This is a genomic window from Gordonia sp. NPDC003425, from assembly GCF_053588635.1.
Window position 1 is genome coordinate 1 of the sequence record NZ_JBSFQI010000015.1, and the last position, 57,671, is coordinate 57,671.

53 protein-coding genes and 2 pseudogenes (1 of these 55 running past the window's edge) are annotated in these 57,671 nt (G+C 65.6%); 30 read left to right on the plus strand and 25 right to left on the minus strand.

The genetic code is table 11. The annotated features are described in order from the left end of the window. Positions 1-43: 43 nt before the first annotated feature. The 3 genes from ACWDTD_RS16220 to ACWDTD_RS16230 all read right to left on the minus strand — a co-directional run bounded on the left by ACWDTD_RS16220 (position 44) and on the right by ACWDTD_RS16230 (position 3,080). On the minus strand, positions 44-544 hold the full coding sequence (locus tag ACWDTD_RS16220) for a hypothetical protein (protein WP_449748159.1): 501 nt from the start codon (positions 542-544) through the stop codon (positions 44-46). Positions 545-671: 127 nt separating this feature from the next. Continuing rightward, the gene (locus ACWDTD_RS16225; protein ID WP_449748160.1) at positions 672-2,135 is read right to left on the minus strand and encodes an aldehyde dehydrogenase family protein; all 1,464 of its coding nucleotides are present in this window, start codon (positions 2,133-2,135) and stop codon (positions 672-674) included. A 63-nt stretch (positions 2,136-2,198) separates the two neighbouring features. After that, positions 2,199-3,080 (minus strand): acyl-CoA thioesterase, encoded by an 882-nt coding sequence (locus tag ACWDTD_RS16230; protein ID WP_449748161.1) that lies wholly within the window; start codon positions 3,078-3,080, stop codon positions 2,199-2,201. 166 nt (positions 3,081-3,246) lie between these two features. Here ACWDTD_RS16230 and ACWDTD_RS16235 point away from each other — a divergent pair, with 166 nt between their 5' ends. Then, on the plus strand, positions 3,247-4,317 hold the full coding sequence (locus tag ACWDTD_RS16235; RefSeq protein ID WP_449748162.1) for a Rieske 2Fe-2S domain-containing protein: 1,071 nt from the start codon (positions 3,247-3,249) through the stop codon (positions 4,315-4,317). A gap of 42 nt (positions 4,318-4,359) precedes the next feature. Then, the gene (locus tag ACWDTD_RS16240) at positions 4,360-5,427 is read left to right on the plus strand and encodes a 2Fe-2S iron-sulfur cluster-binding protein (RefSeq protein WP_449748163.1); all 1,068 of its coding nucleotides are present in this window, start codon (positions 4,360-4,362) and stop codon (positions 5,425-5,427) included. 57 nt (positions 5,428-5,484) lie between these two features. On the opposite strand, the gene ACWDTD_RS16245 is transcribed toward ACWDTD_RS16240, so the two are convergent. Beyond that, positions 5,485-6,735 (minus strand): CaiB/BaiF CoA transferase family protein, encoded by a 1,251-nt coding sequence (locus tag ACWDTD_RS16245; RefSeq protein ID WP_449748164.1) that lies wholly within the window; start codon positions 6,733-6,735, stop codon positions 5,485-5,487. Between the two features lie 116 nt (positions 6,736-6,851). Here ACWDTD_RS16245 and ACWDTD_RS16250 point away from each other — a divergent pair, with 116 nt between their 5' ends. Continuing rightward, positions 6,852-7,700 (plus strand): alpha/beta hydrolase, encoded by an 849-nt coding sequence (locus ACWDTD_RS16250; protein ID WP_449748165.1) that lies wholly within the window; start codon positions 6,852-6,854, stop codon positions 7,698-7,700. Here the strand turns inward: ACWDTD_RS16250 and ACWDTD_RS16255 are convergent. Beyond that, the gene (locus tag ACWDTD_RS16255) at positions 7,689-8,459 is read right to left on the minus strand and encodes a FadR/GntR family transcriptional regulator (RefSeq protein ID WP_449748166.1); all 771 of its coding nucleotides are present in this window, start codon (positions 8,457-8,459) and stop codon (positions 7,689-7,691) included. The genes ACWDTD_RS16250 and ACWDTD_RS16255 overlap by 12 nt on opposite strands. Before the next feature lie 117 nt (positions 8,460-8,576). On the opposite strand from ACWDTD_RS16255, the gene ACWDTD_RS16260 reads away from it, so the two are divergent. Continuing rightward, complete coding sequence (locus ACWDTD_RS16260; RefSeq protein WP_449748167.1) at positions 8,577-9,836, plus strand: acetyl-CoA C-acetyltransferase; 1,260 nt, start codon at positions 8,577-8,579, stop codon at positions 9,834-9,836. A 39-nt stretch (positions 9,837-9,875) separates the two neighbouring features. Beyond that, the gene (locus ACWDTD_RS16265) at positions 9,876-11,546 is read left to right on the plus strand and encodes an FAD-dependent oxidoreductase (RefSeq protein ID WP_449748168.1); all 1,671 of its coding nucleotides are present in this window, start codon (positions 9,876-9,878) and stop codon (positions 11,544-11,546) included. 49 nt (positions 11,547-11,595) lie between these two features. On the opposite strand, the gene ACWDTD_RS16270 is transcribed toward ACWDTD_RS16265, so the two are convergent. Further along, complete coding sequence (locus ACWDTD_RS16270; RefSeq protein WP_449748169.1) at positions 11,596-13,191, minus strand: GMC family oxidoreductase; 1,596 nt, start codon at positions 13,189-13,191, stop codon at positions 11,596-11,598. 119 nt (positions 13,192-13,310) lie between these two features. On the opposite strand from ACWDTD_RS16270, the gene ACWDTD_RS16275 reads away from it, so the two are divergent. Beyond that, the gene (locus ACWDTD_RS16275) at positions 13,311-13,898 is read left to right on the plus strand and encodes a TetR/AcrR family transcriptional regulator (RefSeq protein ID WP_449748170.1); all 588 of its coding nucleotides are present in this window, start codon (positions 13,311-13,313) and stop codon (positions 13,896-13,898) included. Positions 13,899-14,023: 125 nt separating this feature from the next. On the opposite strand, the gene ACWDTD_RS16280 is transcribed toward ACWDTD_RS16275, so the two are convergent. Further along, a complete protein-coding gene (locus tag ACWDTD_RS16280; RefSeq protein WP_449748171.1) occupies positions 14,024-15,820 on the minus strand; it encodes a TIM barrel protein in 1,797 nt (598 codons plus the stop codon). 100 nt (positions 15,821-15,920) lie between these two features. On the opposite strand from ACWDTD_RS16280, the gene ACWDTD_RS16285 reads away from it, so the two are divergent. The 7 genes from ACWDTD_RS16285 (at position 15,921) to pcaC (ending at position 22,120) form a co-directional block, all read left to right on the plus strand. Next, on the plus strand, positions 15,921-16,565 hold the full coding sequence (locus tag ACWDTD_RS16285) for a TetR/AcrR family transcriptional regulator (protein WP_449748172.1): 645 nt from the start codon (positions 15,921-15,923) through the stop codon (positions 16,563-16,565). A gap of 313 nt (positions 16,566-16,878) precedes the next feature. Beyond that, positions 16,879-17,751 (plus strand): shikimate dehydrogenase, encoded by an 873-nt coding sequence (locus tag ACWDTD_RS16290; protein ID WP_449748173.1) that lies wholly within the window; start codon positions 16,879-16,881, stop codon positions 17,749-17,751. Positions 17,752-17,795: 44 nt separating this feature from the next. Beyond that, complete coding sequence (locus ACWDTD_RS16295; protein WP_449748174.1) at positions 17,796-19,139, plus strand: MFS transporter; 1,344 nt, start codon at positions 17,796-17,798, stop codon at positions 19,137-19,139. Between the two features lie 60 nt (positions 19,140-19,199). Then, complete coding sequence (pcaH, locus tag ACWDTD_RS16300; RefSeq protein ID WP_449748175.1) at positions 19,200-19,979, plus strand: protocatechuate 3,4-dioxygenase subunit beta; 780 nt, start codon at positions 19,200-19,202, stop codon at positions 19,977-19,979. 10 nt (positions 19,980-19,989) lie between these two features. After that, the gene (gene pcaG / locus ACWDTD_RS16305; RefSeq protein WP_449748176.1) at positions 19,990-20,544 is read left to right on the plus strand and encodes a protocatechuate 3,4-dioxygenase subunit alpha; all 555 of its coding nucleotides are present in this window, start codon (positions 19,990-19,992) and stop codon (positions 20,542-20,544) included. Continuing rightward, a complete protein-coding gene (gene pcaB / locus ACWDTD_RS16310) occupies positions 20,541-21,743 on the plus strand; it encodes a 3-carboxy-cis,cis-muconate cycloisomerase (RefSeq protein ID WP_449748177.1) in 1,203 nt (400 codons plus the stop codon). Before pcaG ends, pcaB begins: the two co-directional genes overlap by 4 nt. Then, a complete protein-coding gene (pcaC, locus tag ACWDTD_RS16315) occupies positions 21,740-22,120 on the plus strand; it encodes a 4-carboxymuconolactone decarboxylase (protein WP_449748178.1) in 381 nt (126 codons plus the stop codon). Before pcaB ends, pcaC begins: the two co-directional genes overlap by 4 nt. Positions 22,121-22,143: 23 nt before the next feature. Here the strand turns inward: pcaC and ACWDTD_RS16320 are convergent, their stop codons facing one another. Further along, a complete protein-coding gene (locus tag ACWDTD_RS16320; RefSeq protein ID WP_449748179.1) occupies positions 22,144-22,404 on the minus strand; it encodes a dienelactone hydrolase family protein in 261 nt (86 codons plus the stop codon). 303 nt (positions 22,405-22,707) lie between these two features. Continuing rightward, a complete protein-coding gene (locus tag ACWDTD_RS16325) occupies positions 22,708-23,571 on the minus strand; it encodes an LLM class F420-dependent oxidoreductase (protein WP_449748180.1) in 864 nt (287 codons plus the stop codon). A gap of 431 nt (positions 23,572-24,002) precedes the next feature. On the opposite strand from ACWDTD_RS16325, the pseudogene ACWDTD_RS16330 reads away from it, so the two are divergent. Then, positions 24,003-24,143: pseudogene (locus ACWDTD_RS16330) on the plus strand (RpiB/LacA/LacB family sugar-phosphate isomerase); the annotation flags it as partial. 87 nt (positions 24,144-24,230) lie between these two features. On the opposite strand, the gene ACWDTD_RS16335 reads toward ACWDTD_RS16330, so the two are convergent. Then, complete coding sequence (locus tag ACWDTD_RS16335; protein WP_449748181.1) at positions 24,231-24,491, minus strand: hypothetical protein; 261 nt, start codon at positions 24,489-24,491, stop codon at positions 24,231-24,233. 289 nt (positions 24,492-24,780) lie between these two features. Between ACWDTD_RS16335 and ACWDTD_RS16340 the strand changes: the two are divergent. Both ACWDTD_RS16340 and ACWDTD_RS16345 read left to right on the plus strand, forming a co-directional pair. Then, positions 24,781-25,407 (plus strand): annotated as a pseudogene (locus tag ACWDTD_RS16340) (TetR/AcrR family transcriptional regulator C-terminal domain-containing protein); the annotation flags it as partial. 347 nt (positions 25,408-25,754) lie between these two features. Then, entirely contained in the window at positions 25,755-27,437 is a 1,683-nt protein-coding gene (locus ACWDTD_RS16345; RefSeq protein WP_449748182.1) for an acyl-CoA dehydrogenase family protein, read from the plus strand. On the opposite strand, the gene ACWDTD_RS16350 is transcribed toward ACWDTD_RS16345, so the two are convergent. Continuing rightward, positions 27,412-28,335, minus strand: a complete 924-nt coding sequence (locus ACWDTD_RS16350; RefSeq protein WP_449748183.1) for a LysR family transcriptional regulator — start codon at positions 28,333-28,335, stop codon at positions 27,412-27,414. The genes ACWDTD_RS16345 and ACWDTD_RS16350 overlap by 26 nt on opposite strands. 232 nt (positions 28,336-28,567) lie before the next feature. After that, positions 28,568-29,935, minus strand: a complete 1,368-nt coding sequence (locus ACWDTD_RS16355; protein ID WP_449748184.1) for an FAD-binding oxidoreductase — start codon at positions 29,933-29,935, stop codon at positions 28,568-28,570. A 93-nt stretch (positions 29,936-30,028) separates the two neighbouring features. Between ACWDTD_RS16355 and ACWDTD_RS16360 the strand changes: the two genes are divergently transcribed. From ACWDTD_RS16360 to ACWDTD_RS16370, 3 genes are all read left to right on the plus strand, one after another. Then, on the plus strand, positions 30,029-30,457 hold the full coding sequence (locus ACWDTD_RS16360) for a nitroreductase family deazaflavin-dependent oxidoreductase (protein ID WP_449748185.1): 429 nt from the start codon (positions 30,029-30,031) through the stop codon (positions 30,455-30,457). 21 nt (positions 30,458-30,478) lie between these two features. After that, positions 30,479-31,438: a serine/threonine-protein kinase gene (locus ACWDTD_RS16365; protein ID WP_449748186.1), complete on the plus strand. Its 960-nt coding sequence runs from the start codon at positions 30,479-30,481 to the stop codon at positions 31,436-31,438. Between the two features lie 249 nt (positions 31,439-31,687). Further along, on the plus strand, positions 31,688-33,232 hold the full coding sequence (locus tag ACWDTD_RS16370) for an amino acid permease (protein ID WP_449748187.1): 1,545 nt from the start codon (positions 31,688-31,690) through the stop codon (positions 33,230-33,232). 1 nt (position 33,233) lies between these two features. Here the strand turns inward: ACWDTD_RS16370 and ACWDTD_RS16375 are convergent, their stop codons facing one another. After that, entirely contained in the window at positions 33,234-34,361 is a 1,128-nt protein-coding gene (locus ACWDTD_RS16375; protein ID WP_449748188.1) for an amidohydrolase family protein, read from the minus strand. Positions 34,362-34,497: 136 nt separating this feature from the next. Here ACWDTD_RS16375 and ACWDTD_RS16380 point away from each other — a divergent pair, with 136 nt between their 5' ends. Continuing rightward, positions 34,498-35,649 carry an FAD-binding oxidoreductase gene (locus ACWDTD_RS16380; RefSeq protein WP_449748189.1) on the plus strand — a complete coding sequence of 384 codons (1,152 nt, stop codon included), beginning with the start codon at positions 34,498-34,500 and terminating at the stop codon, positions 35,647-35,649. A 34-nt stretch (positions 35,650-35,683) separates the two neighbouring features. Here the strand turns inward: ACWDTD_RS16380 and ACWDTD_RS16385 are convergent, their stop codons facing one another. The 5 genes from ACWDTD_RS16385 to dnaK all read right to left on the minus strand — a co-directional run bounded on the left by ACWDTD_RS16385 (position 35,684) and on the right by dnaK (position 41,211). Beyond that, the gene (locus tag ACWDTD_RS16385) at positions 35,684-36,817 is read right to left on the minus strand and encodes a hypothetical protein (protein ID WP_449748190.1); all 1,134 of its coding nucleotides are present in this window, start codon (positions 36,815-36,817) and stop codon (positions 35,684-35,686) included. Positions 36,818-36,955: 138 nt separating this feature from the next. Further along, positions 36,956-37,405 (minus strand): heat shock protein transcriptional repressor HspR, encoded by a 450-nt coding sequence (locus tag ACWDTD_RS16390; RefSeq protein ID WP_449748191.1) that lies wholly within the window; start codon positions 37,403-37,405, stop codon positions 36,956-36,958. A 3-nt stretch (positions 37,406-37,408) separates the two neighbouring features. Next, on the minus strand, positions 37,409-38,617 hold the full coding sequence (gene dnaJ / locus ACWDTD_RS16395) for a molecular chaperone DnaJ (protein ID WP_449748192.1): 1,209 nt from the start codon (positions 38,615-38,617) through the stop codon (positions 37,409-37,411). Positions 38,618-38,743: 126 nt separating this feature from the next. Then, the gene (grpE, locus tag ACWDTD_RS16400) at positions 38,744-39,361 is read right to left on the minus strand and encodes a nucleotide exchange factor GrpE (RefSeq protein ID WP_449748193.1); all 618 of its coding nucleotides are present in this window, start codon (positions 39,359-39,361) and stop codon (positions 38,744-38,746) included. Further along, a complete protein-coding gene (gene dnaK, locus ACWDTD_RS16405; protein WP_449748194.1) occupies positions 39,358-41,211 on the minus strand; it encodes a molecular chaperone DnaK in 1,854 nt (617 codons plus the stop codon). Before dnaK ends, grpE begins: the two co-directional genes overlap by 4 nt. Before the next feature lie 380 nt (positions 41,212-41,591). Here dnaK and ACWDTD_RS16410 point away from each other — a divergent pair, with 380 nt between their 5' ends. After that, positions 41,592-42,185 (plus strand): TetR/AcrR family transcriptional regulator, encoded by a 594-nt coding sequence (locus ACWDTD_RS16410; protein ID WP_449748195.1) that lies wholly within the window; start codon positions 41,592-41,594, stop codon positions 42,183-42,185. A gap of 47 nt (positions 42,186-42,232) precedes the next feature. Here the strand turns inward: ACWDTD_RS16410 and ACWDTD_RS16415 are convergent, their stop codons facing one another. Then, positions 42,233-43,144: an extracellular catalytic domain type 1 short-chain-length polyhydroxyalkanoate depolymerase gene (locus ACWDTD_RS16415; protein WP_449748196.1), complete on the minus strand. Its 912-nt coding sequence runs from the start codon at positions 43,142-43,144 to the stop codon at positions 42,233-42,235. 152 nt (positions 43,145-43,296) lie between these two features. Between ACWDTD_RS16415 and ACWDTD_RS16420 the strand changes: the two genes are divergently transcribed. Next, positions 43,297-43,959, plus strand: coding sequence for a fasciclin domain-containing protein (locus tag ACWDTD_RS16420; RefSeq protein ID WP_449748197.1), 663 nt, complete (start codon positions 43,297-43,299; stop codon positions 43,957-43,959). A 30-nt stretch (positions 43,960-43,989) separates the two neighbouring features. On the opposite strand, the gene ACWDTD_RS16425 is transcribed toward ACWDTD_RS16420, so the two are convergent. Then, positions 43,990-44,346: a hypothetical protein gene (locus ACWDTD_RS16425; protein WP_449748198.1), complete on the minus strand. Its 357-nt coding sequence runs from the start codon at positions 44,344-44,346 to the stop codon at positions 43,990-43,992. A gap of 140 nt (positions 44,347-44,486) precedes the next feature. Beyond that, positions 44,487-46,823: an endopeptidase La gene (lon, locus tag ACWDTD_RS16430; RefSeq protein WP_449748199.1), complete on the minus strand. Its 2,337-nt coding sequence runs from the start codon at positions 46,821-46,823 to the stop codon at positions 44,487-44,489. A gap of 300 nt (positions 46,824-47,123) precedes the next feature. Between lon and ACWDTD_RS16435 the strand changes: the two genes are divergently transcribed. The 7 genes from ACWDTD_RS16435 to ACWDTD_RS16465 all read left to right on the plus strand — a co-directional run bounded on the left by ACWDTD_RS16435 (position 47,124) and on the right by ACWDTD_RS16465 (position 53,106). Further along, positions 47,124-47,597, plus strand: a complete 474-nt coding sequence (locus ACWDTD_RS16435; protein WP_449748200.1) for a hypothetical protein — start codon at positions 47,124-47,126, stop codon at positions 47,595-47,597. 411 nt (positions 47,598-48,008) lie between these two features. After that, positions 48,009-48,719: a GlxA family transcriptional regulator gene (locus ACWDTD_RS16440; protein WP_449748201.1), complete on the plus strand. Its 711-nt coding sequence runs from the start codon at positions 48,009-48,011 to the stop codon at positions 48,717-48,719. Positions 48,720-48,810: 91 nt separating this feature from the next. Continuing rightward, positions 48,811-49,734, plus strand: coding sequence for an NADP-dependent oxidoreductase (locus tag ACWDTD_RS16445; RefSeq protein WP_449748259.1), 924 nt, complete (start codon positions 48,811-48,813; stop codon positions 49,732-49,734). 29 nt (positions 49,735-49,763) lie between these two features. Beyond that, positions 49,764-50,597, plus strand: coding sequence for an enoyl-CoA hydratase/isomerase family protein (locus tag ACWDTD_RS16450; protein ID WP_449748202.1), 834 nt, complete (start codon positions 49,764-49,766; stop codon positions 50,595-50,597). 33 nt (positions 50,598-50,630) lie between these two features. After that, positions 50,631-51,347 (plus strand): SDR family oxidoreductase, encoded by a 717-nt coding sequence (locus tag ACWDTD_RS16455; RefSeq protein ID WP_449748203.1) that lies wholly within the window; start codon positions 50,631-50,633, stop codon positions 51,345-51,347. 68 nt (positions 51,348-51,415) lie between these two features. Beyond that, a complete protein-coding gene (locus tag ACWDTD_RS16460) occupies positions 51,416-52,009 on the plus strand; it encodes a TetR/AcrR family transcriptional regulator (RefSeq protein WP_449748204.1) in 594 nt (197 codons plus the stop codon). After that, on the plus strand, positions 52,006-53,106 hold the full coding sequence (locus ACWDTD_RS16465; protein ID WP_449748205.1) for a glycosyltransferase: 1,101 nt from the start codon (positions 52,006-52,008) through the stop codon (positions 53,104-53,106). The genes ACWDTD_RS16460 and ACWDTD_RS16465 overlap by 4 nt, the downstream gene beginning before the upstream one ends. Here the strand turns inward: ACWDTD_RS16465 and ACWDTD_RS16470 are convergent. The 3 genes from ACWDTD_RS16470 to ACWDTD_RS16480 all read right to left on the minus strand — a co-directional run bounded on the left by ACWDTD_RS16470 (position 53,078) and on the right by ACWDTD_RS16480 (position 56,838). Next, a complete protein-coding gene (locus ACWDTD_RS16470; RefSeq protein ID WP_449748206.1) occupies positions 53,078-54,367 on the minus strand; it encodes a glycosyltransferase in 1,290 nt (429 codons plus the stop codon). The two genes, ACWDTD_RS16465 and ACWDTD_RS16470, sit on opposite strands and share 29 nt — an antisense overlap. 81 nt (positions 54,368-54,448) lie before the next feature. After that, complete coding sequence (locus ACWDTD_RS16475) at positions 54,449-56,086, minus strand: DUF222 domain-containing protein (protein ID WP_449748207.1); 1,638 nt, start codon at positions 56,084-56,086, stop codon at positions 54,449-54,451. 104 nt (positions 56,087-56,190) lie between these two features. Beyond that, on the minus strand, positions 56,191-56,838 hold the full coding sequence (locus ACWDTD_RS16480; RefSeq protein WP_449748208.1) for a dihydrofolate reductase family protein: 648 nt from the start codon (positions 56,836-56,838) through the stop codon (positions 56,191-56,193). A gap of 92 nt (positions 56,839-56,930) precedes the next feature. Here ACWDTD_RS16480 and ACWDTD_RS16485 point away from each other — a divergent pair, with 92 nt between their 5' ends. After that, a complete protein-coding gene (locus ACWDTD_RS16485; RefSeq protein ID WP_449748209.1) occupies positions 56,931-57,617 on the plus strand; it encodes a YoaK family protein in 687 nt (228 codons plus the stop codon). On the opposite strand, the gene ACWDTD_RS16490 is transcribed toward ACWDTD_RS16485, so the two are convergent. Continuing rightward, a protein-coding gene (locus ACWDTD_RS16490; protein ID WP_449748210.1) for a DUF5995 family protein crosses the window boundary here: on the minus strand, positions 57,614-57,671 show its 3' portion. The gene runs 872 nt beyond the window's last position; 58 of the gene's 930 nt are visible here — the last part of the coding sequence; its start codon lies beyond the right edge, outside the window — the gene reads right to left on this strand; the stop codon is at positions 57,614-57,616. The genes ACWDTD_RS16485 and ACWDTD_RS16490 overlap by 4 nt on opposite strands.

A 57,671-nucleotide genomic window follows, 5' to 3' on the forward strand; every position in this document is an offset into this window, starting at 1 on the left:
TGGGCACTTTCATGGCCGCCACCGGGCACCCCCACGTGACCGCCTACGGGCAGTCTTGATGGCCACCAGTGGGCAGTTCTACATGTCCCTTGACAAGCCCCTCTTCGACCCACGACATGGTGTCCTCGGTCATCGTCACGCGCCAGGGCGGACCGTCGACGCCCGGCGCCGATGTCCAGGACGCCTGCGTTCCGTCTTCACTCAGTTCGCGCACGACGCCGAGGCTGGTCGCCGCGGCGAAGCCGATCGGATCGATATGGAAAACCCCGTCGTCGTTGAGGGTGGACTGCACCACCAACCCGCTCATTCCGCGATCGTCTCGAGCCGGAATTCGACGGGTCACCTCGAACATCGCACCATCGTCGCCGTCGTCGGCGCGTAGGTTTCCGTAAAGGAAGGTGCCCTCAGGGACGAGTCCGAAGTAGCCACGGGTGTCGAGCATCGCCGCCGGACTGGGCTGATGTGGGCCCAACATCGTCCGCCATCCGAAGTGTCCCTGCGGTGGAAACCGCGTCGCGGTGGATTGTTCTTGCGAGACGGTCACTGACGTACTCTCCTCATGGTTGTCGGTGTGTCGCGGTTGTCGATGTGTCGCGGTTGACGATGTGTCGCGGTTGTTGATGTGTCGCGACCCCGCCCACGGCGTCGAGACTTCTTCAGGCTGAGCACGGTCAGCTCATGTCGATCCATACATTCTTCGGGCGGCTGAATTCCCGTATTCCCTCGATCCCACCGAGCCGTCCGATGCCCGAGCGCTTGTTGCCGCCGAAGGGCGCTGACGATGGAATGCCGAATCCGCCGTTGACCCAGATGTTTCCGGCGTCGAGGGCACTGGCTACGCGGTGAGCGCGTTTGAGGTCGTTCGTGTAGATGTAGCCGGCAAGTCCGTAGGTGGTCCCGTTCGCGATGTCGATCGCGTCGGCCTCGGTGTCGAACGGGATCAGCGATTGGACGGGTCCGAAGACCTCGTTCTGCGCGAGACTCGACGAGGGGTCGACGTCGGCGAAGATCGTCGGACGTATGTAGAAGCCGCCGTCGAGCTCGCTGCCGATTTCCTCGTCGCCTGCAACGAGTTTCGCCGACGACGCGTCGGCGTCCTCGATGATTCCCGTGATCCGGTCATATGCCCGCTGTGAGATGACCGGGCCCATCATGGTGAACGGCTCGACCGGGTCGCCGAGGGGCAGGCCTTTCGCCGCGGCGGCGATGGCCGAGACCGCGTCGTCGTACAGGGCTCGCTGAATGAGCATGCGTGTACCGAGGATGCATCCCTGACCTGACAAGCTCATACAGCCCGCGAGTGCGGCGCCCACCACGACATCCACCGGAGCGTCGTCGAACACGACCACGGCCGATTTGCCGCCGAGTTCGAGTCCGAGCGGTTTGGTGTGTTCAGCGGCATCACGCATGATGGTGGCCGCCGTCGCGGCGCTACCGGTGAAATGGATCTTGTCCACGTCCGGGTGGGTCACCAGCGCTGATCCCGCGTCCGCGCCACCGGGCACGATATTGACGACACCTGGCGGGATGCCTGCCTCGAGGAAGATCTGTCCCATGCGAAGTGCGCTGTACGGCGTGAGTTCCGGCGGCTTCACGACGACCGTGTTACCCGCGGCAAGCGCAGGCGCGACGGTTTGCCCCAGTGCGGTGACCGGACCATTCCACGGAATGATGACCCCCACCACGCCATACGGTTCGTTCAACGAATAGTCCAGAGCAGGTGCCGGCCAGGTCGCGATGACCTCTCCCTGCTGTTTGTCCGCCCAGCCCGCGTTGTACCGGAAGAAGTCGGCTGCGAAGCCCACTTGCGCATTGGCGATGAGCGAGGGCGTGCCGTTGTCGATGATGTTCAGGGTCGCGAGTTCTGCGCCGGCAGCGGTGATCGCGTCGGCAACAGCGAGAAGCCGGTCACGTCGCTGGTCTGCGGTCAGCGCCTTCCACCCGGGTAGCGCCGCGCGTGCCGAGGCCACAGCGCGGTCGATGTCACCGGGTCCGCCGAGAGGGACCTCGCCCGTTGTCTCGCCGGTCGCCGCGTAGACGTGGGCGACAGGGGCGCCGTCAGGACTCGTGTTCACCTCGCCATCCACCAGCACGCCGACTTCTGGCAACACGGACAGGTCAGGCAGTTGCGCCACGGCTGTACCTCCTCGATCGCGGACGCTTGGGTCAGCATCCATAGGTCTCAATAATATAGCTATTTAGGCTTCGTGTTCGGGCAACGGGCGAATCAATCCCTCTTGCGCGACCGAGGCGACGTGTCGGCCATCCGCGTCATAGATGTTGCCCCGGCACAGTCCACGTCCATTGGTCGCGATCGGTGACTCCTGATCGAAGAGCAGCCAGTCGTCCACGCGAAGATCGCGGTGGAACCAGACAGCGTGATCGAGCGACGCCATCTGAACTCCTGGGTGCACGGCCGTAATTCCCTGAGGTGCAACGGATACCGCCAGGAGCGTGAGATCGGAGATGCACGCGAGCAACGCGTTGTGCACCTCCGGATCGTCGCTCTTGATCCGATTACGGGCGCGAAACCACACCTGGCTGCGTGCCGGGACTCCCGTGGTGGACGGCTTCTCGTCCGCCAGTAGCCCTCGCGGCACCGGCCTGACGTCGAGTGCGGGCCACTCGCTGTAGAACATCGGCCACTCGTCGGACGTCGTTCGCGCGAGGGTGTCCACGCCGTGGAGATCGTGCGGGTCGGCGTAGGCGGTCGCGGGATGCTGATGCTCGAACCCGACCTCGTGTGCGTGGTAGGAGACCTGTGCGCTCAGGATCCGGACATCTCCTTGATAGGCGTCGACCGCGCGACCGGAGAACGCTCGCCCATCCCGACTGCTCTCGACGCGGTACTCGATCGGCTCGTCGGCCCGTCCGGCGCGCAGGAAGTGAGCGTGTACGGAATGCGACCGCTTGCCATCGGTGACGGTTGCGCCGGCAGCACGAACCGCCTGTCCAACGACCTGCCCACCGAACACCCGAGGCAACAAAAACCGTCGTGGGTGGCCGACGAACACCGAATCGCCGGTCTGCCTGAGTTCGATCACGTCCGTCAATTCGTCGACCCGGTCTGTCGTGGTCACACTCGTCCTCCGTCTGGGGTGAAGCTTCGCGCGTGGTAGGCCACCGCCGTAGAATCATCTACCTTATTTCACTTTATCTTCCGATGGGCGTTGCGTTGACGCCCGATGCCTTGGTAGGTTTTGTACGCCATAAGAAACAGCCCTATCAGACTCGAGGTGACGGACGATGGCAAAGATGGCCCTCTCCATGAAACCCACCGGGTGGTTCCAGATCGGCTTCTCAGAAGAGGTCGAGCCCGGTCAGATCGTTCCGAAGCACTACTTCGGCAAGGATCTGAACATCTGGCGCACCCAGAGCGGTGAGCTACACGTGTTCAGCGCATACTGCGAACACCTCGGTGCCCACCTCGGATATGGCGGCCGCGTCGAAGGGGACCGCCTGATCTGCCACTTCCATGGTTGGGAGTGGGACACCAGCGGCCGCAACGTCTGCATCCCCTATCAGGACAAGCCCAACCGCGCACGCAAGATTCCTTCGTACCCGGCCGTTGAGGTCAACGAGGGCATCTTCATGTGGCACGACGTCGAGGGCCGCGACCCGCTGTTCGACGTGCCTGACATCTTCACCGACCTGTATGACGACGATGTCACCGCCGACGACTACTACGTCGCGTACCCGAAAGCCACCATCCACGGAGAGAAGCTTGCGCTTCACCCCCAGTTCGTCATCGAGAACGGCGTCGACTTCGCGCACTTCCAGTTCGTCCATCGTGCGGCCAACACCCCAGAGTTCGTCCGCCAGGAATACGACGACTACCACTTCTTCTCCGACTTCCTGATGGACTTCGGCGCCGGCAAGCAGGCAACCGTCCAGACGCCGGACGGCATGGTCAAGGGCGGTGTCAATTCGGTCAACGTCGGCATCTCGATCGGCACCTCACGTTTCTGGGGGCCTGACAACCAGCGCACCCGCGTATGTGTCACACCGGTCGACGACGACACGTCGGACATCTTCCACATGGTGTGGCTGAACAAGGCCGAGGGCGACACATCGCGCGAGGTTCCCGAGAGCATGGACCGCCGCCTGCGGCTGGCCAACAACCAGTTCCTCGCGGACCTCGACATCTGGAAGTACCAGCGCTACACCGAACCGCCAGGGCTCGCCACCGCGGAGGGCAAGGGTTTCCGCACGCTACGGAAGTGGGCAACTCGCTTCTACCCCGACGACCAGGATGGAGCGATGCGAGCGGCAGAGATCTACTCGGACACCGGCCCGAGCGCCGCTGCCAGTCTCTGATTCTGCCGTCCCCACACCCACCGTCCACAGAATGCGTACTACATGACGACCCGTGCCCGCACTCGTGTACTCACCGTCACCGTCACCGTCACCGACGTCATTCAAGAGACGGTGGATGCATCCTCGCTGGTCTTCGGCGGTCCGGCCGTCGAAGGCGGCGACTTCACCTATCGTGCAGGACAATTCGTCACTGTGCGTGTGCCGAGCGAACAGACGGGTTCGGTTGCCCGGTGTTACTCGCTCGCCAGCACCCCGCTGGCGAGCGAGCCACCGAAGGTAACAGTCAAGCGGACATCGACCGGTTACGCATCGAATTGGCTGTGTGACAACGTCGGTCCCGGCGACGAGCTCCAGGTTCTCGCCCCGGCCGGGTTGTTCACGCCACACGATCTTGATGCCGAACTACTCTTGCTTGCCGCAGGAAGTGGCATCACTCCGATGATGTCGATAGTCAAATCGGCATTGCTGTCGGGTGCCCCATCGGTCACGTTGGTGTATGCCAACCGCGATCCCGACTCCATCATCTTCCGCGCTGAACTCGACGCGTTGTCGAGGCAGCATCAGGGGCGCCTGCTCGTCCTTCATCTCTTGGAGTCCGTCCAAGGGTTGCCTGACCCACACAATCTGGCATCACTGGTCGCGCCGTATCTCCACCGCCACGCGTTCATGTGTGGCCCCGCTCCGTTCATGGACGCCGTACGACGCGCATACGACATCGCCGGGGTCTCCCAGGATCTGTTACACGCAGAGGTGTTCCGATCCCTGTCCGGTGACCCGTTCGCGGAGCCTGACACCGAAACAGGTACCGCTGAGGAGATTTCGGAGCAGGAGTCGTCGCCGCCATCCCGACTCGCCGTGAACCTCGATGGCGAGGATCATGAGATTGCCTGGCCCCGCAACAAGACGCTCGTCGACGTCATGCTCGACCACGGTCTCGACGTTCCCTACTCATGCAGATCGGGCGAATGTGGTTCGTGCGCATGCACGGTCGTGTCGGGCAACGTCGAGATGCCTCCGTCTGACGTGCTCGATGACGACGATATCGCCGACGGTTACATTCTCGGCTGCCAGGCGCGACCCACTTCTGACAGCGTATCCATCACGTTCTGACGGTGCGATCTCGCCGATCACAGGTGCGCACCAGCCGATAGCGCGCGCTCGTGCTGCTCACCCTGCGGTTCCGCGGGCCATCATGTCGTCGACCTCGTGCTCGGCGTAGCCGATTTCGAGAAGCACCTCCCTGGTGTGCTGCCCGAGTGCCGGGGCCGGGCGCGCGACATCGAAACCCTCGCCATCGACCATCGCGGGGGATCCCATGTATGTGAAGGGCCCGGCGTCGGGGTGGACTCCTTCGACAATGGCGGCGCGCGCACGGATGTGGCGGTCCGCGGCTACCTCGTCGATGGTGACGGGTGCGGGTCCCAGCGGGAATCGGTGCGCTATCGCCAGCTCAACCCACTCCTGCTGGGTTCGGGTGCCGAAGATCTGGTTGAGTTCGGTGCGCAGGGCGGTCTCGTCACGTCCGAAGTCGACTCCGCCCGTCGACGTGGCATCGTCGTCAACCAGGTCGGCACGGTCGATGGCGCGACAGAAGTTGTTCCAGAATCTGTCCTCGATCGCCGCGAACATGACCACCTTGCCGTCCGCGGTTTCGTAGAACTGATACTTGGCGCCGGTCCACTCGGTGCCATCGAAGGTCGGCAGTGAGCTGCGATCGGTCAACCGAGAATCATTGAGCGCGTATATGACTCCGACGAGGGCCTGAGCGATCACCGCGTCGGATCCGGCGACATCGATGTGGCAGCCGACACCTGTGCGCGAGCGTCGCACAAGCGCTGCGCAGATATGCAATGCCGCGTGAACCGCTGCGGCGGTTGTGGCCTCTCCCCCGCGCTCGGTGCCGCCGAGTCCCGGGGGTGGCAGTGGGTGCATGAGTCCGTCGTCACCACGAGCCATCGGATTGGCGCCGGCGAGTGCCGTCATCAACATGCCGTGAGTGGGAATGGTTCGGTACGGTCCGAACACTCCGAAACCCGAGACGCTGGCATAGACGATTCCGGGGTTGCGCTCGCGCTGCGCTTGGTAACCGATGCCGAGCCTGTCGAGCGCCCCGCCGGCGTTCCCGTCCACGAAGACGTCGGCGCCTTCGAGTAGGCGCCACACCGCTTCTCGTCCCTCATCGGTGCGCGCATCGATGGCAACGCTCCGCTTGTTCCGATTGACCTGTAGGTGCGCGGGGCTGTTGTGCTCGGTGATCTGACCCATGAAGTCGCGCAGATAGTCGCCGCGTCCCGGACTCTCGAGCTTTACGACGTCGGCCCCGAGATCGCCGAGCAACATGCCCAGCGTATCGCCGTTCAGCAATGACGCGGACTCGACAACACGTATCCCTGCCAACAGATCACGTTCCAGCGGCACCGAACGCCCACCTCTCCTCGGGGTCGCCAGCGCGACCTACTATCAGGGTAATCATTAAGCTATTACGTTAGCGTGCTTTCATGAGACACGAAAACGTCCCCTCGTGAGGAGATTTGGTGACAACCCGCCACGTTGAGTACGCCACACAAAGTGGTCTGACGATAAGCGCACGCATAGCCGAGGTCGATCACCCCCGGACCACGATCCTCGCCCTGCACGGCGGCGGACTCCATTCGGGCTATTTCGATGGGCAGACCACCAGCGACGTTTCGCTACTCGAACTCGGCCGCACACTCGGCCACACGGTGATAGCGGTCGACCGCCCCGGATACCGTGGCGGCGCGGACAAGGTCACCGACGAGCAGACAACCCTCAGCGGACAGGCTGCCCTCCTGTGGGAGTTTCTCGACGCGACAGTCGCCGAAACGTCACCCATCGCCCTGATGGGACATTCATTCGGATCGATGGTGGCCGTGACGATGGCCGCCGAGGCGTCTGGGCGTCCGCTGTGCGGCATCGAGATCAGCGGAGTGGGTTCCCACTATTCCGAGGCGCTGCAGACCGACCCTGATCGCGCCGCGTCACGCCGAACGCACTGGGGGCACGAGTACTTCTATCCCGAAGGCACATTTGACCCCGGAGTGCGTCCGCACGCCGTGATACCGGGAATCGAGACCGGCGAGGCTCTCGATTGGCCTGACCGGGTGGCACATACGGCGTCACGAGTGGTTGTCCCGGTGTCGATCACGGTCGCAGAACTCGAGGTGAACTGGTCGAACACACCCGAGCAGTTCGCCGGTCTGTTCACCGCCGCGCCGCGCGTTGTCGTGCAACAGCAGATCGACAGCGGTCACAACATGAGCCTCGGCTACACCGCGCGGCCATACCACCTGCGGACTATCGCCTTCTTCGAGGAATGCGTACTGCACGAGCGGATGTCGGCAGCAGCGCGTTCAGCTCAATAGATCCAGTACCGAATCGCCGATACCGGACTCTTTGAGGTACGCACCTGTGGCGGCGACCTGTCGACGCCAGAGTGCCTCGGCTGCAGACGCGTCGCGTGCCTCGACGAGTTTGACCAACTTGGCGTGAGCGCGGATACCGCGGCGACCGGCTTCGGCGCGTGTGTCAGCGGAAAGAGCCGGCTCGACCAGGTGTTGGCGCGTCGCCACGTCGATGATGTCGCGCAACTGCCCTACCAGCACTCGTAGTGTCACGTTGTCCACGAATTCGAGTATCAACCGGTGAAATTCGAGTTGCCGGGTGATCAGTGCCGCCTCATCGTCAGCGGCGTCACGTTCAGCGCACACCGCGGCGTCGAGTGCGGCCACCTGATCGGGAGTGCGCGTTCTGGCGAGTATGGCTGCGCACGCGCCTTCCAATGCGCACGCCGCAGCGAAGACGTCATCGATGGTCGCTGCACGGTATTCGAGTGCCACGCCCAGGTACCGGGCAGCTGTCTCGACATTCGGCGTCGACACCAGGGCTCCCCCGCGCGATCCGCGTCGGACCTCGAGCAATGACTCCGAGTCCAGGACGCGGAGTGCCTCTCGCAGGGTCGGTCGAGACACACCGAACTCTTTGAGCAACTCGGCTTCGGGAGGTAACGGGAAGCCTTCGGCGATTTCGCCTGCCACGATCCGTCGGCGCAACTCGTGAGCAACTCTCTCGGACGCACGCGGTGACCGCGCGGTGTCTGATCCTGCAGAGGTTGGCTTGCCCATAACTGCACAACAGTACTTGCCGTCGCCGGCGCTCGGGGTGAAGTGCTCGGCGCACCTTGCTCGTCCCGGCGGCGCTGTGTCTATAGTGATATATGATTAAGCTATATAGGAGGCTCCATGCCTGAAGCTGTCATCGTGGCAGCCGCACGCACGCCGGTCGGACGGGCGTTCAAGGGTGCACTCACCACCGAGCGTGCCGACGACCTGTGTGTTGCGGCTATCACCGCGGCACATGAGCAGGTGCCGCAGATGTCGTCTGACGATGTGAACGACCTCATCGTGGGGTGCGGAGCTCCGGGAGGCGAACAGGGATTCAATCTCGCACGCGTCGTTTCCGTCCTTCTCGGCTGGGACAACACTCCGGGTACGACGGTCACTCGTTACTGCGCGTCGAGTCTCCAAGCCGCCCGTATGGCCATGCACGCCATCCGGGCAGGCGAGGGTTCCGCGTTCGTCGTGGCCGGAGTGGAGACGGTGAGCCGGTCGCGGCGCGGCACCAGCGACAGTCCCCCGGTCAGTGCCGATGCCGACCCCCGCGACCGAACGGCGAACCCGTGGCTCAACCCCAGGTTTGCCGACGCGCAATCGCGGACCCGCACGCGGGCGACGGGCGTCGACGACGCGTGGGTGGACCCACGGGCATCCGGCGGACTTCCCGACGTCTACATCGCGATGGGTCAGACAGCCGAGAACGTCGCCGAGATGGCCGGAGTGTCTCGGCACGATCAGGATGTGTTCGCGCACCGTTCGCAGAACCGCTATGCGCTGGCCGCCGAGGCCGGTTTCTGGGCACGGGAGATCACCCCGATCGCAACAGCAGACGGCTCCAAGGTCGAGGTCGACGAGTGCCCGAGACCGGGCACCACCATGGACAAGTTGTCGCAGCTCAAACCTGTGTTTCGTCCCGATGGCACGGTGACGGCGGGTAACGCCTGCCCACTCAACGACGGTGCCGCGGCACTGATCATCATGAGCGACGTGCGTGCTCGTGAACTCGGAATAGCACCGCTGGCGCGAATCGTGTCCACCGGACTGACCGCGCTTTCCCCGGAAATCATGGGATTGGGCCCGGTCGAGGCCACCAACGAGGCACTCGAGAACGCCGGGATGAGCCTTGCCGACGTCGATCAGTTCGAGATCAACGAAGCATTCGCAGCGCAGGTCATCGCATCCTGCCGATACCTCGGAATCGACGAGGAACGCGTGAACCTCAATGGTGGGTCCATCGCCGTGGGACACCCCTTCGGTATGACCGGTGCGCGCATCGCCACGACTCTCATCAATTCACTCCGGTGGCACGATCACTCCATCGGCGTGGAAACGATGTGCGTGGGCGGGGGCCAGGGCATGGCGATGGTTCTCGAGCGCATGAACTGAGCGACTCACGGCGAGCGATTCCAGGAGTACGAAACAAACATGGCTCACGTCATAACCCGACCGTGCTGCAACGACGCGTCCTGTGTCAGCGTCTGCCCGGTGAACTGCATTCATCCAACGCCTTCTGAGCCGGACTTCGCTGTGGCCGAGATGCTCTACATCGATCCGCAGACCTGCATCGACTGCGGTGCCTGTATCGATGAGTGCCCGGTGGAAGCGATCGTTCCCGACGATGCGCTCGAGGCCGGGGACGAGGCGTATCTGGAGATCAACGCCGCCTACTACCGCGACCACCCCGTCGACTCGGGAATCATGGAACCGTCGAAGCCGCCGAAGCTTCCCGACGAAGACTTCGAGGTCGCCATCGTCGGCGCCGGTCCATCCGGCTTCTACGTAGCCGAGCAACTCGTACGGCATCCGCGTGTACACGTCCACATGTTCGACCGACTTCCGACGCCCTACGGTCTGATCAGAGCGGGAGTCGCCCCCGACCATGCGGCAACGAAGAACGTCGAGCGCACGTTTGCAGCCGTTGCCGCCAAACGCAACTTCACTTATCACTTGGATGTCGAGGTCGGCACGCATATCACCCACGCGGAACTGACCGAGCGTTTCCATGCGGTTGTGTATACGACCGGGGCGTCGGGTGACCGTACTCTCGGAGTACCCGGGGAAGACCTCGAAGGCGTCGTCGCCGCAACCGATTTCGTTGCCTGGTACAACGGCCATCCCGATCATGTCGATGACCACTACGATCTGAGCGGTTCGCGGGCGGTGGTGATCGGTAATGGCAACGTGGCACTCGATGTGGCGAGGATCCTCACTCGAGACCCGGCGATACTGGCCACAACCGATATCGCGGACCATGCCCTCGAGGCGTTGCGTTCGTCGAGAATCGAAGACGTCGTCATTCTCGGTCGGCGCGGGATCGCGCAAGCCGCCTACACCAACAGCGAGTTCTTGGCGCTCACCAACCTCGACGACGTGGATGTGATCATCGACGCTGCGGAACTCTCACTGGATCCGGCGACAAAGCGCGCAGTCGAGGCGGGTTCCATCGATTCGACCATCGAGACCAAAATCCGGCTGGCCCATCAGGTTGCCGAACGCCCTGCCCGGGGAGCGCACCGTCGTATCACGTTCACGTTCCTGAGTTCACCTCGACGATTGCTCGGCGACCAACGCCTGGAAGCGGTTGAAGTCGGACGAAACGAGTACAGCGACAGCGGCGCCGGCGCTGTGGTTGCGTCTTCCGAGGAGGCCGTGGAACTCGATGCGTCGCTGGTCATCAGGGCCGTCGGCTACCGCAGCCACGGCATCGATACCGTGCCCTACAGTACGACGACGAGCACGATTCCGAATGTTGCCGGCCGCGTGCATGATTCACAGGATCAAACTCTGGCAGGGGTCTACGTCGCGGGGTGGATCAAGCGTGGCGCCACCGGCGGCATAGGCCAAAACCGCCAATGCGCCACCGAGACCGCGCGCGCGATCCTCGATGACCTCGTCGCCGGGGTCCTCCCCGCGCCCACACGCGACACCTCGGATCTCGACGACCTGCTCACGGCTGCCGGCACGCAACCGATTGGGCTCGACGGCTGGAAGCGGATCGATGCCCACGAGCGCGCCGCTGGAAAGCCGGCTCGGCGGCCGCGGCAGAAGATCGTCGACAGGACGATACTCCGAGCGATTGCCTGTGCAACCGAGTAGTCCGTGACGCGGAAGTGTCGGCCCGGTTCTCCCGGGCCGACAACGCAATTCAGCTCTGCGAGGCGATGATCTTGTCCGCGACGATCCAGGCACCGGCCATGGTCGGCGCATTGTTGTTGCCTGCGGTCAGATGCGGGAAGACAGATGCGTCCACCACGCGAAGACCGTCGACACCCCGAACACGCAACTCGGAATCGACCACGTCATCGTCGTCCGGACCCATCGAGGCGGTACCCAATGTGTGGTAGCCCGAGGCACCGTAGGTCTTGCCGAACTCGACGATGGCTTCGTCGCTGTCGACCGTGGGTCCCGGGGCCACTTCGCGCAGCAGATGCGCACCGAGCGGCTCGGTGTGCAGGATCTCTCGGGCACGACGTACTCCATTGACAAGAGTCGTGCGATCGGCTTCAGCCTCCAGGAAGTTGGTCACGATCGTGGGCCGCACATCGGGGTCCGGGCTGGTGATGTGAACCGAGCCGCGACTCTGTGGGCGAACCGGGAACACGAGCATCATGAGTCCCGGAGTCTTTGCCGGCGTGGGCACTTCGGGCTTCGTCGGGTCGAGCGAGATCGGCGTGAACATCACGTAGACGTCCGGACGCTCCTGTGCGGGATCGCTCTTGAAGTACCCGAGTGCGTTGTATCCGCCGAAGGAGATCACGCCCTGCCGACTGAACAGATACTTGAAGCCCGTCCAGAGCTGCCGGACCGGGTTACTGAGTTCCTTGTTGTAGCTGGGGGTGTCGACCGTGTGGTACATCAACGACACACCGCGATGCTCGCTCAGGTTCTCGCCGACCTTCGGGCTGGCGACGACAACCTCGACGCCTGCTTCTTTCAGCACGTCGGGGTTGCCGATGCCCGAACGCTCGAGGATGGTCGGCGTGTCGAGAGCGCCGGCAGCCAGTAACACTTCGTTGCGCGCGCGCAACGTCTGAGACTGTCCCTTGGTCCGTGCGATGACTCCCACGGCCTTGGTGCCTTCGAGGAGCACACGGTCGACCTCGGTGTGCTTGAGCACGGTCAGATTCGGCCGTTTGAGAGCGGGCTTGAGGAACGCGGAATCGGCGCCGACACGTGCACCGTTACGGATGTTCGACGAGGTGTAGCCGACTCGTTCGATGTCGCTACCGTTGAGATCCTCGACCGTTGCCAGTCCGTGGGTGTTGGCTGCCTCGAACAGCCGCTCCGTCGTCAGGTCACCGGGATACGCGCGTGAGACATGCACCGGTCCACCGGCACCACGCACGGGCGACTCGCCGAGCTCGTGGTCTTCGATTTCCTTGAATGCCTTGACGAATGCGTCCCAGTTCCAGCCGGGATTGCCGGCGTCTTCGATGGCGTCGTAGTCCGGCGCCCAGCCGCGATTCCAGACCATGCCGTTGATCTCCGTCGATCCTCCGAGCATGCGTCCGCGTTCCCACGTCTCGTGATCAGTGGGAAATCGCTTGGTGAAGAACTTCGAGGTGCGCGGGTCATAGGCGGTGAAGAAGAACGCCTTGGGTACGGCGGTGATCGGCCGCGGGTTGTCGCTGCCTGCCTCGATCAGCAGCACACTCGTCGCCGGGTTCTCACTGAGCCGGTTCGCCAGAATGCTGCCTGCCGCACCTGCGCCCACGATGACGTAGTCGAATGTCGTGTCCACTATGGAGCCTCCTTGCCGGGAACCGGCGCCCTCTGCGCGAGCGCGTCGCGCCCCTATACATTGCTTACCATCTATTAGTACACTCAGTGTAAGAAATAAATTCCCACACGGAGAAAGTGATGCCAGCCAAGCCAGGCCGACCGCCGAAGATCGCCCCCAACCACGTCGTTGCCATCGCGGCCAAGCTGTTCGCCGAGAAGGGTTTCGACTCGGTGACAATGGACGACGTCGCGTCCGCGGCAGGTATCTCGCGAAAGGGTTTGTTCCTCCACTTTCCTTCCAAAGGGGACCTGATCTGGCACCGGTCGGGACCGTTCGTCGATCGTCTACACGCGGCAATCTCCGCCGAGACCAGTGACTCCAAGACAGCAGTCGAGACCGCGATCATCGCCGGCTTCGCGGATGTGGATCTGGACTCCGACACGCTCCGACGACAGATCCTCTTGCACCAAGGTGACAGCAGTGTGCGTGAAATGGTCGAGAACCGTAGTCGCGAGTGGCGGGCGATCATCTCCCAGAGATTCCGCGACGACGGCGTCGATGACGTAATGGCCTCGATCATCGCCTACGGCTACTGGCGGGTCATGTGGTCTGCGATGGACGACTGGGCCGTCGAGGGTGGCGACATCGCCGACATGACGGCACGTCGACTTCGATGGTTCGCCCCCGTCGTCGACACGATGATCGCCCACGGAAACCCCTTCTAACGCAACGTTTTTGTGCGTCTCAGCGTGGTTTTGCATTCCGTGGAAGGTGAACTGTTCACCCCAGCGCTAGGTTGAACTGCACCGACGTGCGGCATGGCGCTGTTCACGAGATCGGGATCTGCGTACTACCGACCACGCTGCGCGGCCAGCCGGACCGGCGCGTTGTCCACTCCGTACCCGTCGTAGTGGTCGAACCGCTGGAGGAACTCGAAGAACACCGAACCCACTGTGCGCGTGTAGAAGTGGATGAAGTATCCGCCCGCCGGACCGGGGCCGCGGTCATAGAGCAGGTCGAGCGCCTGCAGCTGGTCGACGACGGCATCGTCGAGGCCGAAACGTCCCCGCAGGTAGTCGTAGTAGTTGTCGGGCACGCCGAGGAACTCCAGTCCGGCGGCGTGCGCGGCGCGCGCCACCGCAATGACGTCGCGGCACCCGAACGCGACGTGGCGAGGCAACGCGGCGCGCCCCGACCCGGCATCCTCCAGCGCGTGCGGTGCGACGTTCAGCGGGAGGCGGATCGAGGCGTCGACGGTGCGTAGCACCTGCGAGCGCACCAGGCCGGTGGGACCGGGCACCTCGGTGGGTGTGTCGGCGGTGAGGCCGAACACGCTGCTCAGGAACAGCGTGGTGTCCTGCGAGGACCGCCAGGACTGGGTGAGGTTCACATGGTCGATCGACACGATGTCGTCCGCCACGTGGGGCAGCCCGTCGCGGAACTCGTCGACCCATGACGGCGCACCGTCCCGGGGCTCGTCGACCCAGAAGAACTCGGTGCCGTCGGGGGCGAGCGCCGCTCCGAAACTCTGCTCGGAGGCGTAGGTGCGACGGTAGGCGACCGGCGCCATGAGGTCGGCGGCCCGCTGCGACATCGCGTCCGCGTCGGGCACCAGCAGCCCCACCGCCGCCACATGGGGCACTTCGTCGCGCGCCTGCTGTTCATTGAGCACCACCCGCGCTTTCCCCGACGCCCACAGCGAAACCGGCTTGCTCCGGTGACGTCCGCGCGGGGTGAAGCCGAGTTGCCCAAGGAGGACCTCCACCTCGCTGGTGTCCTCGGCCTTGATCTCGACGAAGTCGAATCCGCTGGGCGGCTTGGCATCCGAGATCGGGATCAGATCGAGCGAATCCTGCAGCCAGAGCAGTGATCGCAGCGCATGCACGGCGGTGCGTGCCGGATCGGTTTGACGAAACGTGTCGTTGAAGACCTCCAGCGAGAGCGGGCCGTTGTATCCGGCGGCGAGTACGTGACGGACGAAGCCGGCCAGATCGAAGGCTCCCTCACCTGGAAAGAGCCGATGGTGGCGGCTCCACGAAAGCACGTCCATCGACAGTGCCGGTGCGTCCGCCAACTGGAGAAAGAAGATATTGTCGCCCGGGATCGACTCGATCGCCGCGGGATCGTGGCCGCGCGAGAGGACGTGGAAGCTGTCCAGACACAGACCGACTTTCGGGTGATCGGCGAGGTCGACGATGCGCCAGCTCCGCCGGTAGTCGTCGACGAAACGTCCCCAGGCGAGCGCCTCGAACGCGATGCGGATGCCGTATCCGGCCGCCAGATCGCCGATCCGGCGCAACTGCTGCGCCGACGTCTCGTCGGAGTCGATGGTCGCGGTGGCGACGTTGCTGCACACCAGGACGAGATCGATGCCCAGGCGCTGTGCGGTGGCAAAGGTCGCGGCCGTGCGACGCAGATTGTCAACGAAGGTGTCCTCGTCGACGCCTTCGAGGTCTCGCAGCGGCTGATAGAGGTACAGCGAGAGGCCGAGCCGCGCGGCCAGAGCGCGGATCTCTTCGGGTGAGTGGTCGCTGGAGATCAGATCGGGCTCGAAGATCTCCACACCGTCGAAACCCGCTGCGGCGCACGCGTGCAGTTTCTCGACGAGTGATCCGGATATCGATACGGTGGCGATCGAGGTCTGCATCACATCAATGTACCGAACGGTTCATTATTGGACAAGCGTGTTGCGGCGGCCGTGGACCGGTTGGAACGTACACGATCGTGCACGAAGTAAGCTGCCGATCGTGGCAGCCAAGCCGAAAGCAGAACTCCAGCGCGACGCCGAGCGCACACGTGCAGAACTGCTCGCGGTGGCCACCGAGGTGTTCGCCGAATCCGGCTACTCCGGGGCCCGGGTCGACGAGATCGCCGAACGCACCCGCACCACCAAGCGGATGATCTACTACTACTTCGGCGGAAAAGAAGGGCTCTACCTCGCGGTTCTGGAGAACGCCTACCGCGGTATCCGCCAGGCCGAGCAGAAGCTGACCGTCGACCACCGCGATCCCGTCGAAGCGATCCGCCGTCTCGCCGAGGTCACCTTCGATCACCACATCGCCCACGACGAGTTCATCCGGCTGGTGTCGATCGAGAACATCCACCGGGGTGAGTTCATCCGCAAGCTCGCCGACCTGCCGCAGTTGTCGACACCGGCAACATCGCTCCTCGACGAGATCCTCACCGACGGACGCGAGAGCGGCGTGTTCCGCGACGACGTCACCGCACTCGACGTGCACCTGGTGATCAGCTCCTACTGCGTGTTCCAGGTCGCCAATCGGTACACCTTCGGCTACCTGTTCAGCGTCGACCTCGCCGAGGTCTCGCAGCGCGCTCACCTGCGCCGAATGATCGGCGACGTGGTGGTCGGCTGGCTCACCAGCGCGACCTGATCCGACGAATTCGGCGGCGACGATCCGGACCTGCGGGACCGCCGCCGACCTCCCCATCCGAAACTTGGGGACGGATTCCTTCCCCGAGGTTCAGAGTCTTCCCCGTGAAACTTCCCGGGGAGGACTCCAAGAGTAGGGGAAGGATCTTCTTCCCCTACTTTTTGCGAGCCGTGAGTAGCACTTCGCCGACACGGCGCGGGAAGCCGTACTCCAGCGTCTGAGCGATACCGATCACACGAAAGTCTTGACGCGACGAGGGTCATAGTGCTCTACTCATTTGCGAACGTACTAGTTCGTACATTACGGAGGCACCATGACAACGAGCACCGGTAGCTATCTCGTCGGCCTCATCGGCACCGGAGTGGGCCCGTCGCTGACCCCCTCGATGCATATGGCAGAGGGCCGGGCGCAGGGGATGGACTACGTCTACCGCACCATCGACCTCGACACCCTCGGCATCGCACCTGCCCGCGTCGGAGAGGTGCTGCGCTGGGCTCGTTCGCTCGGCTTCGACGCCGTCAACGTCACCCACCCGTGCAAACGACTGGTGCTCGATCACCTCGACGCGGTGGACCCGGTGGCCGCAACCCTCGGCGCGGTGAACACGGTTCGGTTCACCGACCACGGAACCATCGGATACAACACCGACACAACAGGTTTCGCGCACGGTTTCGCCGAGGGCCTGCCCGGCGCGGCGCTCGACGACGTCGTGCTGGTGGGTGCCGGCGGAGCGGGAACCGCGGTAGCCGACGCAATGGCGCGGTTGGGCAGCACACACCTCACCGTGGTCGACATGGACGTCGATCGCGCCACCGCGCTGGCCACCGAGCTCGCCGCGCGATACCCGCTCGTCCGCATCGACGCATCGGCATTCGACAAGTTGTCGGTGCTGCTGCCCGAGGCAACCGGCGTCGTGCACGCCACCCCCACCGGGATGGCCGAACACCCCGGAATGGCGTTTGACGCCGGGCTGCTGCATCCCGCGCTCTGGGTCGCCGACATCGTCTACCGCCCCCTCGACACCGCACTTCTCCAGGCAGCCCGCAGGGCCGGTTGCCGCACCCTCGACGGTGGCCACATGGCCGTTCACCAGGCCGTCGACGCATTCGCCCTGATCACCGGGACAGTCCCGGACGCCCACCGTATGTCCCGCCACTTTCGCGCACTCGTCGCAAACCCGTCCTGAACACACCTCATCCAGAGCACAATCACCGTCAAGGAGTCCACGCCATGACCACCATCGACAACCCGAGCACGGAAGACATTCCGGTGCGCACCCCGAAACGAGCTGCGCTGGCCAGCTTCATGGGCAGCGCCGTGGAGTACTACGACTTCTTCCTGTTCGGGTCGGCGGCCGCACTGATCTTCCCGCACATCTTCTTTCCCGACGATGACGGCGCCGCCCTGGTCATGTCGTTCATGACGTTCGGGTTCGCCTACATCGCCCGGCCGATCGGCGCCCTGGTGCTCGGCCACTTCGGCGACCGTATCGGACGCCAGCGGGTGTTGATGTTCACGCTCGTCCTGATGGGGTTGTCGACGTTCCTCATCGGATGCCTGCCGACCTTCGGCCAGATCGGCTGGTTCGCGCCGGCACTGCTGGTGATCTGCCGACTAATGCAGGGCTTCTCGGCCGCCGGCGAGCAGGCCGGGGCGAGTTCGCTGACGCTCGAACACTCCCCCGATCATCAGCGCGCCTTCTACACCTCGTGGACGCTCACCGGTACGCAGGGCGGTCTCATCCTGGCGTCGCTCATCCTCATCCCGTTCATGTCGCTGCCCGACGACGCCAAGTACTCGTGGGGCTGGCGCGTCCCGTTCTGGCTGTCCGCAGTCGTGGTGCTCATCGCCTATTTCATCCGCCGAGAATTGCACGAGACCCCGCAGTTCGCCGAGGCCAAGGAGGCCGGCACCATCGCGCGCATGCCGCTCATCCCGTTGCTGCGCAACCATTGGCGTGACGTACTGCGCGTGATCTTCTGCGCCTTCATCGCCGCGGTGTCGACGGTGTTCGCCAATCTCGCCCTCGCCTACGGCAAGAAGGTGGGCCTCGAGGCCGACCTCACCCTGTGGCTCGTCGTCGTCGCCAACATCGGCGCGCTGATCACCCAGCCGATGTTCGGCAAACTCGCCGACCGGATCGGCCGCAAGCCGGTGTTCATCTACGGCGCAGTCGCGTCGGCGGTGCTGATGCCCTTCTACATGCTCTCGATGAGCCAGGACAATCACCTGATCACCTTCGCACTGGCAATCGCGACATTCTCCTTCGGTTACGCCGCCGCCAACGCCGTCTGGCCGTCGTTCTACGGCGAGATGTTCTCCACCGAGGTCCGCTTCTCGGGCATGGCCATCGGCACCCAGCTCGGCTTCCTGATGGCCGGTTTCGCACCGTCGATCGTCGCGGCCATGGGCGGCGTGCGCGTAGGCGGATGGACAGTGATCAGCCTGTTCACCGCGGTCGTCTGTGCGATCGCGGCGGCCGCGGCGCTCACCGCACGCGAGACCAAGGACATCCCCACCGACCAGCTCGGACACGCCGATGCCGAACCGGTCAAAGAGCTTGTCCATCAGTGACTTCCGCCCACCACCGTCTTCAGGTCGGCCCGGTCGACCACTTACTTTCCGAGGTACATCATGACCACGATCATCAACACCGATCCCGACAGCGCATCGGCCACCCAGGCCCAGATCAACACCGAGATTGCCGCCATCGAGACCGCCTATCAGCACACGGGGGTGGAGGAGACCCAGCCGCGGCTGGACTATCCGCCCTACCGCAGCAGCCTGCTGCGTCATCCCACCAAAGACCTGCATCACGCCGATCCCGAGGACATCGAACTGTGGACTCCGGCGTTCGGTACTCGTGATGTGCATGCACTCGAATCGGATCTGACAATCCAGCACAACGGCGATCCGATCGGTGAGCGGCTCATCGTCACCGGCCGCGTCCTCGACGGTGACGGTCGACCGGTTCGCCGGCAGCTCGTCGAGGTGTGGCAGGCCAACGCCGCCGGACGCTACGTCCACAAACGCGACCAGCACCACGCGCCCATCGATCCCAACTTCACCGGTGTCGGCCGATGCCTGACCGACGACGACGGCTGGAACAAGTTCACCACGATCAAACCCGGACCCTACCCGTGGAAGAACCACCACAACGCGTGGCGTCCGGCGCACATCCACTTCTCGCTGTTCGGAACCGAATTCACCCAACGCATGATCACCCAGATGTACTTCCCCGGCGATCCGCTGTTCACACTCGATCCGATCTATCAGTCGATCACCGATCAGAAGGCGCGCGACCGTCTGGTGGCCACCTACGACCACGACGTGGCCACCCATGAGTGGTGCACCGGATATCGTTGGGACATAGTACTTTCCGGCACAAATCGCACCGCGTTCGAAGAAGAGTGAGGACCATATGATGAGTGCACTGCTAGCCGCGACCCCCGGCCAGACGATCGGCCCCTTCTACGGATTCGCGCTACCTTACGACCGCGGCGACGAACTGGTTCCGCCGCGGACACCCGGCGCGATCCGGTTTCACGGCACCGTCACCGACGGTGACGGAAAGCCTGTGCCCGATGTGATGCTCGAGATCTGGCAGGCCGACGCCGACGGCGCCATTCCCGGCGTACCCGGGTCGCTGCGGCGCGACGGCTGGACGTTCACCGGGTGGGGACGTGGACCGACCGACGACGCAGGCGACTTCTCCTTCACCACAGTCGAACCCGGCGCAGTGAAACCCGGTCATGCGGCGTTCATCATGGTCACCGTCTTCGGCCGCGGGTTGCTCAACCGCCTGTTCACCCGAGCCTACGTGCCGGGACCGGCACTCGAGACCGACCGACTGCTCCAGTCCGTGCCCGTGGATCGACGTCACACTCTCATCGCCGAGCGCGACGAGAACGGCCTCCGCTTCGACATCCGACTCCAGGGCGACGACGAGACCGTCTTCCTGGCCTACCCGGGAATATGACCGACCTGTTCTGGCCCGGGGATCACCGCGCGGGCGACCTGATGTCGGATGCGGCGTTCGTGAATGCTCTTGTCACCATTGAGAATGTGTGGCTACGCTGCCTGGTCGACAGCGGCGTCGCACCCGCCGATGCTGCCGTCGACCTGACGCGCTTGCTCGGCGCCGACGACGTCGAGCAACTCGCTGCCGGTGCGGAGCGCGACGGGAATCCGGTGACCGGACTGGTCGCATTGCTCCGAGATCGCGCGCAAGGCATTGCCGCACAGTGGATTCACCGGGGACTCACCAGCCAGGACGTCGTCGACACCGCACTGATGCTGTGCCTGCGGGATGCCGTCGCCCAGGTCCGCAGAGATGTGAACGAGCAGATTCGCGTCCTGTCCGGGCTCGTCGAGAAGTATCGCGATGCACCGATGCTCGCCCGCACACTCACCCAGCCCGCGCTCCCGAGCACCGTCGGGAAGAAGTTCGCGGTGTGGTTGTCGGGCGTGCTCGATGCCGTGTCGACACTGGATTCCGTGCCGCGGTTCGCCGTGCAGATGGGTGGTGCGGCAGGCACGTTGGCTGCGACCACCGAGCTGACCGGCTCCCCGGACGCGGCGGTCGCGCTGTCCGACGCTCTCGCCGATCGGCTCGGTCTGGCACGCTCGCTGCCGTGGCACACCACGCGTGCGCCGATCACCCGGGTCGGCGATGCCCTGGTCGGCTGCACCGACGCCTGGGGCCACATCGCCGACGACGTCCTCGTCGGGAATCGTAGTGGGATAGGCGAATTGGCCGAGAGTGCGGGCGGCGGATCGTCGACCATGCCACACAAGAGCAATCCCATGCTCTCCGTACTCATCCGCCGCGCCGCACTTGCCGCGCCCGCCCTGGGCGCGACACTGCACCTCGCGTCGGCGAGCAGCATCGATGAGCGCACCGACGGTGGCTGGCACGTCGAGTGGTCCACCTTGCGTACCGTGGCCCGACGCACCGTCGTCGCTGCGGGACAATCAACAGACCTGCTCAGTGGGCTGCGCGTCGACGCCGACCGCGCTCGCGCCACTCTCGAAGCAGCACAGGGCATTCTCACAGAGCAGACAACGATGGCCGACCTCGCCGGCCACGCACCTGCGGGAACCTACCTCGGCGCCGTCGACATTCAGATCGACACCATCCTCGACCGTGCCCGCCACCACCTGAAGGAGTCGTCGTGACCAGAGCCGAATCGACCTACGACGCCGGCATGTCGGTGCGCCGCGAGGTGCTCGGCAATGAGCACGTGGATCGTGCCGTCGCAGCCACCACCGGGTTCACCGAGGACTTCCAGGATCTCATCACCCGGTACGCGTGGGGCGAGATCTGGACCCGCCCCGGGCTGGATCGAAAAGCGCGGTCGATGATCACACTGACCGCCCTCATCGCCCGTGGTCATCACGAAGAGTTCGCGATGCACGTGCGCGCCGCCCTGCGCAACGGGCTGACCCCCGACGAGATCAAAGAAGTGATCCTGCAGAGCGCGATCTACTGCGGCGTCCCGGATGCGAACACGGCCTTCCGGATCGCGTCGGGTGTCCTCGCGGAGGAGGGGTGAGGAGGCCAGATGCTCCAGCGCTGTCACCGAACGGTCTCCGCGAACCGGGCGGCCAGAAATGCGAAGACACGCAACCAGGCATCCGCCGACGCTTCGGCGTCGTAGGACATTCCGACAATACGCACCAACGCGGGCGGCACCTGGTCGTCGAGATGGTTCGCGAAGCTGTGCCCTATTCCCGGGTACGTCTTCGTGTCGTGCTCGATCCCGTACTTGTCCAGCTTCCGGTTGAGACGCCGCTCCCCCTGCGGCACAAAGACATCGCGGGAACCGAACGACGCCACGACCGGGCTCCACGATGATCACTGCTCGGCAGTCCCCGGAGGTCGGATGAGTTGTCAAGGTGCGGTATCGCAAGGCCAGGGAAGGGAAGTAGCCGCGCGGTGCTCCGGCGGTGCGTATTTCGTGTGATTCCCTGGGTCCTCGCCTTGTCCGGACCCGATCGTCTGATTGCGACATCCGACGTCAGGTCGTGTCGGGCGTGTCTCAATCGTAGGCGAACCGACTGGTCTGGCATTGTCATCGCAGCGCCCCATCGACGCTGTCGCACTGTTCCGAGCAGGGAATTCTGAAACGCGATCGCGTGCTCAGCGCTCTATCCACCGTTGCGCCAGCGTCGCTGTCCATTCTTCGACGGCGTCGACCGCACCGGGTGGCGAATCGACGATGACGAGCTCGCTGACACCGAGATCCTCGAGCGCACCGAGATCAGCGTGCGACGGCGACCGGAGTGCGACGGCGACGTGAAGGTCGTCAGCCGAGCGGTCGCGCTCGGCGCAGTGCGCTCGCAGCGTCGCCACACGGTCGGCCACCTCATCGAGTCCGTCGACGTTGAAGCCGTACCACCCGTCGGCCCATTCGGCGACGCGCGTCAACGCACGATCACTGTTGCCGCCGAGGATGATCGGCAGGTGACGTTGCGTTGGCTTCGGGTTGACGCGCACACCCCGGAAGGACACGAACTCCGATTCGACGGAAGCGATCTCGTCGGTCCACAGTGCGCGCATCGCCGCGACATACGCCGCCGTCCGTTGTCCCCGACGTTCGAACGGAACACCCAGCGCGTCGAATTCTTCGCGGGACCAACCGATCCCCACACCGAGTGTGAACCGTCCGCCGCTGAGCCGATCCAGCGACGCCACCTGCTTGGCCATGATCACCGGATTGTGTTCCGGCAACAGCAGGACGCCCGTGGCCAACCGGATCGTCGACGAATGGGCAGCGGCAAACATGAGGCATGCCATGGGATCGAGCCAGTCGGCCTCGGCAGGCACCGCAATCCGTCCGTCAGGAGTGTACGGATACCGCGACACCGGATCGTCGACCATGACCACGTGCTCACCACACCACAGCGTCGCAAACCCCAGGGCCTCCGCGTGACGGGCGGTGGCCGCGATGATGGCGGGGTCCGCACCGGTACCGATTCCCAGTGCGTGCAGTCCTATTCGCATGGCGTCAACCCTAGCGATCAGTGACCGCGAGGACGATGATGCGGTCCGCACGGCGACGACCGGCCGATTCGCTTTGAGATAGTTCCCGCGGGGCGGTACTCCTACGACTGCGGGTGTCTGAGCGTAGAAGGACAACTCCTTGTCGTTGGTGTGTTGCCCGTCCGACAGGGCCATGTCGAATCCCAATTGCTTCGCACGTTGGTAGGCCCTGGTCATGTCGTCGAGCGAGGCGACCTGGATGTTGAGGTGTCGGCGGGAACCGCAGAATCGGATTCCAACTGTCTGGCAGCATGCTCGTGCCGACGGTCGGCACGACGAGGAGCACGGCAGCCAGGACCCCGATACTGGCTGCGGCACTTCGCAGAGCGCGCGCTGAACCAATCGGTGCTCCAACTGACGGGTTCACGGCTCAGGAGGCCTCCTCAGCCTGAGCCGTCCTGTCCAACGACGCCCAGATTCCCTGCTTCGGACAGCGAGTCATCGGGATCGAACTCGCTCGCAAGCTCGCCAAGGAATGGCTCGACTACCGATTTGATCCCGCCTGCCCATCTGCCGAGAAGGTCGGCCAGCTGGGTCGCAACCGGAACCCAGCCCCACACACCGAGTGGTGCCGATCCGAAGTCCACCACTCCAGGGGACTTATCCGGTTGTCGCCGGAATCAGGGGATGACGTTGTGCGGGACCAGATCTCCGATGTTCGTCGGTGGGAGTGCGCGAACAACTGCCATGATCGCCTCGCACACCGGTGCTGTTGGCACACCAGTCTCGCAGACGTAATTGCCCAGTTTGTCCCAGTTCTCACAGTGGCCGACGAAACAGTAGGTCAACCCGTCGGCACTGCGACTCCACGGTGGCGTCGGCGGCTTTGGCACATTGACGTGATCGGCTGACGCCACCGGTGCGCCGATCGCCGCCATCACGGCCACACCTGCGGTCCCGATCAACACCCGTAGTTTCATGGATTTCACGCGCTCCTCCTCGGCGTATGTCCAGCCATCCGATCAGCCCACAAACCCCACGGGAAAGACCAGTTTGGCCTAGGGGTATCGGCGCAGACTATACGGGCAGCTCAGGGCCCCAGCGTCAGCGCGCGCTTCTCGTTTCTCACAGTCGTCGTCGTTACGGATCAACTCAGCTAGACGCGGATCTCACCCTTCTCCGTTATTGTCTGTCGTACAAACTTGTTTGCCGTACAAACACGGAGTCGGAGTGCCCCAGGACCAGGCGTCGCGTCGTGCCAGCCGCAGCACCGGCAGGCAGACCCGTAAGACGTTGCTGCGGGCCGCCGACGAGGTGTTCCGCGAACACGGCGAGACGGCACCGGTCGCGCAGATCTGCGCGCGGGCCAACACCTTTCCCAACCAGGTGACGTACTACTTCGGCTCCAAGGAGCACTTGTTCGTCGAGGTGGCGTGTGCCGCGGTGCTCCGCGCCGGCAGGCATGCCGAGGAGTCGGCGGCCGCGGCGATCACCGTGCGCGCCTACGCCGAGACACTCGTGACCACGCTCCTCGGCCCGGAAGCCAGAGCGGTCGAGATGTTCACCACGGCGATGCTCTTGGGCGCGCAACGACCCCAGTCGAAGGCGCTCATCGCGGACACGCTGCGATTGCTGCACGAACGCGGCGAACAGGCCCTGATGAACACGCTGGTGCGCACCGGATGGCAGTTGCGCGCCTCGATCGGTGTCGAGGCCAAGGCGTTCTGGTCGGCGATCTTCGGTCTGGTGATCCAGAAGCCGGTCACCGACGACGCACTCGACCACACCCTCGCCGATGCGGTGACCGTGATCTTCACCAACCTCGGAATCTCGGAGGACGTGCTGAGCGCTCGGCTCGGTGGTCTCGACAAGCTCGACCAGCGGGAGGCACCCGACCAGCGAGGGGCACCCGACCAGCGGGGGGCACCCGACCAGCGGGGGGAACTCGACCCGTGGGAGGCACCCGACCCGTGGGAGGCACCCGACCCGTGGGAGGCACCCGACCCGTGGGGGGAACTCGACCAGCAGGGGGAATCCGACCAGCGGGGGGAACTCGACCAGCGGGAGACACCCGACCAGCGAGAGGAACCCGACCAGCGAGAGGAACCCGACCAACGGGAGGCACCCGACCAGCGGGAGGCACCCGACCAGCGGGAGGCACCCGACCAGCGAGGGGAACCCGACCACCACCGAAAGGCAACTCGATGACCTCCACCGCCCCCACCACGCACCCGCAGCCGCATGTGACGCACACGGTGTTCAACCAGTCGGCCCCACGTGTCGACGTCAACGAGTACGAGCTCGATCATGTTCTGCAGGAATCGATCCGGCGCCACGATGCCGGCTGGGCCGAAGCGGAGCTACGCGAGGTGGGCGCCCTCGTCGGCAGTGCCGAGTTCCAGCACGACGCACAACTGGCGAACGCGATCACCCCGGTGCTGCACACCTTCGACCGGTGGGGCAACCGGATCGACGAGGTGGAATATCACCCCAGCTATCACCGCATCATCTCCGCGGCCGTTGCCCACGGCGCACACACCCGGTGCTGGGCCGATCCACAACCCGGCTCGCACGTCGCCCGCGCGGGAGTGTTCATGCTCTTCGGGCAGATCGAACCCGGACACGCCTGCCCCGTGTCGATGACGCACGCCGTGATCCCCTCACTCGAACTGCAACCCGACGTGGCCGCGCAGTGGGTACCGAAGGCGTTGTCGCGCAGCTACTCCCCCGACCTCGGCGCCGACAAGGCGTCGGCGATCTTCGGTATGTCGATGACCGAGAAGCAGGGCGGGTCCGACGTGCGGGCCAACACCACCGTCGCCCGCCCGGTCGGCGCGGGCGGGCCCGGCGCAGAGTATCTGCTCACCGGACACAAGTGGTTCTGCTCGGCCCCGATGTCGGATGCGTTTCTCGTCCTCGCGCAGGCCGAAGGACCGGGCGGACAAGGGCTGTCGTGTTTCCTGCTACCGCGCGTACTGCCCGACGGCACCCGCAACGTGTTCCGCATCCAGCGACTCAAGAACAAGCTCGGCAACAAGTCGAACGCGTCGAGCGAGATCGAACTCGACGGCACCGTGGCGCTGATGGTCGGCGAACCGGGACGCGGGGTGCGCACCATCATCGAGATGGTCGCCCAGACCCGCCTCGACTGCGTGCTGGGCAGCGCCGCAGGCATGCGGCAGGCCGTCGCGGAGGCCACCTGGCACGCACGGCACCGCGCCGCCTTCGGCGCCACCCTCGCCGACCAGCCCGCGATGGCCGCGGTTCTCGCCGATCTCGCCCTGGAATCCGAGGCGGCCACCACCACCGCCATCCGACTCGCCCGGGCCCACGACGAGGACGCCGATGACCAGGAGCGGGCATTCCGGCGCCTCGGCACCGCGGTGGCCAAGTACTGGATCTGCAAGCGCGGCCCGCACCATGCCTACGAGGCACTGGAATGCTTGGGGGGCAACGGATACACCGAAGACTTCCCGCTCGCGATGCGGTATCGCGAGCAGCCGGTGATGGCCGTGTGGGAGGGGTCGGGCAACGTGATCGCCCTCGACGTGCTGCGCGCGATGAGCCGTGAACCGGAAACGGTGGCGGCCTTCGTCGCCGAGGTCGACCTGGCCCGCGGCAGCAACACAGTCCTCGACATCCACCTCGACACGATGCAACGTCAACTACACGCACTGGCCGGCGCCGCCCCGGCCGATGCCCAACGGCGTGCCCGCGCCGTCATCGAGAGTATGGCGTTGGCGTTGGAAGCGTCACTGCTGGTGCGGTTTTCGCCTCACTCGGTGTCCGATGCCTTCATCGACGCCCGCCTGGGAGCCGATCGTCGACTCGAGTACGGCGCATTGTCGTCCGACGCCGACGTCACGTCGATTCTGGCCCGGCACTGATACCCCCGGCACCGATACTCACCGAGTCGAGGATGCGGTTACGCATCGTCGGCGCGGTGTTGGGCAGCCACATCGCCATCACCGGAGTGAACGGCGGGTCGTCGAAGGAGATCACCCTGATCTGCCTTTCGTAGAGCCATCCGGGCTGGTTGGTCACGAACGCCACCGCCTGTGGATGGGCGATGACCGACGTGTGCGGGGGCGTCCCGCGCAGCTTCGACACGATGGTCTCCGGTTCGAAACCCGCACGGCGACAATAGGACACCAGCATGTCGGTGTATTCGGGCTCGAGTTCGGAGATCACGATCTGACAGGAGGCCAGATCATTCATGCTGCACGTCTCGTTGACCGCGAGCGGGTGACGAGCGTTGACGGCCAGACGCAATTCATGTCGGGTGGCGATGGCTCCGGCCAGATCCGGCGGCGACTGCACCGACCGCGCCAGCGCCAGGTCGATCCGGCCGGCGAGGAGTTCGTCGCGGATCACGTCGGCCGACACCGGGCGCACCGTGATGGGCATCGACGCATCCTGCAACACCGCGCCCTCGATCACCTGGAACACCTCCGACGGCGCGAGTCCCGGCGTGTATCCGACGGTATAGGGATCGGGGTTGTGCGCATCGATCAGACGCACCTCCGAGGCGAGATGCGCACTGCCCGCGAGCAGCGGTACCGCCCCCTCGTAGAGGGCGGTACCCGCGGGCGTCGGAGTGAGCGAGCGGCGCGACCGGGAGAACAATTCGACCCCGAGTTGGCGTTCGAGATCCCGGATCGCCGACGACACCGCCTGCTGCGAGATGAACAGCCGCTCGGCGGCCACCCTCAGCGACGGCGACTCCACCACCTCGACGAACATCCGCAGCCGCCGCAGATCGATTTCTCGCCCATCACCCGTCACCACTCCATTATCAATCAAGCATTGACAAATGTCGCGGAATCGGTGATCGATGGTTGAGATATTTCGTTCTACAGTAATTTCTGCGCCGCGCGAACTCCAGCGCTTCGCCTCGAGGAGGCGAAACCGGACAAGCGATTCACCGGTTCGCATGTCGCAGCACAGAGGGGGCGCTACGACATGCGAACCGGGGCTCACCCTCCGGTCGATCCGGACATCACAGGCGCCACGCCATTCACAGCAGCACTCCCGGATTCAGTAATCCCCGGGGATCGAGCGCGTGTTTGATGAGCGTCGTCAGATCCATCACGTCGGGGCCGAGCTGATCGGGCAGCCACGCCTTCTTCAGTCGGCCTACGCCATGCTCCCCGGTGATCGTGCCACCCAACGAGATCGCCAGATCCATGATCTGGCCGAAGGCGTGTTGCGCGCGCTGCGATTGCGCCTCGTCGGACGGGTCGAAGACGATCAGCGGGTGCGTGTTGCCGTCGCCCGCGTGGGCGATCACCGAGATCATCACGTCGTTCTCCCGGGCGATCCCGGCCACACCGTCGATCAACGCCGGCAACGCGGGCAGCGGTACCCCCACGTCCTCGAGCAGCAACGATCCCAGCTTCTCCACCGCCGGGATCGCCGCGCGCCGAGCGGCGGTGAAGGCGTCGCCCTCGATCGGATCGTCGGTCGAGAACACCTCACTGGCTCCGTTGTCGCGAAACGCCTCCTCGATGATCGCCACCTCGGCAGCGCCGGCCGGCCCGGGGGCGTCGGATTGGGCCACCAACAGCGCCCCCGCATCCCGGTCGAGGCCCATCCGCAGCATGTCCTCCACCGCGTTGATCGACACCGCATCCATGAACTCGAGCATCGCCGGGCGGATCTTCGCGGTGATCGCCAGCACCGCCTCGCTCGCGTCATGCACCGACGCGAAGGTGCCGACCACCGTGCACGCGGCGGCTTGCGGCGGCAGCAACCGCAGGGTGACCTCCGTGACGATGCCGAGTAAACCCTCGCTGCCGACGAACAGTTTGGTCAGCGAGAGGCCCGCCGAATCCTTGAGTTGTTTGCCGCCGAGCCGGATCGCGCGCCCGTCGGCCAGCACCACTTCCAGACCCAGCACGTAATCGGTGGTGACGCCGTACTTCACACAGCACAGACCGCCGGCGTTGGTCGCCACGTTGCCCCCGATCGAGCAGATCTCGAACGACGACGGGTCCGGCGGGTACCACAGGCCGTGCGCCGCGGCCGCGGCCTTGACCTCCGCATTGAACAGCCCCGGTTGCACCACGGCCGTGCGGGTGGCGGTGTCGATGTGCAGATTCCGCATCTTCTCGGTCGAGATCATGATCGCGCCGTCGACAGCGGTGGAACCGCCCGACAAGCTGGTGCCGGCACCCCGGGTGATCAGGGGAATTCCGTGGGTGCCACACCAGCCGACGGTGGCCTGCACATCGGCGGTGGTGACCGGACGAACCAGCGCCAGCGGAGTGCCGGCCGCCGGATCCTGCGCACGATCCTGCCGGTAACCGGCCAGCACGTCGGGATCGGTGATCACCATCTGCGGCTCGAGCGCGCTGATCAACGCGTCCAATACGGCACTGCTCATAGGGTCACCCTAGGTCGCCGCGTCACCCATGGTTCGCCGGTTGATCAATCAAAACATCCGCGACGCGGACCGCCCGACGCGCACAATGAGGATATGAGCGACTTCAACGAGACCATCATCGACGAATTCCGTTCGAATGACGGCACCGTCTCCACCATGGGGTTCGGCCGCACGCTGGTGATACTGCATTCCACGGGTGCGAAGTCCGGGCAGGAGCGGACCAGCCCCCTGATGTCGTTACCCGACGCGGTCGGCGGGCGGTTCATCGTCGGCAGCGCGGCGGGCTCGCCGAAGGATCCGGCGTGGGTGCACAACCTCCGCAAGAACCCCGAGGTCACCATCGAGGTCGCCGGCGACAAGGGCGGCATCGAGACCCACCAGGCGACGGCCACCGAGCTGAATCCGGTGGAACGTGAGCAGGCATGGCAGGCGTTCGTCGCCGCCTCCGACGGCTTCCAGAAGTACACCGAGACCGCGGAAGGTCGGGTATTCCCGATCTTCCGGCTGACGCCGACCGACTGAGCGCACCGCTACTCTGGCGGTGTGTTGCAGCCAGGGGACGAGGTGGCCGGCTTCACGGTCGACTCCCTCGTCGGCCGCGGGAGCAGCGCAGACGTGTACCGGGTCCATCGACCCGACGAACCGGGTCCGCTCGCGCTCAAGGTGCTGCACTCGGAATCCACCGGGCACACCCGGGCACGCGAACGGTTCGAACGCGAATTCTCCATCGCGTCGGTGCTGCATCACCCCCACATCGTCGCGATGTACACGCGCGGTGAGGTCGAGACCCCTGAAGAGGCCCTCGGACGGGCCCGATCGCTCGGCATCGACGAGACCGACACGCACACCACCCTCTGGCTCGCCATGCAGTACGTTCCGGGACCCCCGGCGACGGCCCTCATACCGCGCGCGGACGAAGAACCCGAGGTCTCCACGGTGATGACGGTGGCCCGTGAGATCGCCGACGCGCTCGACTATGCGCACGGTCAGGAGGTCCTGCACCGGGACGTGAAACCCGCGAACATCCTGCTCACCTCCGACCAGGACGACGCCGACGCCTTCCTGACCGACTTCGGCATCGCACAGTTGCTCGACGACACCCGGCCACTCGCGCGCAACGGACGCGTGCAGGGTTCCATCGGATACGCAGCGCCCGAACTGCTTCAGGCCAAGAAGATCTCACCGGCCACCGACCAGTACGCGCTGGCCTGCACGCTCGTCGAACTACTCACCGGCGAACCGCCGTATCCGCGTGCCACCGCGTTCGCGATCACCCGGGCCCATTTGCGTGACGAGCCACCGAAACTGACCCGCCGGCGCAAATGGCTTCCCTCGGCACTGAACTCGATCTTCGCCAAAGCGCTCGCGAAGGACCCCGCCGATCGTTACGACACGTGCCGCGAGTTCGTCGACATCGTGGCCCGGGTGATGCGCGACGTTCCGGTTCCGGCGCCTGTTGCGCCGCGACGACCCTGGCGACGGGTACCGGTCCGGCACACCTGATGTGATCCATGCCACAGTCAAGGATATGTAAATTCGGACAGCATCCGGCCATTCTCTCTGTGCAGCAACGACTTTGGGACTACAGCTTGTCAAATCAAACCCGGGTGAGGCGCGACTTCTTTAACATTCGCAACCTTTCGGGCGCAGTACGTCGTCGCTAGCGTCTGTTCAGTCCACGTTCACCCGGCCTGCCCTCGCGCGATCCGTGACGGCCTGCAGGCCCCGCAAACGTCCACCACCAGAGGAACCATGACAACCGAACAGACAACGTCCTACGACAACTCTGCCCTCGCGCACGAAGACGAGGGGTACCACAAGAGTCTCAAACCCCGTCAGATCCAGATGATCGCGATCGGCGGCGCCATCGGCACCGGCCTGTTCATGGGTGCCGGCAGCCGCCTGCACGACGCCGGCCCCGGCCTGTTCATCGTGTACGCGGTGTGCGGCATCTTCGTCTTCTTCATCCTCCGCGCGCTCGGTGAACTGGTGCTCCACCGCCCGTCGTCGGGTTCGTTCGTCTCCTACGCACGCGAATTCTTCGGTGAGAAAACAGCTTTCGTCACCGGTTGGCTCTACTTCTTCAACTGGGCCGCCACGGCGATCGTCGATGTGACCGCTGTTGCGCTGTACGTGCACTACTGGGGCATGTTCGAGGCCATCCCGCAGTGGCTGATCGCACTCATCGCACTGGGGATCGTGCTCACGATGAACATCATCTCGGTGAAACTGTTCGGCGAGATGGAGTTCTGGGCCTCGATCATCAAGGTCACCGCGCTGGTCATCTTCCTCGTGGTGGGCATCGTGTTCCTCGCCGGCCGCTTCGAGATCGACGGTCAGCAAACCGGAATCAGCGTCATCACCGACAACGGCGGCATGTTCCCCGAGGGCATCTTCCCGCTGTGCATCGTGACCTCCGGCGTGATCTTCGCCTATGCCGCAGTCGAACTCGTGGGCATCGCGGCCGGAGAGACCGCCGACCCCCCGAAAGTGATGCCGCGCGCCATCAATTCGGTGATCGTCCGGATCGCGGTGTTCTACGTGGGTTCGGTTCTGCTTCTGGCTCTTCTGCTTCCGTACACGGCCTACAGCAAGGGCGAGAGCCCGTTCGTCACGTTCTTCTCGAAGATCGGGATGCCCGCCGCCGGCGGCATCATGAACCTGGTGGTGTTGACCGCAGCCCTGTCGAGCCTCAACGCGGGCCTCTACTCCACGGGCCGCATCCTTCGCTCGATGGCGCTCAACGGCAGCGGTCCCGCCTTCACCGGCAAGATGAACCGCAACGGTGTGCCGTTCGGCGGGATCGCCCTGACCGGCGCCCTCACCCTGCTCGGCATCGTGCTCAACCTCTTTGTTCCCGAGGACGCCTTCAACATCGCGCTGGATCTGTCGGCGCTGGGCATCATCTCCACCTGGGCGATGATCATCGCCTGCCAACTCCAGCTCTACCGCTGGTGGAAGCAGGGCATCCTGGAACGTCCCGCATTCCGGCTGCCCGGCGCCCCGTGGACATCCATTGCCACCCTGGTGTTCCTGGCCGCAGTCACCGTGCTGATGTGCTACGAGAACATCTGGAATCTCATCGCGATCATCGTGATGGTTCCGCTGCTGATCGGTGGCTGGTACGCGGTGCGCGGCAAGGTGATGGCCATCGCCGCAACGCGTGTCGGTTACACGGGTGAGTATCCGGTTGTCCCACAACCGCCGATCCCCACCGAGCCCCATCACCTCGAGGAAGCCGAGGAGCGGATCGAGGAGCGGATCGAAGGCCACCACAAGAACCGCGACGACGAGTAGCTCACATCTCGAGGGCGTACACGCGCCGGGCGGTATCACGGAACACGCTGCGCAACATATCGTTTCCCCACGGGGACAGGATGTCGACGAGCGCACCGACGATCATGTCCGCAGACGCGTTGGGCCGGTCGACCGGAAGGTTGGACCCGAACATCACCCGGCCGGCGCCGAAGTGTGCCACAACATACTCGATGAGCGGTCCCACCATCTCGGTCAGCGTCTCGCGACTTCCGATGTTGCCCCAGGAGTCGTGTCCGTAACCCAGCACCGGTAGGGCGAGCCCGGAGAGCTTCACCACCACATTGGGGTGCGCGGACAGGGTCATCATCCGCTCGCGCCACAACCGCAGGATGTCGGCGCGTGCGGCGGCCGTGGCACCGGTGCGCATGCCCGTCGGACCGAAAGCCCCCACCGGCGCGCCGAAGTGGTCGACGATGATCGTGGCCTCCGGGTACTCGCGGGCGAGGGTGACCACCTCGTACAACTGATGCGAGTACACGAAGGTCTCGATCGACAGCCCTCGCCGCACGGCCTCCCCGAAACCGCGGAGGCTCTCCGCCGACGACAGCACGCCGTCGGCGTCGACCGAGTTCAGCACCCGCGGATCCGGATGGTGCGCGGTGCGAAAGCGAACCGCTCGTACCCGATCGGTGACCTCGAGGTGCTCGTCGAGCGTGGCACCGAAGTCGTCGGTGCGGGGATCGACCCCGACCACGATCGCGCCCAGTGCCGGAGCCAATCCCTGACCGAAGGGCAGCGACGAGAGGTAGCGCGTCTCATCAACCAGGTGACGGTCGGTCGCGGGCGGTCCCTCGGCCCGTTGCGCCCGTGCCCGCCACTGTGATTCGACGGCCACGACGGTTTGTACCGGAGCGCCCGCAACGGTCGGCACCGCAGCGATGTCGGCCAGATACTGTTTCGGCTCGTACGGCCGCGACAACATCCCGGGGGCGAGGATGTACTCGCGCGCAGCCCGATTCAGCGTCATCGAGAAGAGCCTGTTGCCCAGTTGCGAGGGGCCGCGGCGCAGCCGGTTGAGGCTCGACACCGGCCAGGAGGATTGACGCGGATGCCACTGATTCACGTGGGCGTCGACAATCCCCCCGATCACGCCGTCCGGGTAACTCACAGGACGAGAGTGCCACAACACGACGCACGATGACATCACGTGGTGGTTGCGCGCCATCCCGCCGACCATGCGCGGGCTGATTTGCGCGACGGTGTGAGAATGGACCTGTCCTGCGGCAGAGGAGGAGGTCGAGTACATGGCGACTCACTCTCGAAACGTGCTTCACCATGCCCGCGACCTGATCGGGCGCGACCCCGACACCTTCACCCGCAACGTGTTCACGCGGCTCTTCACCATCGACCCCGACCTGCATGAACTGTTCCCCGCGGCGATGCGCAGCGTGCGCGAGGCCTTCTTCCACGTGATCGATCACGTCCTCGAAGTGGTGCCGGCCGACAACGGTCATGACGAGCTGGTGGATCTGCTCGCGCAGCTCGGCCGCGATCACCGCAAGTATGGTGTGCTTCCCGAGCACTACGACCTGATGTACCGAGCCCTGATGGGCGAGTTCCACACGATTCTGCGCTCCCAGTGGGACCAGGAGACCGAACGGGCGCTGGGGCAGGCGATGATGCTGGCGACCGGCGTGATGCGTGGCGCGGCGCAGATGGCGCCGGGCCCCGCACAGTGGAATGCCGAGGTGGTCGAGAAGTATCGGATCACCCGTGACCTGGCGGTTGTGCGTCTGGTCTCCCGAGAGACTCTCCGCTTTGCGGCGGGTCAGTATCTGGAGGTGCAGATCCCGCAGTGGCCGCGTCTGTGGCGCAATCTGTCACCGTCGATCCCGCCGAACCGGGCCGGCGAACTCGAGTTCCATGTGCGGTCGGTGCCGGGCGGATCGGTGAGCTCGGCGATCGTCAACGAATCCGCTGTCGGCGACGTGTGGCAGCTGGCCCAGAGCCATGGCACGCTGCACATCATCCCGGGTCACGACGTCCTCATGGTGGCGGGCGGTACCGGACTCGCACCGCTGCGCGCGCTGCTGATCGAGATGTCGAAGCGGGCCGACGCCCCGGCCACCCACATCTACTACGGGATGCGCTACCCCGGCGAACTCTACGATCTGGCCGTGCTGCGCCGTATCGCGTCGACCAATCCGTGGCTGCGGGTGACCGCGGTGTCCGAGCACGCCGACGATCCCTGGTGGATCGACTCGATCGCATCACCGGAGAAACTCGGCATCGAGCATGAGATCGGGACCCTGGCCGACGTGGTGGCGAAGGCGGGGCCATGGGATGACCATCAAGCGCTGATCGCCGGATCGGCGGAGATGATCGAGGTGACCCGTCGGCGGCTGATCATCGCCGGGGTGCGCGCCAGCCTCATTCAGCACGACCCGGTGCACTAGCGGAGATTCCGGGCCGGGTCATCGGTCGGCGCCGTCAGTTCTGGCCGGTACCGCCCTCGTCTGCGGCGCCGCCCGCTTGCGGGACGGTCACGGTGGTGGTGCTGTACTCGGTTCGGGTTTCCGTTTGCGTCTCGGTCTCGGTCTCGGTCACCGTGGTGGCCTCCGTGCGCGTCACCGTCGGCGGCCGTTCGGTGGTAGTACGCACGTCGGTGTCGGTCACCGTCGCGGTCTCGGTTTCGGTCCGGGTGCCGCCGTTGCGGGTCACCGTGACGGGTTCACCGGTGACCGTCACGGTCGACGGCGTCGCGGCGGGACTCGACCCGCCCGAATCGGAGGTGGTGACCAGCGCGGTCAGTCCGATCGCGCCGAGCAGAACCGCCAGTCCGATGGCGGCGCCGAGTAGCCACCACCGCAGACCCGACGACGACGACCGCTGCCGGGGCACCGGGATGAGGGCGGTGGGCGCCGGCGGTGACGCGGCGCCGGCCGACAGCGCCAGGGCGGGCATGTCGGCGATGATCACCGGACGCTGCACCGAGTATTCGAGCGCGGGTGCGACCCCCGGCAACTCGGCGCCCGCACCGGTGCAGACCACCGACCAGAGCCGTCCGCCGCCGTTGGTCCGCGCGATCATGCCCGCCACAGCGCCGGCGGCCTGGGGATCGGTCACGGGAAGGTTGCCGGCGTCGCCCCCGAGTGCGGCGTCACTGTGATCGGCAACGCCGAGCACCTCACCGGTGGTCTGATCGATCAGGGCGATGCAGGTACCCACCGCGGGGGCGCCGCGGCGGTCGAGGTTGACCACGGCGACCGCACCCGCGCCGGCCGGATTGGCGCGAGCCACCGCGGCCATCGCCGGGGGCAGGTCCTCCACCTTGGTGACGGCGTACCACGCGGGATTGCCGGGGCCCGGGCGAAAGGTTGCCGCCAGGAAGTCGCGGGTCTGCGGTTGCGCGCAGGAGATCGTCATCTCGTCGACCGGGAACGGCGCGGACTCGATGAGTTCACGGATCGCCGCAACCGCTGCCCCGGGCGACGCATCGGGCAGATCCACCATGTTGCTGGCGATGATCTCGTCGCCGCCGGAACCCGGGTCCGCGCGGCGCACCACCGAGGCGATCTCGTCGCCGACGACGGACACGCCGAGGACGACGGGATCGGGCCTCACCACTCCCGATGGTTGTGTCACAGGTCCTGACTCCTCGGTTCGCTGTCGAGGTGCCAGCCTAACGTGCGCTCCCCGGTGGCCGATGGGCCACCGGGGAGCGGGGTACACCTTCTCCGGGGTATGTCGACGGCTGGGCGCTCAGTCGTTACGGCGCGTGTCGTTCCGTCGCGCACGCCGCGGCTGCCAGACCACCAGCGCGCTGGTGCGCGGGACCGGCACCAGGTCGCCGCCACGACGGGCGGCGGCCTGCTCGACCTGTGACTGCAGTTCACGCAGCCGTTCTTGGAGCGCATCGACCTGGTTGGTGAGGTCGATGATCCGCTTGATGCCGGCGAGGTTGACGCCCTCCTCCTGGGAGAGCCGCTGGATCTCGCGCAACACCTCGACGTCACGGGTGGAGTAGCGACGCCCACCGCCGCTGGTGCGTTGCGGGGTGACCAGTCCGAGCCGGTCGTAGGTCCGCAGTGTCTGGGCGTGCATGCCGGCCAGCTGGGCGGCCACCGAGATCATGAAGGTGGCGCCGGACTCCTCGAACTCGCGGTCAAACCCGCTGGTGTCGAATCCCCGCTCGAATTCCTCGCGTGCCATGGCTCATCGCCCCCATCCCGACCGCGGGTCGAATCCGCTCGCCCGTTCCGCCTCGGCGTAGGCGCGCATGGCCTCGATCGCGGCATCGTCGAGCTTGTGTGGGATCTCGACCTTGACGGTCACCAGCAGGTCGCCGGCGCCGCCGCTGCGACGCGGGACACCGCGTCCGCGGACCCGCAGGGTGCGGCCGTCGGTGGTGTTCGCCGGGATCTTCACCCCGACCGACCCGTCCAGTGTCGGCACCGAGACGGTGGCGCCGAGCACCAGCTCGGAGAAGCTCACCGGCAGTTGCACCTTGAGGTCGTTCCCGCTGCGGGTGAACACCTTGTCGGGGGTCACGTGGACCACCACGTACAGGTCGCCCGACGGTGCGCCCCGTCGACCGGCCTCGCCTTGTCCGGCGAGTCGGATACGTTGCCCGTCCTCCACGCCCGCGGGGATGCGGACGTTGATGGTGCGGGTGCGTTCCTTGACGCCGGTGCCCGAGCAATCGCTGCACGGATCGTCGATCCGTGAGCCGGTGCCCTGGCAGTCCTGGCAGGGTTCGCTGAATCCGAACGCGCCCTGATTGCGGCTGACGAATCCGGAGCCGTTGCAGGTGGGGCACACCCGCGGGCTGGTGCCCGGCTTGGCACCGCTGCCGTGGCAGGTGGTGCACGGCGACGGGCTGGTCAGCCGAAGTGGCACGGTGGTACCCAACGCGGCGTCCTTGAACGACAGCGTCGTCTCGGTCTCGAGGTCGTTGCCCCGGCGAGGCCGGGTCGCGGTGGACGTACGGTTGCCGCCGCCGCGATTGAACAGTCCCTCGAAGATGTCGCCGAATCCGCCACCACCGGAGTCACCGGCACCGCCGAACAGGTCGCCGAGATCGCCGATGTTGAAGTCGGCACCACTGTTGGTGGAGTATCGCGTTCCGCCGCCGCCCGGGAATCCACCGGGGAATCCGTTTCCGCCCCCGCGGAATTGGCCGCCGGCGAACATGGCGCGGGTCTCGTCGTACTCCTTGCGCTTCTCCGCGTCGGCGAGCACGCTGTGTGCTTCGGACACTCGCTTGAAGCGCTCTTCGGCTTCTTTGTCCCCCGGATTGGCGTCGGGGTGCAGCTCGCGTGCGAGCTTGCGATAAGCCTTCTTGATCTCTTCAGCCGAAGCGTCAGAAGCAACGCCCAGGTCCTTGTAGAAGTCGTGTTCGAGCCACTCTCGTTGTGGAGCCACCAGACGTCACCTCCTTCGGTAAGTATGTGTGTTCAGTTGTCTGGTTGTGTGTGTTGCTGTTGTGCTGATGCCCGGTGGGGCGTCGTGCGCTGTGCTCCGACGCGCCACCGGGCAACGTGCAGGTGCCTATTGTGCACCACTACCTTGATCTTGCGGCTGCGACTGATCGGCCGGGGCCGGGTCGGTGACCGTGACCATCGCGGTCCGGATCACCTTCTCGCCCAACCGGTAACCGCCGCGGTACACCGCACCGATCACCGGTTCGGCTCCGCTGCCGTCATTCTGGACCGCTTCGTGCAGTTCCGGGTCGAACGGGTCGCCGGGCTGACCGAACTTGACCAGGCCCTCACCTTCGAGTGTCCCGGTGAGCTTGTCGGCCACCGCCCGCAGCGGACCGGCATCGAGGTCGCCGTGCTCGCGCGCACGGTCGAGATCGTCGAGCACCGGCAGCAGCTTCTCGATCAGGATCTGCTTTCCGTAGGCGACACGCCCCTGCTTCTCCTCGTCGGTTCGCCGCTTGTAGTTGGCGAACTGAGCGCGTTCGCGCTGCAGGGCCGCGGTGAGTTCGGCAACCTCGGCGGTCGCCGCACTCGTCGCCTCCTCCGAGCCCGATGCCGCTCCCGGCGCCGGCCGGCGCACCTCTCCCGTCTCGGGATCGATGAGCCGCCGGTCGGTCACCGTGATCGGTTCGTCGACCTCTTCGTTGGGATCGACGGCGGTGAGCTCGGGCTCCTCAGGGGTCACTTGGTGTCCCCGGAGTTGCTGGGCTCGTCCACGACCTCGGCGTCGACGACGTCATCGTCGCCGCCGGTGCCGCCCTCGGGGGCCGCTCCGTTCGCGGAGTCCGCCGCCGATGCGGCGTAGATGGCCTGTCCCATCTCCTGCGACTGGGTCGACAGCTTCTCGATCGCGGTCTTGATGGTCGCGATGTCGGTGCCCTTGAGCGCCTCGTTGGCCTCGGCGATCGCCGCGTTCACCTTGTCCTTGACGTCACCGGGGACCTTGTCCTCGTTGTCCTTGAGGAACTTCTCGGTCTGGTTGACCAGCGACTCGGCCTGATTGCGGGTCTCGGCCTCCTCGCGACGCTTGCGGTCCTCTTCTGCGTGGGCCTCGGCGTCCTTGATCATCCGGTCGATCTCGTCCTTGCTCAGGCCCGAGCCCTCCTGGATGCGGATGGAGTTCTCCTTGCCGGTGCCCTTGTCCTTCGCGGTGACGTGCACGATGCCGTTGGCGTCGATGTCGAAGGTCACCTCGATCTGCGGAACACCTTGCGGCGCAGGAGCGATGCCGCCGAGCTCGAAGCTGCCGAGCAGCTTGTTGTGCGAAGCGATCTCGCGCTCACCCTGATAGACCTGGATTTGCACCGACGGCTGGTTGTCCTCGGCCGTGGTGTAGGTCTCCGACCGCTTGGTGGGGATGGTGGTGTTGCGCTCGATCAGCTTGTGCATCACGCCGCCCTTGGTCTCGATGCCGAGGCTCAGCGGGGTGACGTCGAGCAGGAGCACGTCCTTGACCTCACCGCGCAGCACGCCGGCCTGCAGGGCAGCGCCCACCGCGACGACCTCGTCGGGGTTGACGCCCTTGTTGGGCTCGCGGCCACCGGTCAGTTCCTTCACCAGTTCGGTGACGGCCGGCATACGGGTGGAGCCACCCACGAGCACGACGTGGTCGATGTCGCCCACGGAGATGCCCGCGTCCTTGATGACCGCCTGGAACGGAGCGCGGGTGCGCTCGAGCAGATCCGAGGTGATCTTCTGGAACTCGCTGCGGCTCAGCTGCTCGTCGAGGAACAGCGGATTCTTGTCGGCGTCCACGGTGATGTAGGGCAGGTTGATCGAGGTGCTCTGCGAGGCGGACAGTTCGATCTTGGCCTTCTCGGCAGCCTCACGCAGACGCTGCATGGCCATCTTGTCCTTGGTCAGGTCGATGCCGGCGCTGCTCTTGAACTTCTCCACGAGCCAGTCGACGATGCGCTGATCCCAGTCGTCACCACCGAGGTGGTTGTCACCGGAGGTGGCGCGGACTTCCACCACGCCATCGCCGATTTCGAGCAGCGAGACGTCGAAGGTGCCGCCTCCGAGGTCGAAGACCAGGATGGTCTGTTCCTTCTCACCCTTGTCGAGGCCGTAGGCCAGCGCCGCCGCGGTGGGCTCGTTGACGATACGCAGGACGTTGAGGCCCGCGATCTGTCCGGCTTCCTTGGTGGCCTGACGCTGCGCGTCGTTGAAGTAGGCGGGCACGGTGATGACGGCGTCGCTGACGTCCTCACCCAGGTACGACTCGGCGTCGCGCTTGAGCTTCATCAGTGTGCGGGCGCTGATCTCCTGCGGGGTGTACTTCTTGCCGTCGATCTCGACGGACCAGTCACCCTCACCCATGTGACGCTTGACCGACCGGATGGTGCGGTCGACGTTGGTGACCGCCTGGTTCTTCGCGGGCTGACCGACCAGCACCTCGCCGTTGCGCGCGAATGCGACGACAGACGGGGTGGTGCGGGATCCCTCAGCGTTGGCGATGACGGCAGGCTCGCCGCCCTCGAGTACCGACACCACGGAGTTGGTGGTGCCGAGGTCGATTCCAACAGCACGAGACATGTGTAGTTTCCTCCTAGTTTGTGGGTGTGCACCCAAGTTCTGCCCCCGGGCCGAGCTGGCGGCACGACCGCGGGGAGTGGTCTGTGCAAACCTGCGTCGTGTCCGAGACCGCCGGGACCAAGACTTCAGTGCCTCCGACTCATGTCCTACTGGGTGAGCCGATCACCGTCAAGTCTACTTGAGTCTCCCAGACTCAGGTTTCTCGCTAGGTGTAACCGTGGCCCGCGGCGAGATGTTCCCGGATCGCCGAAAAAAGTTGAGCACAGGTCGCTCAACTGTCCGATCTGGACGCCTCGGGCCCCGTGACCAGGGAGCGCGACCCTAGACTGACGTCTGGTCGGCTCCGCGGGGGCACATCTTCCGACAGTCAGGAGACCGTCTTGTCCGACAAACGCACCGAGTTCGGCCGGGCCGCCTACCGCGTGGTGGGCACCAGCGGGCTCCGTGCACTCACGCACCGCGCGGTCGACGACCTGCTCGGTGTCGCCTCCGGATCGGTGAACTACTACGCGCCCACCCGCCTCAGACTTCAGCAACTCGCCCTTGCCGCCGCGTACGACGACACCCGGGTCATCGCCGTCCGCGAATTCACCCCGCTGCTGACGTCGGCGGGTGTGCCGAGCCCGGCCCTCGTGGTCGACTGCACCGTGCGCTACATCCTGGCCATGATCACCGAGGGTCGGACGGTGTCGAACGCACGCACCGCATTGCTCCTCGAGGCGCAGTTCGACGAGACCCTGCGGCAGATGATCATCGAGCGGCGGACCGAATTCATCGCCCTCGCCGACGTGGTCACCCGCCGCACCAAACCGGACCGCGACGAGCGCGACACCGAGCTGGTGGTGGCGCTGATCGACGGACTCATCCAGCAACAGAGCCTCGCGTCGTCGAGCCCCTTCCCCGAGGAGATGGTCCGGGTCGGGGTCACGCGCGCCTTCGGATTCTCCGCAGCCGACCTCGAGGACGTGTGTTAGCGTCGACTACAACGGCCGTTGAGGTCGTTGCCGCGCGGTGACCTCATTCAGCGCGGATGTGCCGCGAAGAACTGCCAGATGGTCGGGGTGGCGGCGAGCGCAGTCGAAGGTTCGGGCACGATACCGAGCGCGGATAGTCGGGGGTTGCGCTCGCTTCCCGGCCACTGGTGGCCCGCCCCGGCGATGCTGATGAGCTCCACCGTTCGTCCTCCCGGACATGCCGCGCTCGAGGTGCTCACCACGCCGCGGATCACGACGTGCGGCGACCGGCAGTCGTTGATCCGGCGGAAGGCGGCGTTGTCGGCGGGTACCGACGGCCCGTCGACCCTGGCCTGCCCGTCGAGGGAGAACGCCTTACCCGGCCCACCGCCGTAGGGCACACGATCGTCGGCCGTCCCGTGAATGGCGAGCAGCGAGATCGGCCGGGCACCCGCACACGGCACGAGAATGGTTCCGGCGACTGGTGCCGCGGCAGCGAATATGTCTGTCTCACAAGCCATTCGGTACGCCATCATGGCCCCGTTGGACATTCCGGTGACGTAGATGCGACGACGATCGACCGGCGACGTGCGCTCGACGTCGGCAACCACCGCCTTGATGAATCCGACGTCGTCGACGTGGGTGCGTTGTGCAGGTCCGCAGCACGTTCCCGCATTCCACGACTTCCCGATTCCGTTGGGGAACACCGCGACGAACCGTCCGCGGTCGGCCTCGGCGTCCCAGTGATAGCTCTTCTCGGCCTGCGCACCGTCTCCGTATCCGCCGTGCAGCATCACCACCAGTGGTGCCGGGCCGGTGAGACCGGCGGGGCGATACATCTCGTAGGTCCGCCCGCCGATGTCGTGCGTGGAATGTCCCGCCGCGACCGGCGCTCCCGCGGCCCGCACGGGCGCGCACGCGACGACGGCGCCCATCACCAGAAGAAGGAATGCCACACCGATTCGCGCTCGACAGCTCATGCATCGACTGTGCACACGGGCCCGATCGCACACAATTCACGATCGGGTTTTCTCATCGGATCGTCATCCGCACCCATCCGCGTGCCGCGCTCCCCCGAATACCGGGTGAGGCCCGCACCGATGCGGGCCCGTCATAAACGATGGGAAAAACCATGGCAGTCAACAAGATTCAGCGTCTCGCACTTGCCGCAGCAGGAGCCGTCCTCACCGTTGGTGTTGTCGCGGGTTGTTCCGACGACAACAGTTCGACGAGCTCGGCCACGTCGGAAACCTCGGCGATGACCTCGATGGCGATGGGTAGCAGCGCGGCCGCAGAGCCTGCCGCACTTGTCGGCCCCGGTTGTGCAGCCTACGCGCAGGCCCATCCCACCGGGCCGGCCTCGGTGGCCGAACTGGCCAAGGTGCCGGTCGCCACCGCGGCGTCCAACGTTCCCGAGCTCTCCACCCTGACGCAGGCACTCTCCGGAAAGCTCAATCCGCAGGTCAACCTGGTGGACACGCTCAACGACGGCCAGTACACGGTGTTCGCCCCCACCGATGAGGCGTTCGCGAAGCTCGACACGGCCACGGTGGACAAGCTCAAGACGGACTCCGAACTGCTCGGCAAGATCCTGAAGTTCCACGTCGTGTCCGGGCAGGTGGCACCCGCCGAAGCCGACGGCACGCACAAGACCCTCGAGGGCCAGGACGTCACGGTCAGCGGTAGCGGCAACGATCTGAAGGTCAACGACGCCGGCGTGGTGTGCGGCGGTATCAAGACGTCCAACGCCACCGTCTATCTCATCGACACCGTGCTCATGCCGCCCACGATGTGATCGCGGCACCCTCGGACCGACGACCCCGCCTCAGCTCTGCTGCGCGGGCAGGGCGTCGCCCGGCAGCCCCTGTGCGGGATGCACCTCGAAGGCAATGACGCCGGCTTGCACGGCGGGGTCGTCGTTCATGAGGGCGGTGGTGGTTTCGACGTCGCGGTCGAAGACGCCGACCCCGCGGACGTCGGAATCGTCGACGACCGGCAACACGACGGCGAGGTCACCGGCCTTGCGCAGGGCCAGGGTGCGCCGACCGTGTTCGAGCATGAGCGGGCCGGTGTCGGGCGTGCCGAAGTTGGGTCCCGACCTGAGGATGACAATCGAATAGTTCTGCGCGTACTCCAGGATGGTCTGCATCTCGGCGTCGGTGATCTCGGGGAGTTCGGCCATGGTTCCTCCTTGAACGGGTCACTGTGCATCCATTGTGACCGAGGTACCAATACCTGAGAAAGTGCGCCTGGAGCAGAGAAAAGCCGCGGGGCGTCACAACATTCGCTGTGACGCCCCGCGACGTTTGAGTCGACGACGGATCAGGCTGCGGCCGTCACCTCATCGGCGGCGGGCTCCAACGCCTGCGCGACGATGTCGGCGACGTCGGCCACCGGGATCACCGTGACCGCGTCGAGCACCTCGGCGGGCACGTCGTCGAGGTCGGCCTCGTTGCGCGGCGAGATGAACACCGTGGTGAGCCCATTGCGTTGCGCGGCAAGCAGTTTCTGCTTGAGACCACCGATGGGCAGCACCCGTCCGTTCAGCGTGACCTCGCCGGTCATGCCGACCTCCGCGCGCACCCGGCGGCCGGTGGCCATCGATGCGAGCGCGGTGACCATCGTGATACCCGCACTGGGGCCGTCCTTGGGCACCGCACCGGCGGGCACGTGCACGTGGATGGTGCCGTCAAGCGCCGCAGGATCGATGCCGAGCTGGGCGGCGTGGGCACGGACATAGGAGAGCGCGATCTGCGCGGACTCCTTCATCACGTCACCGAGCTGCCCGGTGAGCTGCAAGCCGCCCTTGCCTTCGCCGGCGTCGGTGCGGTTGGCCTCGATGAACAGCACGTCGCCACCCATTCCGGTGACCGCGAGCCCGGTGGCCACGCCCGGCACCGCCGTGCGCTCCTCGGACTCCGGGGTGAACCGCGGGCGACCCAGGTACTCCTTGAGCTCGGCCTTCTCGACGTGTACCGGCGCTTGTGCCTTGCCACTCTCGATGTTGGTCGCGGCCTTGCGCAATGCCTTGGCGAGGAGCCGTTCGAACTGTCGCACACCGGGTTCGCGGGTGTAGTTCGCGGCGATCTCACGCAGCGCCTCGTCGGACACGGTGATCTCGTCGTCGGTCAGTGCCGCGCGCTCACGCTGCCGGGGCAGCAGGTAGTCGCGGGCGATGGCCACCTTGTCGTCCTCGGTGTAGCCGTCGATGGTCACCAGTTCCATCCGGTCCAGCAGCGCCGACGGGATGTTCTCGACGACGTTGGCGGTCGCCAGGAACAGGACGTCGGAGAGGTCCAGATCCAGGTCGAGGTAGTGATCGCGGAAGGTGTGGTTCTGCGCGGGGTCGAGGACCTCGAGCAGTGCGGCGGCCGGGTCGCCCCGGTAGTCGGAGCCCACCTTGTCGATCTCGTCCAGCAGCACAACGGGATTCATCGATCCCGCCTCGCCGATGGCGCGCACGATACGGCCGGGCAGGGCGCCGACGTAGGTGCGCCGGTGACCGCGGATCTCTGCCTCGTCGCGCACACCACCGAGGGCGACGCGCACGAACTTGCGGCCGAGGGCACGGGCCACGGACTCACCCAGCGACGTCTTGCCGACACCGGGAGGACCGGCCAGCACCATGACGGCGCCGGAGCCACGTCCGCCGACCACCTGCAGGCCACGCTCGGCACGCCGGGCGCGCACGGCCAGGTATTCCACGATGCGGTCCTTGACGTCCTCGAGGCCATGATGATCGGCGTCGAGGATCTCGCGGGCGCCCTTGATGTCGGTGGAGTCGTCGGTCCGGGCGCTCCACGGCAGGTCCAGGACGGTGTCGAGCCAGGTGCGAATCCATCCGGTCTCCGGCGACTGGTCGCTGGCGCGTTCGAGCTTGCCGACCTCGCGCAGTGCGGCTTCGCGCACGTTGTCGGGCAGGTCGGCCTGTTCGACGCGTCCGCGGTAGTCGTCGGCGCCGTCGGGCTCGTCCTCACCGAGTTCCTTGCGGATCGCGGCGAGTTGCTGACGCAGCAGGAATTCCTTCTGCTGCTTTTCCATGCCGTTGCGGACGTCGTCGGCGATCTTGTCGCTGACCTCGGTCTCGGCGATGTGCTCGCTGGTCCAGTCGATGAGCAGGCGCAGCCGCTCGGCCACGTCCGGCGTCTCGAGCAGCTGCCGCTTCTGGACGTCGGTCAGCCACGACGAGTAGCCCGACGTGTCGGCGAGATCGGCCGGCTCGCTCATCTTGTTGACGCCGTCGATGATCTGCCAGGCCTCACGGCGCTGCAGCATGGCCAGCACGAGCTTCTTGTATTCGGCCGCGAGTGCCTTGGTCTCCGCGGTCGGCTCGACGGCGTCGACCTCGGTGACCTCGACCCACAGTGCGTTGCCGTGGCCCGTGGTCCCGGTGCCGATGTGCGCACGGGTTTCCCCCTTGACCACCGCAGCGGTGCCGCCTCCGGGCATGCGCCCGACCTGCACGATCGACGCGATGACGCCATAGGTGGGGTACCGGTCGTCCAGACGAGGGGCGATCAGTAGTTTTCCGGGTTCACTGGCCCGGGCCGCGTCCACCGTCGCCTGAGCTGCGTCGTCCAGCGGGATCGGCACAACCATGCCGGGCAGAACAACCAGGTCGGGAACGAAGAGGACGGGCACTGAGTACGTGTCAGACATTTAACCTCCAAAGTTCAGTCTGATGCACTCAACCTTGGTGGCGGGATGTTTGTTCCCGGGCAGTTTTCGCCGTGGGCGGAATGAATCGCGCACCAGCGACCTCCCCAGAATGACGATCGGCATACTCGTCCCCGCCTACGGCGGCATCGATCCTCCCCCGATCGGTGGACATCGACATCATCCGCCGCAACCACCGGCCGACGGACTGTCATCGACCCTGCTGAGCGGGAAAGTCATTGGTGTCAGAAACAACCCGCCCAGCCCCGACCGGGACCGGACGACACACTTGGAGGAGACATCATGAGCATCTCGAAGAACGTCAAGACCCGCACCCTCGCCGCCATCGGCGCTGTCGGGATCGCCGGAGCACTCGCCGCAGGCGGCGCCGGACTCGCCCACGCCGGCACGCTGCCGGTGACCCACCCCGGTGAGCCCACCGTCGCCATGACGCTCACCAACCACACCGACAAGACCGAATTGCTGGCCTCGGCCACGCCCGGTAGCGGCTACTGGGTTCAGGCTCCCGCGCGCTCGCTGGCACCCGGAGCGTCGGAGACGGTCGTGAGTGCCGCGCCCAACAGCAGCTACGAGACCGTGTTCGTCAACTACCGGATCGGCGCCCTCGGCCCAACTGCGACCTACAACCTCGAAAACGTGCGCGGCAATGTCAACACCAGCATGACCGGCATCTCCGGCGGCGGTCACTACTTCATCAACCAACCCCAGATCTCCACCGGCTACCCCAATGTCAACGTCGGCTACGACCTCTGGTGACAGTCCTCCCCAAATCCTGATCCGATTGGAGGCACGAGTGAACAGCGTGCCCGGTCAACGATGCACCCCGGCGTCGTTGACCGGGCTGCTGGTCGTCGTCGGCATCCTTGCGGAGCTTTGGCTGATATGTATTTGAGCACTACACTCTTGCCATGGGATCTCGCCACAGGATCGCCGTCCTCGCGCAGGAACAGGCGTATCCGTTCGAACTGGGTATTCCCACTCGCATCTTCACCGCGGCAGACGCCGGATACGAGGTACGAGTCTGCACGGCCACCGGGCAACCGATCACCTCGAACGCGGGGTTCTCGGTCATGCCCGACCACGGCCCCGAGATCATCGACGACGCCGACACCGTGATCGTGCCGCCCGTCGACGCATATCACCTTTCAGCGCAACCTCCGGCCGGAGGTGGCCGAGGTGCTCGCGTCGATCCGCGAGGGCACCAGGATCGTGTCGATCTGCACCGGTGGATTCACCCTCGCCGCGGCGGGACTCCTCGACGGCCGCCGGGCGACCACGCATTGGGAGTGCGCTCCCCTGTTCCACTCCTGGTATCCGACAGTCGATCTACAGAAGGATGTGCTGTTTGTTCACGACGGCGGAGTCCACACGTCGGCGGGCGCGGCGGCCGGTATCGACCTGTGTCTGGACTTGATTCGCTCCGACCACGGTGCACGGGCGGCCGGCAAAGCCGCCCGACGCTGCATCGTGGCACCCTTTCGCGACGGCGGTCAGGCACAGTTCATCGAACGTCCCCTCGTCGACACCGCCGATGCGTCGACAGCCGGCACCCGCGAGTGGGCATTGAACAATCTCGACACCAAGATCACCATCGCCGATCTCGCGCGTTACGCACATATGAGTGAGCGCACACTGGTGCGAAAATTCACTGCCGAAACCGGAATCGCTCCCCGCCGCTGGCTGACGCTGCAACGACTGGCCCGTGCGCGCGAACTGCTGGAGGAATCGGAGATGTCGATCGAAGACGTCGCCGCCGCGGTGGGTTATGCGACCGCAACATCGCTGCGCAATCACCTGAGCACCAACGTCGGGTTGCTCCCGGCCGCCTACCGTCGGAGCTTTCACCGCCCGGCCGAGAACAGTGCCGCGATGGCGTGAACGCGCATTGGCGTGTTTCTATCGAAAGATGACGTTCTTGTCACTCGTCGGAATCGACCAAGCGTCATAGCGTCGAGGCATGTCAGAGACCATGCGTGCAATTGTCCAGGACGAACTGGGCGGGCCCGACGTCCTTCACCTCCGTGACATTCCCCGTCCGGCGCCCGGTATTGGCGAGGTACTCGTCGAGATTCGTGCGACGAGTGTGAATCCGGCCGAGGTCTTGGACCGGGAGTCCGGATTGTTCAGTGGCTCTACGCCTTTCACACCTGGTTGGGACGTTTCGGGTGTCGTGGCTGAGGTCGGCTTCGGCGTCACGCTCTTCCGTCCGGGCGACGAGGTGTTCGGACTGCTCCCCTTCCCACGGGGAGGCGGCAGCTACGCCGAGTACGCCGTCGCCCCCACCCGGGCATTCGTGCCCAAGCCCGACGAGTTGACGCACAAGGAGGCCGGAGTGCTTCCGCTGGCGGGCCTGACGGCGTGGCAGGCGCTGGTCGAGACCGCCGGCGTCGGCGAGGGTTCACACGTGCTGATCACCGGCGCCGCGGGCGGCGTAGGACACCTGGCAGTCCAGATCGCCCACGCGCGCGGCGCACACATCACCGCGGTGGGTTCGGCCGGCCAGGAAGGATTTCTCCGCGACCTCGGTGCAGACGAGTTCATCGACTACCACGCAGCCGACTTCACCGAGATCGCGCACGACCTCGACGTGGTCTTCGATCTCGTCGGCAATGACTATCCGCAGCGGGCGATCTCGACGGTCAAGAAGGGCGGCATGGTCGTGACGACGTTGCCGCAAAGCGTGCCCGCAGCGATTCCCGCGGCACAGCAGGCCGGGGTCCGCATCACCGCACTGTTCGTCGAGTCCGACCGGATGGACCTCACCGCCCTGGTCGACCTGGTTCAACGTGATGCGCTACGCCCGACTGTCGTTGCGGAGTATCGCCTCTCCGACGCAGCGATCGCCCAGTCGACGAAGCATGGTCCGGGCAAAGTCGCCATCGTCGTCAACTGACATTCACCTCGCACGAAGGGAAGCGTTCCATGCACGACGCGCTCGTCACTCTCACGCGCGAATCGCCGACGATCGCGCGAGTCACCGTCACCAATCCACCGGCCAATCTGATTGTGGGAGCTCTTGTTACGCAGCTATCGGGGATCGTCGAGGAACTCATCGTTGACGAATCGTTGAAGGTGCTCGTCTTTGACAGTGGGGTCGACGACTTCTTCTACAACCATTTCGACCTGTCCCGACTCAACGAATTCCCGGGCGCCGACCCGGTCACCGGGCGTTCGGGGTGGACGGAATTGGTCCTCGCGCTCACCAGGGCACCGTTCATCACCGTCGCAGTCATCCGCGGCCGCACTCGTGGCGGCGGCAACGAGCTCGCGCTCGCTTTGGATCTCAGGTATGCGAGCGTGGAGAAAGCCGTCTTCGGCCAACCCGAGGTGGGTACGGCCATCGTCCCGGGCGGGGGAGGAACTGAACGGCTGCCGCGCCTGATCGGACGAGATCGCGCACTCGAGGTGATCTTGTCGAGCGATGACTACGACGCCGTGACTGCGGAACGGTGGGGCTGGGTGACCAGGGCGATCCCGGACGCAGAACTCGACGATTATGTCGCGACGATCGTTGCACGCCTGGCGGCTTTCGATCGCACATCGCTGGCCTCCGCGAAGGCGATGGTCAATCGGGCCACGCTTCCGCCCGACGACGATCTTATCGAGGCATATCGCGAGTTCGAGCACTCGGCATCGTTGCCGGGATTCCGGGTGCGAGTGGCCCAGACGCCGCCGATGTCATCGGAGCAGGCACTCGCAGTCGAGTACCACCTCGGCGAAGCACTCGGCGCATCCGCGCAAAGAAACCGGCACTGAGGTGTCAGCAGCACTGAGGCAGAAGGAATTCCAATGAGTATCGTCGACGGCTCGGTCGTCCTTGTCACCGGGGCAAACGGAGGTATCGGAGGAGCGTACGTTGCGCAGGCCCTCCAACGTGGGGCGCGTAAGGTCTATGCGACTGCGCGTACCCCGCGCACGTGGAACGACGACCGAATCGTGCCACTGGCACTGGACATCACGAATCCGGAGTCCGTCGCGTCTGCGGCTCGGGCAGCGGGCGACGTGACAATCCTGGTGAACAATGCCGGTGTCTCACCACACGGTTCGGACATGGTTGCCGAGACCGACGAGCAACTCCACGAGATCTTCGAGACCAACTTCTTCGGACAGCTCAGAATGATTCGAGCGTTCGCCGACATTCTCGCCACCTCACCCGGCCGGGCCGGGATCGTCGACATGCACTCCGCGCTGAGCTGGCATGCCGGTGCCGGCAGTTACTCGGCAACCAAGGCCGCGTTCTGGTCGGCGACGAACTCCGTGCGACTTTCGCTGTCGCCGCGCGGGATTCAGGTGGTCGGCGTGCACGTGGGTTGGGTCGACACGCAGATGGCCGCCGGAGTGGCGGGGCCCAAGGCGACCCCCTCGGAGGTTGCCTCGGCCGCATACAGCGCCCTCGACAACGGCGTCAACGAAGTCCTCGTGGACGACAGCAGCAAGCTCGCCAAGGCCGGTCTCGCCGGTCCGCTCGAACGCATGTATCCCCAACTCGGCTCTCGGGATTCGTGACTCGCGAAGGTACTCTATTCGTATGAGTGCCCGTTGAAATCAAAATATTGGCGGGTAACCTCGTTCACATGAATTCGAGGCCGTATCGGATGACGGCACGCCTCGACGGTGTCGCGGAGACCCGGCGCCGGATCCTTGACGCGGTGAGGGAGATCGCCATGGAGCGACTCGATTTCGATCCCACCCTCACCGTCGTGTCCACCACCGCAGGCGTCAGCGTGCAGACGGTGCTCCGACATTTCGGCACCCGGGACGCACTGCTGTCCACGGCGGCCCGGGAAGTCCGCGACGAGATCGTCGCGGAACGCACGCCGCCGTCCGCCGACGTCGACGACGCTCTCCGAACCCTTGTCGCACACTATGAATCGCGTGGCGACTTCGTTCTCGAGTTACTGGCCCACGAGCGGTCCGGTCAGCCACTGGCCGTCTACGCGGCCGAGGGCAGGAAGGAGCACCGAGCGTGGGTTGGCACGGTCTTCGAGCCGTGGCTGCCCGGAAAGTCTGCCGAACGCCAGGCACTCATCGACCTGCTCGTGGTGGCCACCGACGTCTACACGTGGAAACTGCTGCGCCGCGACCGCGGCCACAGCGTGTCGGTCGTGCTCTCCCGGATGCACCAGATGACCGATGCCCTGCTCGCTCACTCCGGGACGACGCGGTGAGTACCGCACTGGTCGTCACGACCGGCCTCGGCGGCAACATCCCGCCGATGCTCGGCATCGCCACCGAACTCCGTCGGCGCGGGTGGAACGTGATCGTTCACTCCGACGACCCCGTCACACAGCGGGCACAACAGGACGGATTCGACGCAGTCCTGGCCGACGCCGTCGACTACGATCCGCTCCGCCACCGGTCCACCCTCACGAGCCTGCGCGATGTGCCGCGACTGTGGGCCGACCGCTCCCGCGGGCGCGACGCGGTGACGGTGGCCAAGCGCGTCGACGCCGACGTCGCACTCGTCGACGTACTCCTGGTCGGTGCCCTCTCCGAGCTGGAAGCAGCAGGAATACCGACAGTGGCTGTGGCCCATTCCAGTTGGGAGGGAGTACGCCTGTGGCTGGGTCCGCCACTCGGTGTTCTCTGCCGCTTTCGGGGCGCCGCACCGAAAGAAGCGCTGCAGCGCGCGACGGCCATCGCGGTGGTCAGCGATCCGCGGCTGGGCCGACCGATTCGCCTGCCGGAGAACGCGGAACTCACCGGCCCAGTACTCGAGGAGATCCCGCCGGCACGCCGCCCACGAGACCGCCCCCTCCTCCTTCTAACTCTGAGCACCGTCGCATTTCCCGGACAACACAAGGCATTTCAGCGACTCCTCGACGCCGTGTCGGAGCTGCCCGTCGACGTGATCGCGGGTACCGGGGAGGCGATCGACCCGGCCGGCCTGCGCGTTGGTGCCAATACGGAACTCCAAACGATTATCGACCATGCGGCCCTGATGCCCGAGGCGTCGGTGGTGATCACGCACGGCGGCCACGCGACGACGGTGCGCGCGCTCGCCCACCGCGTGCCCATCCTGTTCGTACCAATGCATCCGATGATGGATCAGCCGAAGATCGCTCGCGCGGTGGCGACCGCGGACGCCGGGCTGGTGGTCTCGAAGAAGGCATCTCCCGAACGCACCCGGGCGGCGATACGTCGATTGCTCGACGAGCCGTCGTTTACCCGGCGTGCAGGTGAGATAGGCGCGGAGATGATCGCGGCCGATGGTGTCGGCCGGGTAGCCGACGTGGTCAGCAGCGTTGCCGGGGCAGCGTGTTGATGATGTCGGCAAGACCGGGCAGCCCGGGCGAGCCGGCCATCGCGTCGGCCATCCGAGCCGCGGCCGTCCGATAGGACGGGTCGTCGAGCACTGTCCGCACGGCCTTGTGTACGGCTGCGGCGGAGGGGGTTTCGGATCTGAGTCGCCGACCCACCCCCGACCACGCGATCCGGCCACCCACCTCTGGTTTGTCCTCGAGCCCGCCGCTCGTCACCACGGGGACGCCGTACCGTAGCGCATACTGGACCCCGCCGTAGCCGCCGTTGGTTACATACACGTCGGTTTTCGGCAGCAACTCGTCGTACGGAAGAAGTTCGGCGGCAACGGCATTCGATGGCAGAGGAGGAAGTGTGTCGACGGCCCGTCCACCGGTGGCCACGACGATGAGTACGTCCTCGTCGGCGAACGCCTCGAGGGTCGGGGCGATGATCTGGCGGTAGTCCGCATTGGCGAATGTTCCCTGCGTGACGTGGAGGACCGGACGCGGATCATCGAGCCGCGGCCACCAGTCGGGGATCGGTGCCTGCGATCCGGCCGCCGAGATCGGACCGACGAAATGGAGGTGTTCGGGTGCGTCGCTTCTGGGGTATTCGAATTCCGGCACCGTCAACTGGATGATCGCGTCCGCGTGCCGCGGCCAGTCGAGGACAGGATATCCGAGTGCGGTGCCGTGAATCTCGCGATGGATCCGCTCGGCGAGTTGTTGCGCGTCCGCCAGTACCGCTCGGCGCACGAACCAGTCGAGGGCCGCGTTGCGTGAGCGCCCAACCGGGCCGCGCAGCGGTTTGAGGCCCATCCCGGACGGTGCGGTGTCGCGGCTGCCGATGAACAACGGGCTGACTCCGCATGCAACGACCGGCGGTCGTTGGTCGGTCGGCAACCCCATCAGGTAGGCGCCACCGGCGAACGCAATGTCGGTGAGCACGACGTCCGCGTCCGCATCTGCGAGCAGCCCGGCCAGAGCCTCGTACTGTGCCGCTGCCGGCCGGACAAAGGTGTGCTCGATATCGAACGCGATCGCCTTTGTGCCCTTCAGTTTCGAGCGCTCCGGAAACACGACGTCCCAGTCCAACCGGTCGTCGAAGTCGGCGTCGGGTGGCAGGGGGATGTGTTCGGCGCCCGCTGCGGTCACCTTGTCGGCGAACCGCGACCCGGTGAGGAAACGCACTCTATCGCCGCGCCCCACCAGGTAGCGCGCGACGTTGAGGAGGGGCGTGAAGTGGCCGTGGAGGGGGACGGCACCGATCAGGATCTCGGACATTGCATACCTCGGTGTGGCGGCTTGGTGAGGCAAGCATGCTCCGGAGCGCCTACCGCGACGCGCGTAGTGCACTACCTGTTTTCAAAAGGGCGGGTCGCCCGCAGCGTGCTCGAGTTGGTGGCGTCGGCGACGGTTTCGGTGCCGTTCGGCACGTCGACGGGCATGCTTGTTGGCCGCCCGGGTGCGCGTGCGCCTCGAGGTGGGGTGTCCGTCGTCGTCGAATCTCTGTCGACGCCGACGCCGTCCGGGATGGTCGGCGCCGGGCGGAGCAAAGCGGAGGCGCCGAAGCCCGGGAAACGTGTCCTCGAGGGTTTCGGCATCTCCGAGGAACACGTAACCCTCGGGAGTGATGAACTCGGTGACGATGCGGCCCGTGACCGGATCGCGGTACTGATCGTCGACCCAGTCGCCGAACGTCTTGTGGATGTGGGCACGACGGCATTTCGCGTTCAGGTTGTCGTCGGTGGTCTGCCCGCCCGAGGCCGGGTCGGCGTGATCGAACTCGGTGACGTGGTCGAGATCGGAATCCCACGACGACATTTCACAACCGGGCTCCACGCAGTAGCCGTCGCGGACACGGACACCGTCGTCGAGCGCCGCCGACGGACGATAGGGATCCGCTGGCGCAGATGCGGGCAGCGTGAACGTACCGTCCGGGTTCTGCTCCGTGCCGCGGGGCACGATGGGCTTCACCACGGCGTCGGCGCGCGCGGCGAGATCGCGGAGATGGTCACCCGAGATGATGCCGTGCCCGGCGATGAATGCAACGGGCGTATCGGTGGGGGTGGTGGTTGGGGCGGCGCCTGTGGGTGTGGTCGCGGCGTCTGCGGGTGTGGTTGGGGCGTCTGCGGGTGTGGTTGGGGCAAGCGCCGACTCGTCGCAGACGACGTGGATGACGATCTTGGGATCCGTCTGGGGGATTGTGGCCGGAGCGGGAATCACCGCCGCGCAGTCGGGGGTGTCGCAGAGGCACTCGAACCGCGTGCCGGTCAGCAGCGCGAACATCGCGTCACTGGCGCGCTGCGGCCGGGTCCGCCCATCGAGCTCGCACGCGGCGTCGGCCAGCGCGGTGACCGATTGCGCTGCGATCCGGACGCTTTCCGCCGACATCACGGCCGAGATCTCCGCGGTCCCGTCGCCCCGGTTCTCGGTCCACATGCCGCGCTTGTCGAGTTCCCTCTGCCGGCGTTCGCGCACGCAATCCGGATCGTGGCGGAACACCACCCGGTCGACCATGTCGCGTAGCCGGGCGCGCTTCCACGTTCCGCGCCGGCCGCGCACCGCCGCCGCGATCGCGGCATCGACCAACGGCGTGACACTGCTCCCGGATTCGAGAAGATCGGTGCGCGAGACCACGAGGTGTGCTTGCTCCGCGGTGAGCAGGCCGTCTCGCAGACACCCGAATACCTCTGGCAGATCATCACGCAGGGTGATGGCATCGCTGAGCATCTGCTCTGCCTTGAACCGTGACACCGCGAACACTCCCGAGATCCGCGCGGCCGCGTCGGCGAAGCCATCCACGATCAAACCATCCGACGACCTCCGCGCGGCGACCAGCCGGTCGTAGAGCACACCGAACGACTGAAACCGCACCCACGCCAGATACGCTTCGCCCTGACGCACCGCGTCGAGTCCACCCAGGATGCGCAGCATCTCGGTCTCGTCGGGATACGACGGATCGACGCCCCCGAGGAACTCTGACGGCAGTGCCTCCCACATGGCCGCACACCCCCTCACGTACTGTTCGAATGTATGTTCCCATAGTACGTGAGGGTGCCGACAAACGGATGCACGATTCCACAGGCACGAGTTGACTCGCGAATTCACTTCCGCCAGAACAAGTGATGGACCACACCGCTGGGACTGGGCACGATGTCACAGTGGTACCGATCGAAGAGTTCGTCCGGCGAGGTCCACAAACGTGTCCCCGATCCGAGTTCGACGTCGGGCGACACCGCGACGTGCAATGTGTCGATCAGGCCGGCGTCGAGGAACTCTCGCACCACCGTCGCACCGCCGCCGAGCCGGACATCTTTGCCGTCGGCCGCCTCCCGTGCCTTCTCGAGGACTGTTGCCGGATCGCCGTCGACAAAGTGGAACGTGGTGTCCGAGAGTGTGAATGACGGGCGCGGGTAGTGGGTCATCACGAATACCGGGGTGTGGAACGGGGGCTCGTCGCCCCACCAGCCCTGCCAGTCGTAGTTCTCCCACTCACCGCGCTGCGGGCCGAACTTGTTGCGACCCATGATCTCTGCGCCGATGTTGTGGCTGAAGTCGCGGGTGAAGAAGTCGTCGAGGCCACGGCTGCCGCCGGCATCGGTGCGATTGGGCCAGCTCGCCGTGGCCCCGGCCCAGGACATCAGTGCTGCCGGGTTGGCGTGCCCGAACGGCCGCTCGAGAGTCTGACCCTCCCCGGCGCCGAAGCCGTCGCTCGACACTGCGAAGTTCTGGACCTTCAGTAGCTGCGTCATCCATTCATCCTCTCTGTTGTCTGTGCGGGTTCTGTCACATCGGGTACCGACTTCGGACGGAGACAAAACTCATCGCGACGTATCCTTTCCCGGTGACCGGTACCTCAGCCACTGCGACGCCCGGAGCGATCGGCATCGTCAGCGCGACGCTGATGACCGCGGTCGCTGGGTACATCGACGCATTTCTCTTCCTACGCCACCAGGTGTTCGGTTTCGCGCAGACCGGCAACGTCATCTTCCTCGCGGTCGGGCTCGTCAAGGACGGTGACTGGGTCCGATACGTATGGCCGCTACTCGCCTACCTCGCCGGACTCGTCGTCGCGCAGCTGATCCGCACGTACTCGCCCGCCCTGCCGCGTCACATCGTCGGTGCGGCGCTGGCGTTCCAACTCGCGGTCTTCGCGATCCTGGCATTCCTGTCCACCAACGCGCCGGCGTGGCTGTTCGTGATCCCGTTGTCGTTTGTCGGCGGAATCCGCCTCGAACTGTTCCGGTCGGCGGGTGGAATCTCGTTTGTCAGCATCGCGACCACGGGAAATCTGATGCGTTTTGTGCAGGCGCTGGGCGATCTGGCCCGCGATCGGTCGTCGGCCCGGTTGCGCGCCGCGGCATTCACGGCGTTCGTTGTCGCCGCGTTTCTGGTTGGCGCCCTGTGTGGTGCGTTCATCTCTGAGCATGTCGGTCCGGCGCTGTGGGGGGCCGTCGTGCTGGAGGCGGCGAGCGTCGCCGTCTACGTCGCCCAGACACGACGTCCATCGGTGATCGCATCCCCCGACTAAGTCCAGCCCAGCACACCGAGTTCATCGGCCGCCACCAGCGCGGAGTCGCCGGTG

Coding starts and splice junctions, on each gene's coding strand:
- ACWDTD_RS16425 (WP_449748198.1), bottom strand. CDS start 44,346: ATGGCCGAACTCCCCGAGATCACCGACGCCGAGATGCAGACCATCCTG.
- ACWDTD_RS16275 (WP_449748170.1), top strand. CDS start 13,311: ATGCCAGCCAAGCCAGGCCGACCGCCGAAGATCGCCCCCAACCACGTC.
- ACWDTD_RS16455 (WP_449748203.1), top strand. CDS start 50,631: ATGAGTATCGTCGACGGCTCGGTCGTCCTTGTCACCGGGGCAAACGGA.
- ACWDTD_RS16355 (WP_449748184.1), bottom strand. CDS start 29,935: ATGAGCAGTGCCGTATTGGACGCGTTGATCAGCGCGCTCGAGCCGCAG.
- ACWDTD_RS16295 (WP_449748174.1), top strand. CDS start 17,796: ATGACCACCATCGACAACCCGAGCACGGAAGACATTCCGGTGCGCACC.
- ACWDTD_RS16345 (WP_449748182.1), top strand. CDS start 25,755: ATGACCTCCACCGCCCCCACCACGCACCCGCAGCCGCATGTGACGCAC.
- ACWDTD_RS16420 (WP_449748197.1), top strand. CDS start 43,297: ATGGCAGTCAACAAGATTCAGCGTCTCGCACTTGCCGCAGCAGGAGCC.
- ACWDTD_RS16265 (WP_449748168.1), top strand. CDS start 9,876: ATGGCTCACGTCATAACCCGACCGTGCTGCAACGACGCGTCCTGTGTC.
- ACWDTD_RS16290 (WP_449748173.1), top strand. CDS start 16,879: ATGACAACGAGCACCGGTAGCTATCTCGTCGGCCTCATCGGCACCGGA.
- ACWDTD_RS16435 (WP_449748200.1), top strand. CDS start 47,124: ATGAGCATCTCGAAGAACGTCAAGACCCGCACCCTCGCCGCCATCGGC.
- ACWDTD_RS16470 (WP_449748206.1), bottom strand. CDS start 54,367: ATGTCCGAGATCCTGATCGGTGCCGTCCCCCTCCACGGCCACTTCACG.
- ACWDTD_RS16450 (WP_449748202.1), top strand. CDS start 49,764: ATGCACGACGCGCTCGTCACTCTCACGCGCGAATCGCCGACGATCGCG.
- ACWDTD_RS16240 (WP_449748163.1), top strand. CDS start 4,360: ATGACGACCCGTGCCCGCACTCGTGTACTCACCGTCACCGTCACCGTC.
- ACWDTD_RS16390 (WP_449748191.1), bottom strand. CDS start 37,405: ATGGCACGCGAGGAATTCGAGCGGGGATTCGACACCAGCGGGTTTGAC.
- ACWDTD_RS16380 (WP_449748189.1), top strand. CDS start 34,498: ATGGCGACTCACTCTCGAAACGTGCTTCACCATGCCCGCGACCTGATC.
- lon (WP_449748199.1), bottom strand. CDS start 46,823: ATGTCTGACACGTACTCAGTGCCCGTCCTCTTCGTTCCCGACCTGGTT.
- pcaH (WP_449748175.1), top strand. CDS start 19,200: ATGACCACGATCATCAACACCGATCCCGACAGCGCATCGGCCACCCAG.
- ACWDTD_RS16280 (WP_449748171.1), bottom strand. CDS start 15,820: ATGCAGACCTCGATCGCCACCGTATCGATATCCGGATCACTCGTCGAG.
- pcaB (WP_449748177.1), top strand. CDS start 20,541: ATGACCGACCTGTTCTGGCCCGGGGATCACCGCGCGGGCGACCTGATG.
- ACWDTD_RS16460 (WP_449748204.1), top strand. CDS start 51,416: ATGAATTCGAGGCCGTATCGGATGACGGCACGCCTCGACGGTGTCGCG.
- ACWDTD_RS16260 (WP_449748167.1), top strand. CDS start 8,577: ATGCCTGAAGCTGTCATCGTGGCAGCCGCACGCACGCCGGTCGGACGG.
- ACWDTD_RS16480 (WP_449748208.1), bottom strand. CDS start 56,838: ATGACGCAGCTACTGAAGGTCCAGAACTTCGCAGTGTCGAGCGACGGC.
- ACWDTD_RS16415 (WP_449748196.1), bottom strand. CDS start 43,144: ATGAGCTGTCGAGCGCGAATCGGTGTGGCATTCCTTCTTCTGGTGATG.
- ACWDTD_RS16325 (WP_449748180.1), bottom strand. CDS start 23,571: ATGCGAATAGGACTGCACGCACTGGGAATCGGTACCGGTGCGGACCCC.
- ACWDTD_RS16255 (WP_449748166.1), bottom strand. CDS start 8,459: ATGGGCAAGCCAACCTCTGCAGGATCAGACACCGCGCGGTCACCGCGT.
- ACWDTD_RS16475 (WP_449748207.1), bottom strand. CDS start 56,086: ATGTGGGAGGCACTGCCGTCAGAGTTCCTCGGGGGCGTCGATCCGTCG.
- ACWDTD_RS16445 (WP_449748259.1), top strand. CDS start 48,811: ATGCGTGCAATTGTCCAGGACGAACTGGGCGGGCCCGACGTCCTTCAC.
- ACWDTD_RS16360 (WP_449748185.1), top strand. CDS start 30,029: ATGAGCGACTTCAACGAGACCATCATCGACGAATTCCGTTCGAATGAC.
- ACWDTD_RS16370 (WP_449748187.1), top strand. CDS start 31,688: ATGACAACCGAACAGACAACGTCCTACGACAACTCTGCCCTCGCGCAC.
- dnaK (WP_449748194.1), bottom strand. CDS start 41,211: ATGTCTCGTGCTGTTGGAATCGACCTCGGCACCACCAACTCCGTGGTG.
- ACWDTD_RS16235 (WP_449748162.1), top strand. CDS start 3,247: ATGGCAAAGATGGCCCTCTCCATGAAACCCACCGGGTGGTTCCAGATC.
- pcaG (WP_449748176.1), top strand. CDS start 19,990: ATGAGTGCACTGCTAGCCGCGACCCCCGGCCAGACGATCGGCCCCTTC.